The organism is Ercella succinigenes, assembly GCF_900002895.1.
The window spans coordinates 1-57,671 of sequence record NZ_CDHP01000071.1 but is presented as its reverse complement, the minus strand read 5'-3'; the positions used below and the strand labels follow the sequence as shown (position 1 = coordinate 57,671).

At 38.6% G+C, this 57,671-nt stretch carries 46 protein-coding genes (1 of these 46 running past the window's edge); 38 read left to right on the top strand and 8 right to left on the bottom strand.

The window, feature by feature from the left end:
* The 14 genes from speB to fba all read left to right on the top strand — a co-directional run.
* Window positions 1-175 carry the 3' portion of an agmatinase gene (gene speB, locus AC0KSB_RS14565; RefSeq protein ID WP_472310482.1) on the top strand. 707 nt of this gene lie to the left of the window's left edge, so 175 of the gene's 882 nt are visible here — the last part of the coding sequence; its start codon lies beyond the left edge, outside the window; it ends in the stop codon at window positions 173-175.
* Between the two features lie 109 nt (window positions 176-284).
* Window positions 285-653 (top strand): hypothetical protein, encoded by a 369-nt coding sequence (locus AC0KSB_RS14560; protein ID WP_472310481.1) that lies wholly within the window; start codon window positions 285-287, stop codon window positions 651-653.
* Window positions 643-2,496 (top strand): B12-binding domain-containing radical SAM protein, encoded by a 1,854-nt coding sequence (locus AC0KSB_RS14555; RefSeq protein ID WP_472310480.1) that lies wholly within the window; start codon window positions 643-645, stop codon window positions 2,494-2,496. The genes AC0KSB_RS14560 and AC0KSB_RS14555 overlap by 11 nt, the downstream gene beginning before the upstream one ends.
* 172 nt (window positions 2,497-2,668) lie before the next feature.
* Complete coding sequence (locus AC0KSB_RS14550; RefSeq protein WP_472310479.1) at window positions 2,669-4,015, top strand: glucose-6-phosphate isomerase; 1,347 nt, start codon at window positions 2,669-2,671, stop codon at window positions 4,013-4,015.
* A 3-nt stretch (window positions 4,016-4,018) separates the two neighbouring features.
* Window positions 4,019-5,887: a TIGR03960 family B12-binding radical SAM protein gene (locus tag AC0KSB_RS14545; protein ID WP_472310478.1), complete on the top strand. Its 1,869-nt coding sequence runs from the start codon at window positions 4,019-4,021 to the stop codon at window positions 5,885-5,887.
* Window positions 5,880-6,536: a TIGR03936 family radical SAM-associated protein gene (locus AC0KSB_RS14540; RefSeq protein WP_472310477.1), complete on the top strand. Its 657-nt coding sequence runs from the start codon at window positions 5,880-5,882 to the stop codon at window positions 6,534-6,536. The genes AC0KSB_RS14545 and AC0KSB_RS14540 overlap by 8 nt, the downstream gene beginning before the upstream one ends.
* Window positions 6,529-7,638, top strand: coding sequence for a ribonuclease E/G (locus tag AC0KSB_RS14535; protein ID WP_472310476.1), 1,110 nt, complete (start codon window positions 6,529-6,531; stop codon window positions 7,636-7,638). The genes AC0KSB_RS14540 and AC0KSB_RS14535 overlap by 8 nt, the downstream gene beginning before the upstream one ends.
* A 149-nt stretch (window positions 7,639-7,787) precedes the next feature.
* Window positions 7,788-10,133, top strand: coding sequence for an anaerobic ribonucleoside triphosphate reductase (locus tag AC0KSB_RS14530; RefSeq protein ID WP_472310475.1), 2,346 nt, complete (start codon window positions 7,788-7,790; stop codon window positions 10,131-10,133).
* Window positions 10,134-10,141: 8 nt separating this feature from the next.
* Window positions 10,142-10,645, top strand: coding sequence for an anaerobic ribonucleoside-triphosphate reductase activating protein (gene nrdG / locus AC0KSB_RS14525; protein ID WP_472310474.1), 504 nt, complete (start codon window positions 10,142-10,144; stop codon window positions 10,643-10,645).
* Between the two features lie 88 nt (window positions 10,646-10,733).
* Window positions 10,734-12,872: a sialate O-acetylesterase gene (locus AC0KSB_RS14520; RefSeq protein ID WP_472310473.1), complete on the top strand. Its 2,139-nt coding sequence runs from the start codon at window positions 10,734-10,736 to the stop codon at window positions 12,870-12,872.
* 143 nt (window positions 12,873-13,015) lie between these two features.
* Window positions 13,016-13,279 carry a hypothetical protein gene (locus AC0KSB_RS14515; protein WP_472310472.1) on the top strand — a complete coding sequence of 88 codons (264 nt, stop codon included), beginning with the start codon at window positions 13,016-13,018 and terminating at the stop codon, window positions 13,277-13,279.
* 43 nt (window positions 13,280-13,322) lie between these two features.
* Complete coding sequence (locus AC0KSB_RS14510; RefSeq protein WP_472310471.1) at window positions 13,323-15,989, top strand: valine--tRNA ligase; 2,667 nt, start codon at window positions 13,323-13,325, stop codon at window positions 15,987-15,989.
* Window positions 15,989-16,810, top strand: coding sequence for an SDR family oxidoreductase (locus AC0KSB_RS14505; RefSeq protein WP_472310470.1), 822 nt, complete (start codon window positions 15,989-15,991; stop codon window positions 16,808-16,810). Before AC0KSB_RS14510 ends, AC0KSB_RS14505 begins: the two co-directional genes overlap by 1 nt.
* A gap of 209 nt (window positions 16,811-17,019) precedes the next feature.
* The gene (gene fba, locus AC0KSB_RS14500; protein WP_472310469.1) at window positions 17,020-17,955 is read left to right on the top strand and encodes a class II fructose-1,6-bisphosphate aldolase; all 936 of its coding nucleotides are present in this window, start codon (window positions 17,020-17,022) and stop codon (window positions 17,953-17,955) included.
* A gap of 89 nt (window positions 17,956-18,044) precedes the next feature.
* Here fba and AC0KSB_RS14495 read toward each other — a convergent pair whose 3' ends face one another.
* Both AC0KSB_RS14495 and AC0KSB_RS14490 read right to left on the bottom strand, forming a co-directional pair.
* Complete coding sequence (locus AC0KSB_RS14495) at window positions 18,045-18,785, bottom strand: class D sortase (RefSeq protein ID WP_472310468.1); 741 nt, start codon at window positions 18,783-18,785, stop codon at window positions 18,045-18,047.
* Window positions 18,772-19,293 (bottom strand): acyl-CoA thioesterase, encoded by a 522-nt coding sequence (locus AC0KSB_RS14490; RefSeq protein ID WP_472310467.1) that lies wholly within the window; start codon window positions 19,291-19,293, stop codon window positions 18,772-18,774. Before AC0KSB_RS14490 ends, AC0KSB_RS14495 begins: the two co-directional genes overlap by 14 nt.
* A 165-nt stretch (window positions 19,294-19,458) precedes the next feature.
* Between AC0KSB_RS14490 and AC0KSB_RS14485 the strand changes: the two genes are divergently transcribed.
* From AC0KSB_RS14485 to AC0KSB_RS14460, 6 genes are all read left to right on the top strand, one after another.
* Window positions 19,459-21,249 carry an ASKHA domain-containing protein gene (locus tag AC0KSB_RS14485; protein WP_472310466.1) on the top strand — a complete coding sequence of 597 codons (1,791 nt, stop codon included), beginning with the start codon at window positions 19,459-19,461 and terminating at the stop codon, window positions 21,247-21,249.
* 72 nt (window positions 21,250-21,321) lie between these two features.
* Complete coding sequence (locus AC0KSB_RS14480; protein ID WP_472310465.1) at window positions 21,322-21,972, top strand: 5-formyltetrahydrofolate cyclo-ligase; 651 nt, start codon at window positions 21,322-21,324, stop codon at window positions 21,970-21,972.
* A gap of 44 nt (window positions 21,973-22,016) precedes the next feature.
* Window positions 22,017-22,748, top strand: coding sequence for an MBL fold metallo-hydrolase (locus tag AC0KSB_RS14475; protein ID WP_472310464.1), 732 nt, complete (start codon window positions 22,017-22,019; stop codon window positions 22,746-22,748).
* Window positions 22,749-22,827: 79 nt separating this feature from the next.
* Window positions 22,828-23,118, top strand: coding sequence for an ACT domain-containing protein (locus AC0KSB_RS14470; protein WP_472310463.1), 291 nt, complete (start codon window positions 22,828-22,830; stop codon window positions 23,116-23,118).
* Window positions 23,119-23,139: 21 nt separating this feature from the next.
* Window positions 23,140-24,498, top strand: coding sequence for a DUF711 family protein (locus tag AC0KSB_RS14465; protein ID WP_472310462.1), 1,359 nt, complete (start codon window positions 23,140-23,142; stop codon window positions 24,496-24,498).
* Between the two features lie 3 nt (window positions 24,499-24,501).
* Window positions 24,502-25,440, top strand: a complete 939-nt coding sequence (locus AC0KSB_RS14460; protein ID WP_472310461.1) for a tetratricopeptide repeat protein — start codon at window positions 24,502-24,504, stop codon at window positions 25,438-25,440.
* Here the strand turns inward: AC0KSB_RS14460 and argH are convergent.
* Both argH and AC0KSB_RS14450 read right to left on the bottom strand, forming a co-directional pair.
* Window positions 25,437-26,819, bottom strand: a complete 1,383-nt coding sequence (gene argH / locus AC0KSB_RS14455) for an argininosuccinate lyase (protein WP_472310460.1) — start codon at window positions 26,817-26,819, stop codon at window positions 25,437-25,439. The two genes, AC0KSB_RS14460 and argH, sit on opposite strands and share 4 nt — an antisense overlap.
* Window positions 26,820-26,927: 108 nt before the next feature.
* Complete coding sequence (locus tag AC0KSB_RS14450; RefSeq protein WP_472310459.1) at window positions 26,928-28,145, bottom strand: argininosuccinate synthase; 1,218 nt, start codon at window positions 28,143-28,145, stop codon at window positions 26,928-26,930.
* A 307-nt stretch (window positions 28,146-28,452) separates the two neighbouring features.
* Here AC0KSB_RS14450 and AC0KSB_RS14445 point away from each other — a divergent pair, with 307 nt between their 5' ends.
* From AC0KSB_RS14445 to AC0KSB_RS14380, 14 genes are all read left to right on the top strand, one after another.
* A complete protein-coding gene (locus AC0KSB_RS14445) occupies window positions 28,453-29,310 on the top strand; it encodes an aminotransferase class IV (protein ID WP_472310458.1) in 858 nt (285 codons plus the stop codon).
* A gap of 135 nt (window positions 29,311-29,445) precedes the next feature.
* A complete protein-coding gene (htpG, locus tag AC0KSB_RS14440; RefSeq protein ID WP_472310457.1) occupies window positions 29,446-31,368 on the top strand; it encodes a molecular chaperone HtpG in 1,923 nt (640 codons plus the stop codon).
* 137 nt (window positions 31,369-31,505) lie between these two features.
* A complete protein-coding gene (locus AC0KSB_RS14435; protein WP_472310456.1) occupies window positions 31,506-35,318 on the top strand; it encodes a phosphoribosylformylglycinamidine synthase in 3,813 nt (1,270 codons plus the stop codon).
* A 26-nt stretch (window positions 35,319-35,344) separates the two neighbouring features.
* On the top strand, window positions 35,345-36,616 hold the full coding sequence (locus tag AC0KSB_RS14430; RefSeq protein WP_472310455.1) for a hypothetical protein: 1,272 nt from the start codon (window positions 35,345-35,347) through the stop codon (window positions 36,614-36,616).
* A gap of 175 nt (window positions 36,617-36,791) precedes the next feature.
* Window positions 36,792-38,333, top strand: coding sequence for a GGDEF domain-containing protein (locus tag AC0KSB_RS14425; protein WP_472310454.1), 1,542 nt, complete (start codon window positions 36,792-36,794; stop codon window positions 38,331-38,333).
* A 130-nt stretch (window positions 38,334-38,463) separates the two neighbouring features.
* The gene (locus tag AC0KSB_RS14420) at window positions 38,464-39,822 is read left to right on the top strand and encodes a G5 domain-containing protein (protein ID WP_472310453.1); all 1,359 of its coding nucleotides are present in this window, start codon (window positions 38,464-38,466) and stop codon (window positions 39,820-39,822) included.
* Window positions 39,823-39,840: 18 nt separating this feature from the next.
* Window positions 39,841-40,698: a 16S rRNA (adenine(1518)-N(6)/adenine(1519)-N(6))-dimethyltransferase RsmA gene (gene rsmA / locus AC0KSB_RS14415; protein ID WP_472310452.1), complete on the top strand. Its 858-nt coding sequence runs from the start codon at window positions 39,841-39,843 to the stop codon at window positions 40,696-40,698.
* A gap of 85 nt (window positions 40,699-40,783) precedes the next feature.
* The gene (locus tag AC0KSB_RS14410) at window positions 40,784-41,431 is read left to right on the top strand and encodes a cell division protein ZapA (protein WP_472310451.1); all 648 of its coding nucleotides are present in this window, start codon (window positions 40,784-40,786) and stop codon (window positions 41,429-41,431) included.
* A 75-nt stretch (window positions 41,432-41,506) separates the two neighbouring features.
* Window positions 41,507-44,149: a peptidase U32 family protein gene (locus AC0KSB_RS14405; protein ID WP_472310450.1), complete on the top strand. Its 2,643-nt coding sequence runs from the start codon at window positions 41,507-41,509 to the stop codon at window positions 44,147-44,149.
* Entirely contained in the window at window positions 44,136-44,786 is a 651-nt protein-coding gene (locus tag AC0KSB_RS14400) for a dUTP diphosphatase (protein ID WP_472310449.1), read from the top strand. The genes AC0KSB_RS14405 and AC0KSB_RS14400 overlap by 14 nt, the downstream gene beginning before the upstream one ends.
* Window positions 44,783-45,514: a response regulator transcription factor gene (locus tag AC0KSB_RS14395; protein ID WP_472310448.1), complete on the top strand. Its 732-nt coding sequence runs from the start codon at window positions 44,783-44,785 to the stop codon at window positions 45,512-45,514. The genes AC0KSB_RS14400 and AC0KSB_RS14395 overlap by 4 nt, the downstream gene beginning before the upstream one ends.
* An 18-nt stretch (window positions 45,515-45,532) precedes the next feature.
* Window positions 45,533-46,807 carry a sensor histidine kinase gene (locus tag AC0KSB_RS14390; protein ID WP_472310447.1) on the top strand — a complete coding sequence of 425 codons (1,275 nt, stop codon included), beginning with the start codon at window positions 45,533-45,535 and terminating at the stop codon, window positions 46,805-46,807.
* A 69-nt stretch (window positions 46,808-46,876) separates the two neighbouring features.
* Entirely contained in the window at window positions 46,877-47,563 is a 687-nt protein-coding gene (locus AC0KSB_RS14385; RefSeq protein ID WP_472310446.1) for an ABC transporter ATP-binding protein, read from the top strand.
* Window positions 47,564-47,576: 13 nt separating this feature from the next.
* Window positions 47,577-50,315, top strand: a complete 2,739-nt coding sequence (locus AC0KSB_RS14380) for an ABC transporter permease (protein ID WP_472310445.1) — start codon at window positions 47,577-47,579, stop codon at window positions 50,313-50,315.
* A 109-nt stretch (window positions 50,316-50,424) separates the two neighbouring features.
* Here the strand turns inward: AC0KSB_RS14380 and AC0KSB_RS14375 are convergent, their stop codons facing one another.
* Complete coding sequence (locus AC0KSB_RS14375) at window positions 50,425-50,880, bottom strand: Hsp20/alpha crystallin family protein (protein WP_472310444.1); 456 nt, start codon at window positions 50,878-50,880, stop codon at window positions 50,425-50,427.
* A 340-nt stretch (window positions 50,881-51,220) separates the two neighbouring features.
* Window positions 51,221-52,240, bottom strand: coding sequence for an alpha/beta hydrolase (locus tag AC0KSB_RS14370; protein WP_472310443.1), 1,020 nt, complete (start codon window positions 52,238-52,240; stop codon window positions 51,221-51,223).
* 229 nt (window positions 52,241-52,469) lie between these two features.
* Between AC0KSB_RS14370 and AC0KSB_RS14365 the strand changes: the two genes are divergently transcribed.
* From AC0KSB_RS14365 to smpB, 3 genes are all read left to right on the top strand, one after another.
* The gene (locus AC0KSB_RS14365; RefSeq protein ID WP_472310442.1) at window positions 52,470-53,405 is read left to right on the top strand and encodes an undecaprenyl-diphosphate phosphatase; all 936 of its coding nucleotides are present in this window, start codon (window positions 52,470-52,472) and stop codon (window positions 53,403-53,405) included.
* A gap of 15 nt (window positions 53,406-53,420) precedes the next feature.
* A complete protein-coding gene (tsaD, locus tag AC0KSB_RS14360) occupies window positions 53,421-54,458 on the top strand; it encodes a tRNA (adenosine(37)-N6)-threonylcarbamoyltransferase complex transferase subunit TsaD (RefSeq protein ID WP_472310441.1) in 1,038 nt (345 codons plus the stop codon).
* A 371-nt stretch (window positions 54,459-54,829) separates the two neighbouring features.
* Window positions 54,830-55,309 (top strand): SsrA-binding protein SmpB, encoded by a 480-nt coding sequence (gene smpB / locus AC0KSB_RS14355; protein WP_472310440.1) that lies wholly within the window; start codon window positions 54,830-54,832, stop codon window positions 55,307-55,309.
* Between the two features lie 82 nt (window positions 55,310-55,391).
* Here the strand turns inward: smpB and AC0KSB_RS14350 are convergent, their stop codons facing one another.
* Together AC0KSB_RS14350 and AC0KSB_RS14345 are read right to left on the bottom strand one after the other, a co-directional pair.
* A complete protein-coding gene (locus AC0KSB_RS14350) occupies window positions 55,392-56,525 on the bottom strand; it encodes a DUF3048 domain-containing protein (protein ID WP_472310439.1) in 1,134 nt (377 codons plus the stop codon).
* A 123-nt stretch (window positions 56,526-56,648) separates the two neighbouring features.
* Complete coding sequence (locus AC0KSB_RS14345) at window positions 56,649-57,263, bottom strand: hypothetical protein (RefSeq protein ID WP_472310438.1); 615 nt, start codon at window positions 57,261-57,263, stop codon at window positions 56,649-56,651.
* Between the two features lie 176 nt (window positions 57,264-57,439).
* On the opposite strand from AC0KSB_RS14345, the gene AC0KSB_RS14340 reads away from it, so the two are divergent.
* Window positions 57,440-57,671, top strand: a 232-nt coding sequence (locus AC0KSB_RS14340; protein WP_472310437.1) for a transposase, incomplete at its 3' end; no start/stop codon positions are given.

Below are 57,671 nucleotides of genomic sequence, written 5' to 3'. Positions count from 1 at the left end.
TATTACATTCCGTCAGATGATGGATGTTATCCTGTCTTTACAGTCTTTACATCTGGTGGGTGCTGATATAGTAGAGTTGTCACCACATTATGATACAAGTGGTATATCCACGGCAATTGCTTTAAAGACAATGCGTGAATTGCTTTTACTTATACAAAAACAATACAGCAGGTAACAATATGCTGGTTTAACTATTACTAAATTTATGTATAATATTATCTGAGCTATATTGTTTATGATCTGACATAATTCAGACAACGAGGTTTCAGACCGGAGGTTGTATTGTGGAAGCACTCTCGGTTTCAGATATTACGAGGATTTTTCAAATGATCGGCATAATAATTGCCGGTCTTCTGATCTTGTTAATTATCACCCGCATGATTGTCTGGATATTGAGGCATGCTTTCCGCAAGAGAATGTCTGCTGACAACACTGACCTTATAGGACAGCAGGCTATAGTCAGAAGAACGGTACGCAGGCAAAGACCTGGTGAAATAGAATGTGAATGGAAGGGACAGCTTCTGACCGGACCTGCTATCAGTGAAGATACAATCCGCCCGGGGAAACCTGTTCTTATATATGCAGCCGAGCAAGAGTGCTTCAAGGTAAGACCTTTGGAATTTAACTATGTTGAAGGGAAATATGAACAGTAACAATTTGAAATCAAAATCTGCGCAGCCCCATAAGCTGCGCATTGTTTTGTGTGCTATAAATGCCAGATACAGTCATACAAGTTTATCAATCAGATTGCTGCGTCAAGCTTGTTTTAAAAAAACGGATGTAATTGCCGAGATTATAGCGACTGAATACACAATTAATGATCAGCCATCAGCTGTTTTGCAAAAACTATATGAACTGTCTGGGGATATCTATGCTTTTTCCTGCTATGTCTGGAACAGGGAATTAACTGAACAGATTTGCGGTGATTTAAGAAAAGTTAAACCAGACTGTACAATAATTATTGGCGGCCCGGAAGCTGCCTGGCAACCGGCGGAGATACTTGAACAGATAAAATCAGCTGATATTGTATTATCAGGTGAAGGAGAGATTAATTTCCCCCAGATAATAACCAGTCTTAATAATTATTATAATAGTTGTATTAATAAAGAGTCCGGCTATTATCGACCTGACAAAAGTATTTTATCGGCTGTTTGTGAGGATATTAGCGGAATTTCATGGATTGACCAGCAAGGAAATGTGAGAATAAATCCTGTTTCTTTGCAGCTTTCAAAGGGGGAGTGGCCTTTCCCATATATGTCTGAAGAATTATCCGAACTTTCTGAAAGAATACTATATTATGAAAGCAGCAGAGGTTGTCCTTTCGGCTGTACATACTGCATGTCGTCGAGGGATAGAACAGTAAGATACAGGCCGCTTGATCAAGTTTTTTCAGAGTTGGAATTACTGATAGATGCAGATGTAAAACTGGTAAAATTCGTTGACAGGACTTTTAACTGTAATCCCAAAAGATCTGCTGATATCTGGAACTGGTTAATAGAACAAAGTAAGACAAAAAGCTTTAGAACCAGATTCCATTTTGAAATTGCTGCCGATCTGATTGATGACATCAGTATTGAAATATTGAACAAAGCGCCGGGAAATTTATTTCAATTTGAAATAGGTGTGCAATCCTGCAGCAGTGATGTGTTGAATATTATCAACCGCAAATGTGATTTGCCATTGTTATTTAAGCGGGTTGAGCAATTAAGGGCGTTAAACACAATTCATTTGCATCTGGATTTGATCGCAGGTTTACCAACCGAAGATTTGCAGCAGTTTACAGTTAATTTTGATCAGGTTATAGCATTAAAACCGCATATGCTGCAATTAGGTTTTCTCAAAATTTTGCCGGGGAGCATTATATTTGAGCAGGCAAATAGTGCAAATATGATCTGGCGCGATAAACCACCATATGAGATATTGTCTTCTGATAAAATGAGCTTTGCAGATCTGATCAGATTAAAGAGAATCGAAAATCAACTTGATTGCTATTATAATAGCGGTAAATTTGAATTATCAATAAACTATCTTCTTCAACATGAAAAATCGGCTTTTGCCTTTTTTGCAGAACTTGCCGACTTTTATCTAGAAAACGGATGGGAAAAACGTCAAATAGGCAGACATGCAACTTGGGAACTTCTTCAAGCTTTTGTATTGTCCTACAGAACGGAATCAGATTCGGAGATTCTTAGGGATCATCTTGTGCTTGACTATATGAGAAGTGGACAAAAGGATTTGCCGGACTGGCAAAGTTCATTAGAATTATCGCAAGTGCAGGAAGATAAATTATTATTGTCCCAGGGCAAAGAAGTGATACGGCAAAAATATCCGAGGCTGAAGAGGTTTAGGATAGAAAAATTTAGCTGTAATCCTGAAATTCTTCTTGAAGGGATAGTTGAAAAAGGTAAGTGGTTGGCGGCTTTTGATCTTAGTGGCAAAAAAACTGTTAAGATCTGGCAGACAGAGATTATATGCTGCAGCAAAAAACTGATATAATAAAGAGGATGAGAAACTGCGTGCAGATAAGGTCAAAAAAAGAAATTTTTTAGTTGTAAAAAGACTAATTGTATTATGTATGATACAAGTGGTGCAAAGTCTCTTGCACTGCCAGATATCATGATTTATACTACTTTGGAATGATTTTAACAGCAAATCGGAGGAAAAAGATATGCTTAAATTTGATGAATCAAATGCTCTTTCTTTTGTCAGAAAAGAAGAAATGGAAAATATGACTCCTCAACTTGTTCTGGCTCATAAACAACTAACCCAAAAAAATGGTCCGGGAAATGACTTTCTGGGCTGGCTTGATTTGCCAGTAAAATATGATAAAGATGAATTTTCCAGAATTCGTAAAGCTGCTGCCAAAATACGCAAGGATAGTGAATTTCTGATTGTTATAGGTATTGGCGGCTCTTATCTCGGTGCAAGAGCTGCTATTGAGCTTTTAACAAATTCTTTTCAAAATATGTTGCCTAAACGTCAGCGCAAAGCACCAATAGTTATTTTTGCCGGCAATAGTATAAGTTCAACTTATCTGGCAGATCTTTTTGACCTGATAGAAGGAAAAGATATTTCTGTGAATGTTATTTCTAAATCAGGGACTACAACTGAGCCGGCGGTGGCTTTCAGAATATTTAAATCCTATATGGAAAAGAAATATGGCAAAGAAGAGGCACGCGGCCGCATATATGCGACTACAGATCGTGAGAAAGGTGCTCTCAAAAAACTGGCTGATGAAGAAAAATACGAAACATTTGTTGTGCCTGATGATGTAGGAGGACGATATTCTGTATTGACAGCGGTGGGTCTTTTGCCCATAGCTGCAGCCGGTATTGATATCCGCGAAATCATGCGTGGTGCCAAAGAAGGAATGAAACAGTGGCGCAATCCAGATCCTGCTAATAATGATTGCTACCGCTATGCTATGATGCGGAATATTCTACTGCGTAAAGGCTATGGAGTAGAAATAATGGTCAACTATGAACCTTGTTTCCATTACATGACAGAATGGTGGAAACAGCTTTACGGAGAGAGTGAAGGTAAAGACGGCAGAGGTATTTTCCCTGCTGGTGTTGATAATTCAGCCGATCTACATTCAATGGGGCAGTATATACAAGATGGAAACAGGTTCCTGTTTGAAACTGTTATCCAGGTGGAAAATGCCAGACGCCCTATGCAAATACCCGATGACCCTGAAAATCTTGATGGCTTGAACTTCCTTTCAGGTATGGATATGAATGAGGTTAATCATAAAGCTGCGCAGGGAACTATTTTGGCTCATATCGATGGTGGAGTGCCTAATCTTGTGCTTAATGTACCTGAGCTAACACCGTACTATTTTGGGCAAATGGTATACTTTTTTGAAAAAGCCTGTGGTATCAGCGGATATCTACTGGCTGTTAATCCATTTGATCAGCCCGGTGTAGAAGATTATAAAAAGAATATGTTTGCTTTGCTTGGCAAACCTGGTTTTGAAACTCGCAAAGCCGAGTTGGAGAAACGTCTGAAAGGATAAAAAATGAACACAGTTAATTTACCTCGTCATTTGCTGCGCTCAGTCAGCAAACCAGCGCGCTATGTTGGCGGTGAATGGAACAGTGTGCAAAAGATTGTGCCGGAGGTCTCTTCAGAGGCTGTCCGGCCTTTTGTACGCTTTGCTTTCTGTTTCCCTGATATTTATGAAATAGGCATGTCTAATCTTGCATTGAGAATACTCTATGACAGATTAAATAAAAATGAACTTACCTGGTGTGAGAGAGTTTTTTATCCTGCACTTGATATGGTAGACCGGATGCGGGAGCTAGATATTCCGCTTTTTGCCCTCGAATCTCATTCTCCCCTAACTGATTTTGACATGATAGGATTTACTCTGCAATACGAGATGTGCTATACAACGGTGCTTGATATGCTTGATCTTGGCGGCATTGCCCAGTACACAAAAGACCGGACTGATGCAGATCCGTTTATAATTGCCGGTGGTCCTGTTGTTTATAACATAGAACCAATGGCTGATTTTTTTGATATTGTTCTAATTGGTGAGGGTGAAGAACTTTTACCCGAAGTGGTTGAATGTTATCGGTCATGGAAAGAAAAAGGAGGCAAAGTACGACAGGATTTTTTGCAGTTAGTAGCAAAAATAGACGGTGTTTACGTGCCTTCCTTTTACAATGTTGAATACAATGAGGATGGCACTATCAGCCGCACATATCCTAATCACGTTGGTATAAAAGAAAAGGTTAGAAAAAGAATTGAAATTGATCTTAATAAAACAGCTTTCCCGACTGATAGTCTGGTTCCGAATATGGAAATCGTGCATGATCGGATTTTTCTTGAACTTTTTCGTGGCTGTACCAGAGGCTGCCGTTTCTGCCAGGCTGGAATGATCTATAGGCCTGTTAGAGAAAGATCGGCGGAAGTCTTGCTCGAACAGGCAAAGTTGATGGAGCGCAATACAGGATATGATGAAATAGGTATGCTTTCATTATCAACAAGTGATTATAGTCAGCTTGGCACTCTGACAGACGATCTTCTGACTGAGATGACACCAAATCATACAAGTATTTCTTTACCTTCTTTGCGTCTCGATTCATTTAATCTGGGATTGATGCAAAAGGCTGCAAGAACGCGTAAAGGCGGTCTTACATTTGCTCCTGAGGCAGGTTCTCAGCGACTAAGGGATGTTATCAATAAGCAGATTAGTCAGGAAGATTTAATATCTGCCATGAAGCTTGCCTTTGAAGGCGGTTGGAGCGGAGCAAAGCTTTATTTTATGCTAGGTCTGCCAACCGAAACTTTAGATGATGTGACAGGTATTGCTGACCTTGCAGCTTCGATCGAACAATTATACAGGGAACTACCAAGAGAGAAACGTGGACGAAGGTTAGAACTGACGGTCAGCACCTCATTTTTTATTCCCAAACCTTTTACCCCCTTTCAATGGTCGGGGCAGATGCCTCAGGATAGGCTTAAAGAGCATCAGCGTCATTTACGTGGACTGATCAGAAGCCGCAGCATAAAATATCAGTGGCATGAATTTGCTACATCGTGGATAGAAGCTATGTTGGCAAGAGGTGACCGCAGACTTGGCAAAGTCCTCCACCTGGTCTGGAGCCGTGGTTCAAGATTAGATGCCTGGGATGAAAATTTTGAATTAGATCGCTGGCTTGACAGTTTGCAGGATTGTGGTCTTGACATTGATTTTTATACTACTCGTGAAAGAAGCCAAGATGAAATACTTCCCTGGGATCATATTGACTGTGGTGTAAGCAAGGATTTTTTATGGCAAGAATATCAAAGAGCTTTGTCGGGAGAAATTACACCTGCCTGTCATGATGCCTGTATGGATTGCGGTGCAAGCTGTTTTGGAGGAGGTATCTGCTTTGAGTGAGACAAATGAAACTTTTGTATACCGGCTTACCTTTAGTCGTGAAGGTGCAGCAATATGGCTTGGACATCTTGATATGATGCGAACCTTTGAGCGTTCTATCCGCCGTGCCGGCATATCAGTCCTCTGGAGTCAAGGTTATAATCCCAGACCTCAAATGGTATTTGCTTTGCCAATAAGTGTGGGGTTGGCTGCAAAAGGTGATTTTCTCGATATATATTGTGTGGAAAAGTTTGACGAACAGGCTTTATTAAACTTGCTTAATAGCAATTTGCCGAAAGGTTTAATTGTAAATAAAGCCAGCCTCATAGTTCCTGATAAGCAAAGCTTGATGAGTCTGGTATGTGCTGCCAGATACAAGATAGAAGCAGAGGATATTTGTAAAGCTGCTCAAGTTGTTTTGAAAGGTGACAAACCACTGGAAACGGAAAAAACCAGGAAAGGAAAGACTTCGATTATTGATATCAGGCCATTGCTTATAGACTGGTCTTGTAATGGTGATTCGCAACTGGAAATTATGGTAAAAGCTGGTAGCAGCCAGAACCTAAGACCGGATATTTTATTGCAGCTGCTTGTGGAACAAGGCGGTTTGCCGGAATTGGAAGCTGCTGATGCCATGATAACCAGACAGGAGCTGATCTTAAGTGAATAAATACCTTGAGACTCCTTTAAGAGATATAATTATTTATCCGAATAATCTTGATCCGAATAATTATTACTGTGTTTTACTGGAAAATGGAAAGGCTGTTGAGTACTTATGCTCTGCTGAAACACCTGATCAGCCAAACGAAAAATATATCTGGAAGGAACAGGATATAATTCTGACAAAAATATCAAGAATAGTGCCGGCATTGGAATGTGCTTTTGTTGATTTAGGTCAGAAATATGAGGGGATGCTGCCTTTGCGACTTGCTCCCGATAATGTGAAAGCCGGCCAGCTGCAGATCGTTCAGGTAAGAAGACTGACAGCTGCTGGAAAAGGCTGCCAGCTTACGGCTAAGCCTCAGCTGCCAGGGTTTTATGCCGTATATCGTCCTTTTGAGAAAAGACATCTTAAAAGGAGTAAGCTTTATTTGCAACCAGAACAACAGCGCAATCAGATTTTCAGCGCAGAGCTGGATAATCTTGCTGATATGTGGTACAGTCTTCAGGCGGAAAAAAATGAAGGTGGAAAACTGCCTCGTCTTTTAGCCCGATTTCAAGATCCGCTTGAACAGGCATTAAGAGATTGGGCCGGAGGAAATCTCAGATCAATACAAGTGGAAGGGATGGATCTTTTTTCCAAAGTTGAATTATTACTGGAAAAACATCCGGGAGATTGGAAAAATGTTATGCGTATCCATCCTGTGAATTCAGGGTTTGGATTGAAAGATGTACATCGCCTGAATGATCTAAGAGAAACTGTCGAGAAAAAAAGAATCTGGCTGAAAAATGGTGGCATAATAGTTTTTGATCAGACAGAAGCTTTGCTGGTGATTGATGTTAACAGTGGCAAAGCTGTTACACGTAAAAATAAACGCCAGACACTTCTGGAAACTAATATGTTGGCGGCAGAGGAAATAGCAAGACAATTAAGATTAAGAAAGTACCAGGGCATAGTTATAATTGATTTCATAAGGTTGGCTGAAAAAGAAGATCAAGAGAAGCTGCTTGTTTTTTTTAACAATATACTTGATCATGACAATGCACGTCTGCAAAAAGGCGGGTTTACAGAATTAGGGCTGTATGAATTAACCCGCAGTTTGAAAAAATAAAAAATTTATATTGATAATTTGGTTTTTTCTCTTGACGATATAATTCAATAAATATAGAATTATACAAGATGTTGTTTTATGCCACAGTTAATACACTATATGTTGTAGCTGTGGTTTTATATTGTTAGGGTTTATGGAGGAATAGTAATATGATTACCAGAGTTGTAAAACGTGATGGCAGACCGGCTTCATTTAATATTGAAAAAATAGCAAATGCAATATATAAAGCTCTTGAGGCAGCTGATGAAAATACGGAACATTCATCTGTTCAAAGCAGACATATGCTTAGTATGGATCTTGCTGCCAGAGTAGCGGAGTATCTTTCGCTAACTGCCGAATCAATTCCTCACATAGAAGAAATTCAAGATATGGTTGAAAAAGTTTTGATGGAAGCAGGATTCCCCGATACTGCCAAAAAATTCATTCTTTACCGCTCCGAGAGGACTCGTGTTAGAGAAATGAATACAAGATTGATGCAAACCTATCATGACATAACTAATAATGATTCCAGACAAAGTGACGTCAAGCGTGAAAATGCAAATATAGATGGAGATACAGCTATGGGAACCATGCTCAAATATGGTTCCGAAGGGGCTAAAATGTATTATCAGATGTTCATGCTAAAGCCTGAACATAATCAAGCTCATCAGGAAGGCGATATTCATATTCATGATCTGGATTTCTACTCGCTGACGATGACATGTTGTCAGATAGATCTTATAACGCTTTTTGACGGTGGTTTCTCAACAGGCCATGGTCATCTGCGTGAACCTCGCGATATTCGCAGCTATGCTGCTCTTGCCTGTATAGCAATACAGTCTAATCAGAATGATATGCATGGGGGACAATCTATTGTAAATTTTGATTATGCAATGGCAAGAGGGATAATCTGCACTTATAAAAAGATTTATAGAAAAAACCTGGTGACCGCTCTTGCTTTGCTTGCTGATTTTAACGAAGCAGAGAATCTGGCAGACGAAATATTAACTAAAATACATGACATGAGTGGTTGCAGACCTGCTCTTGAGCAATCAGATGCTTTTGATAAGGCTCAAAAAACAATAATCAGTCAATATATTTCAGATCCTGTTTTAGCAGAACGTGTTATCAAATTTGTTGTTGAACGCAGTTACGAAGAAACAGATGCAGCTACATATCAGGCGATGGAAGCTCTGATACATAATCTGAATTCTATGCATAGCCGGGCTGGTGCACAGACACCTTTCAGTTCGTTAAACTATGGGATGGATACATCGGCTGAAGCAAAAATGGCTATACGTAATCTGTTGCTGGCAACAGAAGCCGGTTTGGGAAATGGAGAAACTGCCATTTTTCCTATACAAATTTTCCGTGTGAAAAAGGGTGTCAATTACTATAAAGAAGATCCTAATTATGATTTGTTTCAGCTTGCCTGCCGTTGCAGTGCCAAAAGAATGTTCCCTAATTTTGCTTTTCAGGATGCATCTTTTAATCTTAAATATTATGATCCCAAACGTGTAGAAACGGAAATTGCCTATATGGGCTGCCGTACTAGAGTCGTTGCCAATACTTTTGATACTTCAAGAGAAATTACTTATAATCGTGGCAATTTAAGTTTTACATCTCTTAATCTGCCACGCTGTGCAATCATGGCAAAAGGTGATTTGAATAAATTTTACAGTAGACTTGATAAAATGATGGAACTTGTTTCCGATCAACTGCTCGAACGTTTTGAAGTGCAGGCAAGAAAGCATGTTTATAACTTCCCGTTCCTGATGGGCCAGGGCTTGTGGATAGATTCTCAGAAGCTTAAGTGGGAAGATGAAATCAGAGAAGTTATTAAGCATGGTACATTGTCAATTGGCTTCATAGGTTTGGCAGAAGCTTTAACTGCACTTACCGGAAAACATCATGGTCAGGATGATCAGTCTCAGCAGCTTGGTCTAGAGATAATAGCACATATGCGTGCTTTCTGTGATGAAAAAAGCAGACAGACAGGTCTTAATTTTTCTTTGCTCGGTACACCTGCCGAAGGTCTTTCAGGAAGATTTTTGCGCATAGACAGAAAACGCTTCGGAAAAATCGATGGAATCACCGATAAACCATATTATACCAATAGCTTCCATGTGCCTGTACGTTTTGAAATCAGTGCTTTTGATAAAATACGAATTGAAGCACCTTATCATAGTCTTGCAAATGCCGGTCATATTTCATATGTTGAACTGGATGGTGATATAACACAGAATATGGAGGCTTTTGAGAAAGTAATACGTCATATGGCTGAAAATGATATTGGCTACGGTGCAATAAATCATCCAATAGATAGAGATCCTGTTTGCGGATACAATGGAATTATAGGCGATACCTGTCCTGCCTGTGGCCGTGAGGACAGTGAAGATGAGCCTTTTGAAAGAATAAGACGAATAACAGGTTACCTGGTTGGTACTCTTGATAGATTTAATAATGCTAAAAAGTCAGAAGAAAATGACCGGGCAAAACACGGTCTTAAAAACTGAGAACTAAAATGACTTTTCGCTTATTTGGTATTATGAAAGAATCAATTACGGATGGCCCTGGCATAAGATATGCAATTTTTGCCCAGGGCTGTCCTCATTTTTGCTTTGGCTGCCACAATCCTGAGAGCCATGATTTCCGAGGTGGTTTTGAACAGGAACTATCTGAACTGGAAAAAGAAATTAAGTCTAATCCTTTGCTTGATGGTGTTACTTTCAGTGGCGGAGAACCTTTTATGCAGGCAGAGGAATTTGCTGAACTGGCTAAAAGAGTTCGTTCCGAAACTATAAATATTATCTGTTATTCAGGATATACTTTTGAAGAAATTCTTGAACAGTCACCAGAAAGATCCGGCTGGAAAGATTTGCTTGAGAATATAGATATACTGATTGATGGTAGATTTGAGCTTAATCAGCGTTCTTTAAATTTGCGGTTTCGCGGTTCGATGAATCAACGAGCGATTGATGTTCCTGCCTCATTAAAACAAGAACAGGTTGTCTTATATCAGTTATAACCTTGATAGAGCTGTCTGCAAGCGTTATAATGTGCTGTGAACTGTAAGTTTTATTCAGCTGACGGCTGAAATCCTCAAGGAGTCTGCCATGGCAAAACAGCTCAGATTATCACCATTGATTGGCAGTGGTATGGTTATTCAACAGCAATTATCTTTTTTGCTGATGGGATTTTGCCGTGCTGACGCAAAAATCAGTGCCAGATTAGAAAGAAGTCCCTTTGATGGCCGCTCTGTTTCCTCACTAGACAAAGAATATGGTTGTGTTTTTGAGGAACAAATCAAGGCAGATTCTAACGGTCATTTTTCTTTTGAATTACCGGCAATGGAAGCGTCCTTTGATCCTTATACTCTTTTTGTAAAATCAGGTAGAGAAGAGGTTATTGTTAGAAATATTCTTGTGGGCGAAGTTTGGGTTATGGCTGGACAATCAGATATGAGTGTCAAACTTGCTGAAGGTTTCTCTCCGGAAGAGCTTGGTAATCTTGCAGGGCATCAGTATATAAGTTTTCTCGTTCAGTCAGAAGATGGCCTTGATAAAAAAAATAATCAGTACAGTCCACAGCCTCTGGATAAGCCTGTGAATTCACATTGGATTAGTGGTGATTATTTGTCTGAAATTGGTAAAGTCACTGCGCTTTCTTTTTATTTTGCCAAGGATCTGGTAAATGTCTTGAGATTGCCTGTTGCTGTTATAGAGACTGCCATGTGCGGAACTTATATACACTCTTGGATATCAAGACCGTCTATAGATGCACATGAACATATACGTCAAAAAATTGAAAATTATGGTTTTTATAGGGACGATAATACTTGGCATATGGCAGGTGATTGGGGTTGTTATCTTCCTGGTGCACTATATAATCACAAAATAGCCCCGTTGTCTGGTATTGGTATTCGTGGAATAATCTGGCATCAGGGTGGTAAAGATCGTGCTAATGCAGAATATTACAGGTCTGCCATGAAATACCTTATGCAGGACTGGCAATCTGTTTTCAGGATTCCTGCAGCTTCTCCCAAGAGCCAGATCAGAGGAACTGAAATGGCTGAGACAAATGTCGATGGCTCAGAAATGCCGGAAAATTGCGCCTGGATTTGTTTACAACATCTTCCGGCTGCCTATAAGGATGACGACAGTGGTTATGATCTTGCTCTTTATAATGAAGCTTTGGCGCAGATCAGGCATCAGGTTAAAAATCCTTGTTCTATTCTGCCTGTATATGATTTATACGCTGAAACAAAGAATAAAATCCAAAACAGTTTTTCCGAAAAATTTCCTGTTGATATAAAAGCGGCAGCAGGTAAAATAAAACAAATAGCATCCGGACTGCTTTATCATAGAAAAGCGTCTTTAAGCTCTCCTGAGTGCACCGGCATAGAGCTTGTGGGCGGGAAAATGCTTCTTAGTTTTGATCATACTGCCGAAGGGCTGAGACTTGCTTCCCAGGAAGGACGTTTGCGTGGTTTTTCAATCTGCGGTGAGGATAGAATTTTCCGGGAAGCACAGGCAAAAATATTATATGGTGTAAGAGTTATGGTATGGCATGATCAAATTCCAAGGCCTAAAGCTGTAACTTACGGGTTTAGCAGTATGAATCATGCCGCTAATCTGATAAACAGTGAGCATCTTCCTGTTATGCCTTTCAGATCAGATAGAAAAAAATCTGAATACTATCTGCCAGCGGAGTGGATACATTGTGATCGACTTACAGATTGGGCTTGTGATATTAAGTTTGATGATTCTGAGCGTTGCAAAAACAGTCGTATTCCTCAGCGCTTGCCTGTATGGGAAGTGAAAAAAGGAAATGCTGAATTATCACTTGAAACGGCAAATAAGCAGCACGGTGATGCTTCAATTATGGTCAGATATCCTATAATTGATGATTGTATAGAAATTTCTCCTTGCCTTGAATATGAATCATTATTTCCTCCTTTTAATCTGACAAATTGTCGTTTTATAAATCTGGAAATTTTTAACCCCGACAGGCAGATGAAAAAAATCTGGTTGAAAATTGCTATGAGTGAGAATCCTGATGAGGCTTTCATCAGCAGTGAAAAAATTGTCATGGCAGCATTACGATGGCAGGAATTTTCTTTTGATCTTAATCAGATAATACAGGTACCAGATAAAACTAAATATCTGTACAGCTTTTCGATTTGTGTCAAAGATGGGAAAAGCAGCGGTTCTGTGAATATTGACCACATTCAGTTTCTTGCCAATGATAAATAAATTGTGTAAAATACATGCAGGAAACTGGTGATATTACGGAAGTATAGGCTTTCGTCCAGTTATGTTTGTTAAGCATATCTGGGTGGAAGCTTTTTGTTATAAGCTACGATCAATACTGTGGAAAAGATTGGAAGGATTACAAAATGAATGAAACAATTGAACTGATCTTAAAAATAGCAGGTCTTATCATTGCGGCAGTTGGCGTTTTTGTAGTATTTGCGGCTCCTAAAATAGTTGATAAAAAGGGTCTGGCAGAAAAAAAAGAAGACGATCCCAGATTAACTGCTAATATGACAGATGAGGAAAAAATAAAATTTAAGCGTCAGGCCGCTATTGTGGATGTTAAACTACGTGGTCTTTTGATTGCCGCACCAGGTTTTATAATGATTCTAATAGCTTTTCGTTAGAGTCTTTAACTGATATATTAATCACTTTACGGGAGGGAATATTATGGCGAAAATAGATGCCATTGCCAAGGCTTTTGAGCCAGCCGAAGCTGAAAACAGAATATATTGTAATTGGGAGCAGGAAGGTCTTTTTACTCCTGCTGTCGATCCGGATAAGGAATCCTATACTATTGTAATACCACCACCCAATATTACCGGACAGCTCCATATGGGTCATGCTTTGGACAATACTTTGCAGGATATTCTTATTAGAGCCAAAAGAATGCAGGGATTTTCAGCATTATGGCTGCCGGGAACAGATCATGCATCTATTGCCACAGAAGCTAAAATTGTAGAGAAGATGAAATCGGAAGGTGTCAGCAAAGAAGATCTTGGTCGTGAAGGTTTTCTTGAAAGAGCTTGGGAATGGAAAAAAGAATATGGCGGACGTATTATAGAACAGCTTAAAAGGCTTGGGTCTTCCTGTGACTGGAGCCGTGAGCGTTTTACTATGGACGAGGGCTTATCTGAAGCTGTACAGGAAGTTTTTATACGACTTTATAAAAAAGATTTGATTTATCGTGGCGAAAGAATAATTAACTGGTGTCCTCACTGTCTGACATCAATATCAGATGCAGAAGTAGAGTATCAGGACAAGCAGGGTCATTTCTGGCATTTGCGCTATCCGTTGGCGGATGGCAGCGGTTATCTGCATCTGGCTACAACAAGACCGGAAACCATGCTTGGTGATACAGCCGTCGCTGTTCATCCGGAAGATGAACGATTCCTTGATATGATCGGCAAAAATGTTATTTTGCCTCTGGTTGGACGTGAAATTCCAATTATAGCAGATACTTATGTTGATAAAGATTTTGGAACAGGTGTTGTTAAGATCACTCCTGCCCATGATCCCAATGATTTTGAGGTAGGTTTAAGACATGATCTGCCTGTAATCAACGTAATGACTGAAAATGCCTGTATCAATGAAGAAGGCGGCAGATATGCCGGGCTGACAAGAGAAGAAGCAAGAAAGAAAATTGTAGCAGATCTTGAGGCTGAAGGTTATCTTGATAAAACTGAGGCGCATCAGCACAATGTTGGCGCCTGCTATCGTTGTAATACTATAGTTGAACCACGTGTATCTTTCCAATGGTTTGTAAAAATGAAACCTTTGGCTGAACCTGCTATTGAAGCTGTAAAAAAAGGTGATACTCGTTTTGTACCGGAGCGTTTTGATAAAACATATTTCAACTGGATGGAGAATATACGTGACTGGTGTATTTCAAGGCAGTTATGGTGGGGGCATCGTATTCCTGCATATTATTGCAACAGCTGTGGCAAAATTATGGTAGATAGGGAAATGCCTGATATTTGTCCAGATTGTGGCAGTACTTCTTTTACCCAGGATGAAGATACTCTGGATACCTGGTTCTCATCAGCTCTTTGGCCTTTTTCCACATTGGGCTGGCCGAATAAAACAGAAGATCTGAAATATTTTTATCCGACAAGTGTGCTTGTAACAGGTTATGACATTATTTTCTTCTGGGTGGCCAGAATGATTTTCTCGGGTCTGGAACATACTGGTGAGACACCATTTCATACTGTGTTTATTCACGGTATAGTCCGTGATAGTGAAGGACGCAAAATGTCAAAATCTCTTGGTAATGGTATAGATCCTCTGGAGATAATAGATAAGTATGGAGCCGATGCTTTGCGATATGCTCTTGTAAACGGTAATGCACCTGGCAATGATCAACGTTTTCAGGAAGATAAAATTGAAGCCGGACGCAATTTCATTAACAAGATATGGAATGCTTTTCGTTTTGTTGTCATGAATTTTGACGATGAAATGGATATTAATTTTGATAATCTGGATATAGCTGATTTAACTTTGGAAGATAAATGGATATTAACCAGATTACAGCAGCTAGAGCGCGAGGTAAGACATAATCTTGATAAATATGAACTAGGAGTTGCACTGGCAAAAATATACAGCTTCCTTTGGGAAGAATATTGTGATTGGTATATAGAGATGTGCAAAGCCAGACTGGCAGATAAAGGAAGTCATGGACGTAAAGTTGCACAGACTGTTCTAAATCATGTTCTTATGCAAGCTATGAAAATACTGCACCCCTTCATGCCTTTTGTTACAGAAGAAATTTATAATAATCTTGAGAATACTGAAGGTTCAATTATGGTGAGCAGTTGGCCGGAATGTGATGAGAAGCTTATTTTTGCCGAGGACGCAAAAAAGATGACTATTCTCATGCAGGCGATACGCGGCATCCGTAATATCAGGACAGATATGCAGGTTCCTTTCAGTCGCAAAATAAATCTGATTGTTGTTTCTGAAGATCAAGCTATTCATAATATGTTCCAAGAAAGTCTTGCCTTTCTGCAGAAACTTGCAGGAGTACAGGGGCTGGAAATCAGACAAAGCAAACAAGGTATACCTGTTACTGCTGTTACCACACTGTTTGCCGGTGGTGAAATTTTTATCCCACTTGAAGATCTGATAGATATTTCCAAAGAAATTGAAAGATTAAATAAAGAAAAACAAAATTTAAGTAATGAACTTGATCGTGTTTCTAAAAAACTTGGCAATGAAAAATTTGTTAGCAAGGCTCCAGAACAGGTTATTCAAGCTGAACGTGATAAAATGTCTCGTTATGAAGCAATGTATAAGAGTACTGTAGAACGTCTGGAAATATTAACAAAGCAGGAGATGTGATGGGTGACTTAATATCTGCAGCAAATAATTTGCCCGCAACCAAATTTGCTTTTGCCGGCAAGACTGTTCTGATCACAGGTGGAGCTCAGGGAATAGGTAGATGTCTTTCTCAGAGCTTTGCTGCTTGCGATGCCAGAGTAATTATCTTTGATATAAATGAACAAGCTGCTTTAGAAACTGTGAATTTGATTGAAAAAGCAGGCAAAGGCAGTGTTATTTATAAAAATGTAGATTTGGCTGATGAAAAAAGCATAAATTTAGCGGTTGAGCAGCTTTTTCCTGTTCTGGACGAATCAGGACTTGATGTACTGGTAAATAATGCCGCTATTGCAGATGCGCATAATTCACATTTATACAGTTCGGATATTTCCGGATTCGATCGTGTTATATCCATTAATTTGCGTGCTCCTTTTGTAATGAGTAAAATCCTTGCTTGCTGGCTGATTAAGGCAAAAGGCAATATTATTAATATTGCTTCTACCAGAGCTTTTATGTCAGAACCAGAGACTGAGGGTTATAGCTCCAGTAAAGGTGGAATTGTATCTCTGACACATTCAATGGCGATGACTCTGGGCGGCAATAATGTCCGGGTAAATTGCATAAGCCCTGGCTGGATAACAACTGATTCCTGGCAACAGGGATCACCTGATCCAATTGAATATTCAAAAGAAGATCATACCCAGCACCCGGCAGGCCGAATAGGGGTTCCGGCGGATATAGCAGCAGCATGCTTGTTTCTGGCTTCTGAGGATGCAGGCTTTATAACAGGTGTCAATTTGACGGTAGATGGCGGTATGACACATAAAATGATCTACAAATAAGCGGAAAAAATATACCTTTTAGCTAAATTAGTTGACGTCTTTACGTTTCACCAATACAATAGTAATGGTTCGTCTTTCATTTGAATCTGCATTTGTCTGTATGCATAAATTATGTATAGAGCTATGGAATACATTGGTTTGATTGATTTTTGAAAGAAGACGAGCTGAGAATAATATCGTGATTCAATAACATAAAGGAGATGAACATTATGCCACTCGTAAACACAAAGGAAATGTTTAAGAAAGCTTATGAAGGCGGATATGCTATCGGTGCTTTCAATGTCAACAACATGGAGATTATCCAGGGAATCACAGAAGCTGCAAAGGGTCTTAATTCACCTTTGATTCTGCAGGTTTCGTCAGGTGCAAGAAAGTATGCTAATCATACATATCTGACAAAGCTCGTTGAAGCAGCTATAATCGAAACAGATCTGCCGATCGCACTTCACCTTGACCATGGTGATACTTTCGAACTGTGCAAAAGCTGTATAGACGGTGGTTTTACATCTGTTATGATTGACGGTTCACATCATGATTACGAAGAAAATGTAAAGCTGACAAAAAAGGTTGTAGAATATGCTCATGATAAGGGTGTAGTTGTTGAAGCTGAACTTGGCCGTCTGGCTGGTATCGAAGATGACGTAAATGTTTCTTCAGAAGATGCTTCATATACAGATCCTGCTCAGGTATACGATTTTGTAACACGTACAGGCTGTGACTCTTTGGCAATCGCTATTGGTACAAGTCATGGTGCTTTCAAATTCAAACCAGGACAGAAACCACAGTTGCGTTTTGATATTCTTGAAGAAATCGAGAAAAAACTGCCTGGTTTCCCAATTGTTTTACATGGCGCAAGCTCAGTAATCCCTGAATATGTTGAAATGATCAACACTTTTGGTGGTAATATGCCTGATGCTATCGGTATTCCTGAGGAAATGCTCCGTCAGGCTGCTAAAATGGCAGTTTGTAAAATTAATATTGACTCAGACTTACGTCTGGCAATGACAGGAACAATCCGTAAATATTTTGCAGAAAATCCTGGACATTTTGATCCTCGTCAATATCTGTCTCCAGCACGTACCGCTATCAAGGGTATGGTTGAGCACAAGATCAAAACAGTTCTTGGCTGCGACGGTAAGATCTGATTATCTTAACTGATAAAAGAATTTAATAAAAAAGCGATGTCTTAAATTATTAGACATCGCTTTTTTTCTTATAGACTCTCAATTTTAGTTTAGATTTCTTCTGTATTTATTAATTTGCCATGAACAAGAAGACGATGAGAAGCAACACGAACAGGATGGCATGTTACCAGCAGTATTCTGCTCTCGCCCATGGTGTTTTCGTTAAAAGCTTCTATCAGTTCCTGAGGTTCAATTATACTTATTCTGTCAACCTCATAAGTATATCTATGAGTTTTATTTTCTATAACCACCGTATCACCTTGTTCAACTTCGCCAAGTCGATTGAAATGACGGCCATAATCATACATTCTATGTCCCAAATATATACTAAGACCGGGCTCTCCGGCTGGTGCACTATAGCTGTAATGACCAATTGCTACACGCAGATTATATTTGGTTGAACCTTCTGCGACTGGCATGTTTACACCTATTTTATCAATAATGATGCGCCCTATTGCCTTGACAACGATAACCTCCGGCTCTTCTTCCTCGACATGACCGGGTACATCATATTCTCCCTCATTATCATCAAAATACTCAACGTCCTCGCCCGGCACTTCCCAATCACTTGCATTAAAGGTTATTGTACCATCGCCTTCGTCAAATGCTTCCTGCAGTTGATCGCTCAGTCTGTCTTGCTGCCAGTGTACATACATTGGTTTTACAATTAAATAAATGCCTATAACAGCAATGATGATAATTATTATATCAAGAAAAATAACAATCGGCTTTTTGGGCTGTCTTTCCTTGATCGGATTTGGTATTGGTTTATCTCTCTTAAATATTGACATTCTGCTCATCTCCTCTGTCCGATGTATTATCTGCACCAAGTTTTAATGCGAGATCTTGTAATGCTGTTGCTTCTTCTCTAAGCTTTAACCTGAATGATCTTCTTAAAGAAGCATTTTCATACTCTTTTTGTTGCAGCGGATTAAGTGGTACAAAAGGATTAACCTTCTGAGGTTGATTATCATCATTAACTGCAACAAACACGAGATAGGCTCTGTTTACATGCTGCTTTTCCATATTCAAATGTTCGACAAAAGTGTCTACTCTTACTTCCAATGATGTTTTACCTGTCCAGGTTACCTCAGCCTCCAGCACGACAGTATCATTCATTTTTACCGGTTTTATAAATTCAAGAGGATCGACCGCTGCCAGCGTTACATCGCAACAGGCATGCCTACGTGCCTCTACCGCTGCTGTTATATCAATCCATTCCATTAATTTGCCGCCAAAAAGTCTTTTTGCACCGTTAACATGTGATGCCATAACAATTTGTACCTGAGTAGTTCGCAAAAAAACCACCTCCATCAATTCATTTTAGCAAATCCCATTATTTTTGTATCCCTTAAAAGGTGTATTCAGACAAAAAAGTAACAGACATAACAAAAATGTTTCAGTTTTTGTTTTGTTTATGAGATATTATGTTAATGATCTATAAAGTGAAGGAGCGATATTGCGATGAAAATAAATATAACAGGTGAAGGTATTAATATAAGTCATGATTTTATAGAGTCTGTAAATCTGCTGAATCTATTACAGCAGTACGATATAAAGATTAATGCTCCTTGTGGTGGCAAAGGTACATGTGGCAAATGTACGGTTGAGATTGAACATTTGGGAAAAGTGCTGGCATGCAAGACAAATATTTCCGAAGACTGGCTGATAGAAAACGGATTTAATGATAAGCAATTATCAGAAATAAATATTAGAATACCTGAACAGAGCAAAGCTCGTATTTCCACAGAAGGGATTATGCCTGAGATAGAATGTATTCCTCTTTTATGCAAAGGCATTTACTTCCACCAACCGGCAACCATTGAAGATCAAAGAGCAGATGATCGCAGATTTGAAGAAAACACAGGGACAAAACTTCCTTTTGCCTTATATGCAGAAATGTCTGATAAAATCCATAATAGAGTTCAGGAAATTGCTTTTTTGTTTAGACGTGACAAAAAAGAAGTTGTTAAACTGATTACCGGCATTAGTAATCCCCAAATTATTGGTATGGCTATCGATATAGGAACAACAACGCTTGCATCTTATTTATATGATCTTGAAACAGGGGAAAGGCTGGCAATGACCTCCATGCTTAATCCTCAGAGAAATTACGGTGCTGATGTAATTAGCCGTATTGAACAGATAGATAATGATATTTCAGCTCTAAAAGCAATGCAAATGAGTATTTTTAAGGCTATCTGTGAGATGTCTGCCAATATGAAAAACAAATCAGGTTTAACTGCATCAGATATTCAAACTATTTGTATAAGCGGCAATACGACTATGATGCATATACTGACCGGATTGAATCCGAGTGCAATAGCAAGATCACCTTTTATTCCTGTGAGTATATCAGAACAAATAATAAAAGCTTCTGAGATAGGTTTTAATATTGATAATGATCCGATTTGCATTATAATGCCATCTATTTCAGCCTATGTCGGGGCAGATATTACGGCAGGAATTCTTGCTTGCCAGTTATTCCCTCCTAATGGCAAAAAACAGCTTCTGCTTGATATAGGTACAAACGGTGAGATTGTTCTTTCAACTCCGGATGGATTGACAGCCTGTTCAACTGCTGCGGGACCTGCTTTTGAGGCAGCCAATATTAGCTGTGGTATGAGTGGATCTGCAGGCGCTATTGAGCATGTTGATTACAAATCAGGGCAACTAACATGCTCTGTAATAGAAGGTAATCAGGCAGCGGTGAAAGGCATCTGCGGTTCCGGTCTTGTCTCGGCAATTGCTATGATGCTGAAAACCGGAATAATTGATGAAACAGGACGCTTTAACGATGAGCCTGAAACGCTTGATCCCGTTCTTGCGGAAAGACTATCTGAATATGATGATCAAATGAGATTTTATCTCGATAAACCTTCAGGCGATATCTATATCAGTCAGAAAGATATAAGAGAGCTACAAAATGCCAAAGCCGCCATAGCTGCCGGTGTGGAACGCCTTCTTGGCAAAGCTGGAATAAAAAGCAATGAACTTGATGAAATTTTGATTGCCGGAGGATTCGGAAATTATTTAAGACCACAGGATGCTTTTGCAATAGGCCTTTTGCCGGAGGGACTTGAGGATAGAACAAAAACAGCTGGAAATACTTCTGCAATGGGTGCAATAGCATGTCTTCTTAATGATCAGTTTCGAATCAAAGCAACAGAAGCAGCTGAAAATGTCAGATACTATGAATTATCTTCAGATCCTGAATTTACCGATCTTTATATAGATGCTATGATTTTCCCATAGAAACAAACTTGTTGCTGTTTTTCACCAGTGATACAATATAGGTGAATTTTTAAAAATGATCAGGGTGAAAAAGTGGAAAAAAAAGAATTAAGAGAACTTATGAATAGTTGGCGTATATCTCAATCAGATGAGTTGATTTCAACGCAATCAAAAGAGATAGGACGACACTTGCTTAAATATTTAGATGATATTTATAGTCAGAAATTCTTTTCCGATTATTCAGTTAAAAGAAGCAGCCCTACAATAGGTTTATATAATGCCTTCAGAAATGAAGTAGATCTTTCCTGCATATGGAAGGATCTTTTGCATAGGGAATTTCGTCTTGCATTCCCTAAGATAATAAATTCTGACTGTAATAACCAGAATTTCAGTGAGTATACCAAAAGAGATTCTGAAATGGTTTTTGTTGTGGCACCGGAAAATGCCGACAAACTGGCAAACTGGTTCAAACCTGGACTTTTTGGAGTTATGGAACCACCTTTGGAAGAAAATACAGAATTAGCAAATCCAGATATAATTATTTTGCCAGGACTGGCTTTTGACAGAGCCAAAAACAGGCTTGGCTGGGGAAAAGGTTTCTATGATCAATATCTGGCAATATGTAAAAACAAACCTTTAGCACTTGCTGCTGCTTTATCAGATCAAGTTATTGATTTTGTCCCCCATGATGATAATGATCAGCCTGCTGACGGGATAATAACACCTGATGGTTTGTTGTGGTAAAATATATCTAAGTGTAACATTTTTCATGGAACGGAGGTAATTTTATGAAAGTTACTGTTTTGGGAAATTCCGGTGGCTTTCCAGCTGCCGGTGGAGCTACTTCAGGATATTTACTGGAAATAGAAGGACATCATGTACTTATTGACTGTGGCAGCGGTGTTCTTGCAAATATGTTTAAACTGATAGATATATCTAAACTTGATGCAGTTATTATCACACATCTGCATAATGACCATATCAGTGATGTAGATGTACTTAAGTATGCGATAGATCTTTCACGCAAATATGGTGTCGAAAAAGACCCTGTACCCATGTTTGCCCCTTCTTCACCTGTGGCAATTGCCGATACTCTTCAAAGTGAAGGTAATCTTATTATAGGACAGATAAAAGATGGAACTACTATGAATCTTTACGGTGCCAAGCTGCAAGCCATAAAGATGGATCATCCTATAGAAACATATGGTTTGAGAATAGAGCATGAGAATAGAATATTTGCTTATACGGCTGATTCAATTCCTTGCGAAGCTCTTGACAAATTATTGTTTAATGCTGATTTGGCAATTATGGATGCCGGTACGCTTGAAAGATACCGTAAACCTGTTATGATGCATATGACAGCAGCGGAATGTGCTGAGATTGCAAGAAAAAATAAAGTAGGCAGACTGCTGCTTACACATTTTCTACCTTTGATAGATAAGAAAGAACTCCTGACTGAAGCACAGACTGTCTGGCCGGAGACTGAATTATCTGAATTAATGATTGAATATGAAGTTTGATTATTTCTCTGGTCATATAGCAGGAAAAGAAGTAAAATGTCATCAGTAATTTAAATAAATATTTTGAGGAGATTTTGTAATGAATTCACAAAATAAAAAACAAACAGCTGTCATTACAGTTGTAGGTCATGACCGGGTTGGCATAATCGCTTCGGTTTCAAATTTGCTGGCTGAAGCTGGCGTCAATATAAATGATATTTCTCAAACGATTCTTCAGAATGTATTTACAATGATAATGCTGGTTGATCTGACAGAAATGAAAGCTGATATTAAGCAGCTGGCGGATCAGCTTGATGATCTGGGAAAAGAACTGGAAATATCCATTAGAGTGCAGCATACAGATATTTTTGATGCAATGCATCGTATATGAAGGGATCGGTCATAAAAGCTTATGTTCAATGAATTTGAAATATTGGAAACTATTCGCATGTTTCAGGAACAGCATCTTGATGTACGTACAATCACAATGGGTATATCTCTTATGGATTGTGCTACTTCAGATAGTGAGAAAACATGCCAGAGAATATATGATAAAATTTGCCGTAAGGCAGAAAAACTTGTTCAGACAGGAGAAGATATAAGCAGGGAATATGGTATTCCTATTATTCATAAGAGAATTTCCGTTACACCGATTTCTTTGGTAGCTGCTTCTGGAAATACAAAAAACTACACTTGTTATGCAAAAGCTCTTGATCATGCCGCCGCTCAGGTGGGGGTAAATTTTATAGGCGGTTTTTCTGCATTGGTGCAGAAGGGCTATTCTGATAGCGATAATGCATTACTTAACTCAATTCCTGAAGCACTTGCCACAACCGATCTGGTCTGCTCTTCTGTTAATCTTGCTACCAGTCGTGTAGGTATAAATATGGACGCTGTAAGAGATATGGGTGAAATAATACTTAAAACAGCTAATCTTACAGCCGATAGAGATGCTCTTGGCTGCTGCAAGCTGGTAGTTTTTGCCAATGCCCCTGAAGATAATCCCTTTATGGCAGGAGCTTTTCTGGGCCCGGGAGAACCGGAATGTGTGATAAATGTCGGTGTTAGCGGTCCTGGAGTAATCAAAAACGCACTGGAAACAGTCAGAGGCGAGAATTTGGGAAGGGTGGCTGAAACGATAAAAAAAGCTGCTTTTAAGATTACCCGCGTCGGTCAGCTGGTGGCACAAGAGGCCTCACGACGCCTGGACGTTCCTTTCGGTATAATTGATCTTTCTCTAGCCCCCACTCCTGTTGTAGGTGATTCTATAGCAAGAATACTGGAAGAATTTGGATTGGAAACTTGTGGTGCATGGGGAACAACTGCTGCATTGGCAATGCTTAATGACGCTGTTAAAAAAGGTGGAACCATGGCTTCTTCTTTTGTAGGTGGACTAAGTGGAGCTTTTATACCTGTTAGTGAAGATGAGGGAATGATAGCGGCTGTAGAATCTGGTTCATTATCACTTGAGAAGCTTGAGGCTATGACTTGTGTTTGCTCGGTCGGAATAGATATGGTGGCAATACCTGGTGATACTCCTGCATCTACCATATCTGGAATTATTGCTGACGAAATGGCTGTCGGAACTTTTAACAATAAAACAACAGCCGTAAGAATTATCCCTGTACCGGGCAAAACGGTTGGTGATTCGGTATCTTATGGCGGACTGCTTGGATCAGCTCCGATAATGTCTGTAAATAAGGCATCTCCGGCAGAATTTATTGCTCGTGGCGGTCGTATTCCTGCACCTATACATAGCATGAGGAATTAGAAATTGATAAGGGCTGATTATGAAAAACTGGAAAAATTTTGCCTTGACTGGGTAGATCTATGTTCAGAATGGAACCTTTCTGAATATGGCTGTGATTATGTAGAAGAAATTTTGTTAAGACTGGAAATTGCAGATCATAGTGAGCAAGCATTGGAACTGGCAGACAGAATTCTTAAAGAAAAGGCAAAACTTCTGGAGGTTTCAGATAATAAATTGCGATTACTAAAAAGGAAAGGCAAGTCTTTGTCTTTTTTGGGGCGCGATTTTGAGGCTCTCGCTCATTTTCAGACTTTAAGATCAGCTTATCCGTCTGATCCGGAAATATATTATGAAATAGCTGAAATATGTTTTTCTGCCGGATATCTTGATGATTGTGAAAGGGCATGTAGCAGATGTCTTCAGCTTGATCCTTTAAATTCCGGTATTTATGTCATTAAGGGTCTGCTTTCTCTTAGACAGGATCAAGAGGATACAGCAATGGAATTTTTAATGAAAGCCGTTGAAATCGAACCGGATAACCCTCTTGCATTGAATGAATTATCATATTTAAAACATCTTAAAGGCGAAGATGATATTGCTTATGATCTTGTAAACAGAGCTATTGCTGAATCTCCCGATTACGCAGATGCAATCTGTACAAAAGGAACAATTCTTTTTTATCGTGGTGAATTTGAAAAAGCAATTGCCTGTTTTGAGAAATCTCTGAGAATTATGCCGGATAATGCAATTGCTCTGGCCGGCAAAGGCAATTCGCTTGTTCAGCTTTGCGAGTATGAACAGGCATCGTATTATCTGGATCAAGCTTTGAAACTTGATCCGATGAATGTTGATGCCTGTCATGGTAAAGTTCTTCTTTATACTTTTATGGGACTGGAAAGCGAAGCCAGTGAATGGCAGAAAATAACCTGGCAGATTGAAAATGAACTTGGTTATGAAGGTTAATACCTGGCGGCAGCCTGATTAATTGCTTCTGCAACCGTTTCCGGTGAGGGTGCTCCGGGGATTTTTCTTTGACCTACACAAGTTTCCAGACTTATAGCCTCAAAAATATCTTGCTCTATCAATGGTGAAAAGGTCAGCATTTCATCAAGGCTGATGTCTTCAAGCGCACAATTCTTTTCCACACAATAGCGAACCATTTTCCCTGAAACTTCATGAGCACTGCGGAAGGGTAATCCTTTTTTTACCAGATAATCAGCAAGATCGGTAGCATTGGTAAAACCACCAGCTGCAGCCTGACGGCAGTTTTCTTTTCTTATCTTCATAGTCGCCAGCATTCCTGTAAAAGCCGGCAGGCACATCATAACTGTGTCTACTGCGTCAAAAATAGCTTCTTTATCTTCCTGCATATCTTTGTTATAGGCCAGTGGTAAACCTTTCATTACAGTTAGTAAAGTTAGCAAGGAACCAAAAACACGACCTGTTTTGCCTCTTGTCAACTCTGCAATATCAGGATTTTTTTTCTGCGGCATTATACTGCTGCCTGTACTGTAGGCATCATCAAGATCTATAAAAGCAAATTCCTGACTTGACCATAAAATTATTTCCTCGCTAAGCCGTGACAGATGCATCATGAAAATTGAAAGCGTATTCGCCAGCTCGATAGCATAATCACGGTCGGAAACACCGTCAAGGCTGTTAATAGTAATATGATCAAAATTCAGCTGCTCACAAACATATTGTCTATCAAGATCATAAGTTGTTCCTGCCAGTGCTCCTGATCCAAGAGGCATGACATTCATTCTTTTATTACAATCATCTAATCTGCTGATGTCTCTGGAAATCATTTCAACATATGCCATCATATGATGAGCCATTGTAATTGGCTGGGCTCTTTGCAAATGTGTGTACCCAGGCATGATTGTTTCCAGATTATCACGGCATATATCAATCATAGTGTTATACAGAGCAAGCATTTCTTTTCTGATATCTGCAATTGTATCACGCAGATAAAGGCGTAAATCCAATGCAACCTGATCATTGCGGCTGCGGCCTGTATGCAGTCTTTTGCCGGCATCACCAATTCTGGTAGTTAATTCCGCTTCTATAAACATATGTATATCTTCAGCTTGTGGATCCAGCTGTAAAATATTGTTTTCTATATCGCTAAGAATACTGTCCAGACCGTTTAAGATTTTTTGGCAATCATCATTACTTATGATATTTTGTTTGGCAAGCATTCTAGCATGTGCTTTACTGCCGGTAATATCCTGACGATACATACGAAAGTCAAATGATATTGAAGAATTATATGCATTTACAGCCGCATCTGTTTCCTTACTGAAACGTCCAGCCCAGAGTTTGGTTTTCTTTTGATCCATGGGGAATCTGCCTCCCTGAAATTAAATATGTTTTCTGATATCTGAATAATTGAACTACAGCCGGAACATCAGTCCCGGCTGCAGAAATAAGTTATTTCTGAAACTTAATTAGTCGATTAGATTATTACGCTTTTTCATCTGTGCTACGACTTTCATCGGCAAACCAAAGCAATTTATGAAACCGCCTGCATCTGCTTGATCATAAACATCATCTTCACCGAAGGTAGATAACTCTTCCTCATAAAGAGAAAATGGTGATGTTGTCCCGGCAGGAAGAACATTGCCTTTGTAGAGTTTTAATTTCACATTACCTGTTATTGTTTTTTGAGTTTCATTTACAAAGGCATCCAGAGCTTCCCGCAAAGGATGGAACCATTGTCCAAAATAAACCAGCTCGGCGTATCTTTGAGAAACAAGATCTTTGTAATGCATTGTATCTCTGTCCATACAGAGTAGTTCCAGCTCACGATGAGCCGCATACATTAGTGTGCCTCCAGGTGTTTCATAAACACCTCTGGATTTCATGCCAACAAGACGGTTTTCTACCATGTCAGCTATACCAACACCATTTCTTCCTGCTATCTCATTAAGTTTTTTCAGCATATCCACCGGACTATATTCTTTGCCATTTACTTTTACGGGTATTCCCGCTTCAAACTCAAGTTCAACGTATTCAGGTTTATCTGGAGCTTTTTCAGGAGAAACCATCATTTCCAGAATTTTATCGTATTGCGGCTCATTTGCCGGATCTTCCAGATCCATTCCCTCATGACTGAGATGCCAAAGGTTTTTGTCCATTGAATAATTATTCTCTTTTGTTACCGGCACCGGTATATTTCTTGCATTAGCATATTCCAGCTCTTCGTCACGTGACTTGATTTCCCAGGTTCTCCAAGGCGCAATTATTTTAAGTTCAGGTGCAAGAGCCTTTACTGTCAACTCAAATCTGACCTGATCATTTCCTTTACCTGTGCAACCATGTGCAATAGCCGTACAACCTTCTCTTTTTGCTATCTCAACCATTCTTTTAGCGATAATAGGGCGGGCAAAAGATGTTCCCAGCAGATATTTACCCTCATATATAGCTCCAGCCTTAAGCGTTGGATAAATATAATCAGTAATGAATTCCTCTGAAATATCTTCAATAAAGCACTTAGTGGCTCCGCATTTAATTGCTTTGTCCTCCAGAGCTTTATGATCAATATCAATTCCTACTTCTCCAGCCATAGCTATTACTTCACAATCATAATTCTCAAGCAGCCATGGTATGATAATCGATGTATCCAGTCCTCCTGAATAAGCCAAAAGTATTTTTTCCTTTGCCATTTCTCTTGCCTCCTGATTATTTTACAAAATAAATGCATAAAAAATATTAATTTCGAATAATTATACGACAATACGATGCTTAATACTATTATGCGTTTTCGTCAAAATCCTGACAAAAGTATACAACTCCTATGTTTACAATGTCAAAGATATAATCTCATATTTTGATGCCGGTTTTATTACTGTAAAATATAAATCTGATACTGTGGATGTTAAGAGGGATATAAAAGGGTAATACTTATGCGGTCATGCTATAATCACATGTTATAATTAGTCAAATATATCTTGTTTTGTGAGGAGAATAATAATGTCTTATCCTGTAATTGATGCTGTAACCGGTTGTTCTGTGATGGTAGACGGAACATTATACGATTTACAATCAGAAACTGTTATGGGTCTGCGTCAGCCCGGAAACAGCATAATGTATTATGAGGTTATCCGTATAATCGATCATACACCTTTATTTTGGGAAGATCATTTAGACAGATTAAAAAAATCTGTTAATAATAAATTTAATTTTCCAGTGTGTTTGTATGAGGAATGTAAAAAACTGATTGCCGACCATATCAGACTTAAATTTGATCTTGACCAGATTAATCTTAGAATTATACTTACACCTGAAAAGAGGGTAATACATCTTATCCCTTCTTATTATCCTTCACCGGAGCTTTTTGCCCGAGGTGTACCTGTATTGATTATTGATTGGGAAAGAGAAAATCCCAATGTGAAAATGATAAAATCTGATTATAAACAAGCTGTTGCCAGAGGGTTTGCCCGTGAAAATATTTTTGGTAGTCCTTTTGAGCTGATACTAGCTGATAATAAAGGGTATTTTACCGAGGGATCAAGATCCAATCTCTTTTTTATTCGTCAGAATCAGGTATTATCCGCCCCGGATAATAAAATTTTGCTAGGTATTACTCGTAAATATGTTATGCAGGCTATAAAGCAAGCCGGAGCTGATTTTGTAATCCAGATGATAAATAAAGAGGAGTTGTCACGAGACGACAGTATAGATGCGGCATTTCTATCGGGATCACCTATAGATCTTCTGGCAATATCCTCTATAGAAGATAAATCGCTTAAGTCGGCTGAAAATGAATTATTCAATCGTATTAACCGCGAGTATCAGAAGATTGTACAAAACTATGTAAATACTCATTAATCACTATCCGATAATCGATTGCTCACGGAAGATAAATGGGTTAGAATTATCAGGCAAATGCTGATATAATGTTGTGGCTAAATGCCGTTTTTTATAACGGTTAATAATATTTATATATATCAAGGAGGAATTGTGATGCATCAGGAAAAAGGACGTGTTTCAGTCAGTACAGAAAATATTTTCCCAATTATTCGTAAATGGCTTTATTCAGATCGGGATATATTTTTACGTGAACTGGTTTCCAATGCGGCGGATGCTATTTCGAAGCTAAGGAGATTGGGTGATCTGGGTGAGGCTAAGCTGCCGGAAGACGAGGTGTATCGAATAGATGTCAGTTATGACAGCGAGGCCGGTCAACTTATTATTATGGACAACGGAATAGGTATGACTGATGAGGAAATAAAAAAATATATTAATCAGATCGCTTTTTCCGGAGTAATGGATTTTGTTGAAAAATACAAAGACAAGGCAACAGAGGATGCGGGTATCATAGGTCATTTCGGGCTTGGATTCTATTCAGCTTTTATGGTATCCGATCTTGTAAGGATTGATACTTTGTCATGGCAGCCGGGAGCCGAGGCTGCTAGCTGGCAAAGTGAGGATGGAATGGAATACGAAATGGGATCATCTGACTATGATCAACGTGGTTCCAGAATAACATTGACTTTGTCGGAAGAGGGAAAATCATTCCTCAATGCAGCTAAATTACGTGAAATTCTAGATAAGTATTGTAATTTTATGCCTTATCCTATTTATTTCCACGATCTTGAAGCAGACCGTAAAGCTGCGCAGGAAGCTGAGCAGAAAGCTCAGGAGGCAAAGGAAAAAGGCGAAGAGGAGTCTGAAGATAAACCAGAAGCAGAAGCTGTAAAAGAAGTACCTGTTAATAGCGTATATCCTCTTTGGCTGAAAAATCCTAATGATTGCACAGATGAGGAATATAAAGACTTTTTTAGAACAACATTCAAAGATTTTAAAGAACCTTTATTCTGGATACATCTGAATATGGATTACCCATTTAAACTTAGAGGTATTCTTTATTTCCCGCAGTCAGATAATGTATATGAATCACTTGAAGGCAGAATAAAAATCTACTATAACCAGGTTTTTGTTGCCGATAACATTAAGGAAATAATTCCTGAATTTTTATTCCTGCTCAAAGGCTGCATAGATTGTCCTGATCTGCCACTTAATGTTTCGCGTAGCTTTTTGCAAAATGATGATTATGTCAGCAAATTATCAGCGCATATTATCCGTAAAGTAGCAGATAAACTGAATAAATTATTCAAGGATCAGCGTGAAGATTATAATAATTATTGGCAGGATATGGGCGTATTTGTAAAATACGGTATGCTGCGTGACGATAAATTCCACGATAAGGTTAAAGACATTGCTGTTTTCAAAACTGTTGACGGTGAACATAAGGTTTTAGCTGATCTTGGAGATACAATTTATTATACTCAGGATCCGGATCAGCAGGTTGCCTATATACAAATGGCAAAAGCCCGTGGACTTGATGTTGTGGTTATGGATCATGAGCTTGACAATCATTTTATGTCAATGGTTGAATACAAAAACCAGGGCAAGAAATTTAAACGTGTTGATGCTGAGCTAGGTGGCGAGGAAGGCGATAACGACAAGGTAGAAGCTTTTGAAAAATTGTTCAGGGAAGCCACCAAACAGGAAAAACTGGAAATAAAAATTCAGTCTCTCGGTGAACAGGCTTTGCCTGCGATGATTCTTGAATCAGAAGAATCTCGTAGAATGCAGGAAATGAGAAAGCAATTTGAAAAAATGCAGGGTAAAGGTGATCAATCAATGGATATTGAGAGTATGTTCCCCTTGCAGCAGACTCTTGTTGTCAATCAGGATCAACCTCTTGCTGCCAGACTTCAGGCTCTGGCTGAATTACCTGATCAGAAAGAAAAAGCTCAGGAAATGGCAAAGCATATTTATGATCTTGCCAGGTTGGGGCATGGATCCCTTTCGGCTGATGATATGGCATCATTCCTGAAACGCAGTGCTAAATTCCTGCAAACAATGGTTGATGACAACTGATTTGTTAATGTTGTGCAGAAGAATTTTGTTTCGATTTATGATACAAAGTTCTTCTGCAGCTAAAATTTATAGAAGCGCTAATAATGGATAAAGCTGGAAGAGCTTTAGCGCAATAAAGTTAAGGATGGCAAAACAGGATGAAAAAGAATAGTGAAGTCAGAAGAGTATATGCTGTCAAAAGATCAGGCTTTGATGTTGAAGCAACAGGACTTATAGCTGATCTAAAAGAAAATCTGGGGGTAGCCGGACTGGAGTCCGTACGGATTTTCAACAGATATGATGTGTCTGGAATTGATGCTGCTGCATTTGATCTGGCTGTAAATCAGGTTTTTTCCGAACCGCCTGTAGATGATGTTTTTACTGATAATGTAGATCTGAGCGATGCTTTTGCCGTGCTGGCTGTTGAAGCTTTGCCAGGACAGTACGATCAAAGAGCAGACTCTGCTGCACAGTGTATTCAGATACTGACTCAAGGAGAAAGACCTTTATGCCGGGCAGCAAGAGTGTATGCTTTTTATGGCAGCCTGACTGAATCTGAATTTGATCAGATTAAACACTGGCTGATCAATCCTGTTGAAGCACGTGAAGCTTCCATGGATATTCCGGAGTCTCTAGAAGATAAACTGGAAGCTCCTGCAATGATTGAAACTGTTTCAGGGGTAACCGCTTTTGACGATCTGCAGCTGGAAAATTTGAGACAGGAAGCAGGCCTTGCCATGTCTCTGGCCGATCTTCAATTTATCCGTAGTTATTTTGCCTCCGAAAAACGTGATCCTACCTGGACAGAATTAAGAGTTCTTGATACATATTGGTCTGATCATTGCCGACATACTACTTTTTTAACCAGGATTGAACAGATTGACTTTGATAAAGATGATGAAATGAGCAGTCATATGCAAAGTGTTCTGGACGATTATCATAAACGCAGAGCCGATATATATGGTGCAAGACTGGAAAGTAAGCCTGTATGCCTGATGGATCTGGCTACAATTGCTATGAAGGATCTGCGCAAGAAAGGTTTGCTTGCTGATCTTGACCAGTCTGAAGAAATAAATGCCTGTAGTATAAAAGTTAATATCAAAGTAGATGGGCAGAATCAGGAATATCTGGTTATGTTTAAGAATGAGACACATAATCATCCTACCGAAATTGAACCTTTTGGTGGTGCTGCCACTTGTCTTGGTGGTGCTATAAGAGATCCACTTTCAGGACGTTCTTATGTATATCAAGCTATGCGGGTTACTGGCAGTGGTGATCCTACTGTTGCTGTTTCACAGACTATTCCTGGTAAACTTCCACAGCGCAAATTAACCAGAACGGCAGCAAATGGATATAGTTCCTATGGCAATCAGATTGGTCTTGCAACCGGACAGGTTGAAGAGATTTATCATCCTGGTTATGTTGCAAAACGTATGGAAATAGGTGCAGTAATAGCTGCAGCTCCGGCAGATCAGGTTAGAAGAGAGGTTCCCGCTGCCAATGACAAAATAATTTTGCTCGGAGGAAGAACCGGACGTGACGGTTGTGGTGGAGCTACCGGATCTTCCAAAGCACATACCGAGGAATCCTTAATGACCTGTGGTTCGGAAGTTCAAAAGGGAAATCCGCCAACTGAAAGAAAAATACAAAGACTATTTCGCAATCCTGAAGTTGCCAAAATGATTAAACGCTGTAATGATTTCGGTGCAGGTGGTGTTTCTGTAGCTATAGGTGAACTGGCTGCAGGCTTGCAGATAGATCTGGATAAAGTGCCTAGAAAATATGAGGGGCTTGATGGAACCGAGCTTGCTATTTCGGAATCACAGGAAAGGATGGCTGTAGTTATAGCACCTGAAGATACGGAAGCTTTTATAAATGCAGCCGATAAAGAAAATCTGGAAGCTGTGATCGTGGCAGAAGTAACAGCTGAGCCAAGAATGATTATGAAGTGGCGAGGACATAATATTGTAGATCTGTCCAGAGAATTTATTGACAGTAACGGTGCACCTCAGTCAACATCAATTAAGGTACAGTCGCCAGATATGGAGAATAACTACTTTTTTGACGCTGGTCTGACAGATAAAACAGCAGATAGTTTTTCTTCAATTATGACCGAGCGTCTTGGTAGTCTGGAGCACTGTTCTCGCAAAGGTTTGGTAGAAAGATTTGATAGCACAATTGGAGCCGGTACGCTTCTGATGCCTTTTGGCGGCAGGTATCAGCTGACAGCAGAGGAAGGCATGGCTGCACTAATTCCTGTTATGGAAGGGAATACTGATGATTGCAGTTTTATGACCTTCGGGTTTGATCCTGAACTCTCAAGCTGGAGTCCTTATCATGGTGCATATTATGCAGTTTTGCATTCATTATCTAAGCTTGCTGCCATGGGTGCTGACCCAACTTCAGCCAGACTTACTTTCCAGGAATATTTTGAAAGACTTACAGATGAGACAAAATGGGGTAAACCACTTTCTGCTTTGCTTGGTGCATATCAGGCGCAGCTTGATTTTGCAGTGCCTGCTATAGGTGGCAAGGACAGTATGTCGGGAAGCTTCAACGATATGCATGTACCACCTACTCTTGTTTCTTTTGCAGTTGCAACCGGACATGCAGATCAGGTATGTTCATCAGTTTATAAAGAATCAGGATTATCAGTGTGGCTGCTCGACGTAAAGAAAGATGAGCTGTTATTGCCTGATATCTGCAACTGGCAGGAAAGACTGGCTTTGGTTTATGATATGCAGTCAAGAGGGCTTGTAGAAGCTGCTGCGACTGTAAATTCAGGTGGTGTTGCCATAACTGTTGCCAGACAATGCTTTGGTGAAAAACTGGGCTTTGAATTCGATACAACTTTGACAATAAGAGATATTTTCAGTCCGCGCCCAGGAGCTATTATGCTGGCTGTTTCTGATGTGGAAAGTATAACTTTGCTACGCAAAGCAGGAGCTATATTAATAGGAAGAACAATACAGTCACCGGAAATAATTTTCGGTGGACAGAGATTATCCTTGTCAGATGCTTTACAAAGCTGGACCAAAAAACTGGAAAAAGTATTCCCTACAGTTAGCAAAAACAAGATAGAAATTGATCAAAGAATATCCGGAGAATTTGAAAAAGCTGATAATTCGAGTTTTACCGCCGCAGCTCCTTATACCAAAAAGTCATTAAAGGCAAAGCCGGTTGTATTTATTCCTGTCTTTCCAGGTACAAATTGTGAATACGACACTGCCAGAGCTTTTGTAAAAGCAGGTGCCAAGCCTGACATAATGGTTGTTCGTAATCTAAGTCAACATGCAATATCTGATACGTTGCGGGAGATGGAAAAAAGAATATCTCAAGCCCAGATTGTTATGCTGCCAGGAGGTTTCAGTGGAGGAGATGAACCTGAAGGTTCTGGGAAATTCATTGCTGCTGCTCTGAGAAATCCTGCTGTTGCAGAACAGATACGTAAACTGCTTAAACAAAGAGATGGTTTGATGCTTGGTATATGCAACGGTTTTCAGGCTTTGATAAAGCTGGGACTTCTTCCATACGGAGATATTTGTGATCTGACTTCTGATTTCCCAACCCTTACTTTTAATCATATAGGCAGACATGTCTCATGCTATGTAACTACAAGAATTGTAAATAACAATTCACCATGGTTAAATAGAACAAATATTGGTGATTTGCATCAGATACCTGTATCACATGGTGAGGGCAGATTCAGTGCGAACATTGAAGTGCTTGACAAGTTGATAAAACATGGACAGGTTGCAACACAATATGTTGATTTAGCAGGTATTCCTTCTGTCGATACAGCTTTTAATCCTAATGGATCAGTTTCAGCGATTGAAGGTATTATTAGTCCTGATGGCAGAATTTTAGGTAAAATGGGACATTCGGAAAGATATACAAATAAGCTGGCACAGAATATTCCTGGTAATAAAGACCAGCAAATATTTGAAGCCGGCGTATCCTGGTTTGATTGATAGATCATTATACTCAGGAGGGCAATATGAAAAGAAGAAATGGTTATAGCTTAACAGAAGATAGTTTTAATAAGAATAATCTAAACGGTAAAACAGACAAACGGCGTGAAATTGCAAGATTGCCACGTTGTCTTGCGGTAATAATTCTTGTTTGTTTGCTGGCCGCCGTTTCTTTAGCTACTTATGCCCAGTTCAGACCGGTAGTATTTTCATTGCCGACAATTGCATATAGATTTGACAGAGAAAGCCGAATTAAGTATCAGATTCAAAATAAATCATCGGCAGTAATGGATCAGACTATTCAGGGGATGGATATGATCTATCTAAGTGAATATGCTCAATCTGTGCTGCCGGTTTTTAACTATAACTTACAAGCTGATAGAGAAAGTCTGATAAGAGGATATCATCAGATATTCGCCATTCTTAGAATGAAAGATCAATCAGATCCTAATAGGATTTTATTTGAAAAGTCGGTACCTGTTTCAGATAAAATAGAGATTAGTTTTAATGGCAGACAGCTTAATCTGGAGCAGCCTGCCAGAGTTGATTTTGCTGATTATGCAGTTATTATCAGGGAATTTGAACAGGAATCAGATCTGGCCGCAGATTATGAACTGGAGATAGGTCTGCAAGTAGATTTCGAAATAATCCAGGACGGGAATCTTATATACAATATACAAGAACGTCCTGCTATCATGATGCCGCTTGGTAACAGTACCTTTGCAATCAAAAATCAACAACTTGAAGATCAGGCTGAAACCGTATGGAGATGGCAAAGATGGCAGTTATATTTAACACCGTTGCCTGTATGGATATATCCTGTTGTGATGACTGCTTGCCTCGGAGCATTAATTATCTTTCTGATTGGAACCAAACCCAGAAAAAAACCTAAATTTAACAAGCAGGTCAGACGAATGATGCGTAAAGCAAAAGGCCGTCTTATGATTATTGGTGAAAAAGCCTGGGAACCAGAATGGTGTATTACGGCAAGAAATTTCAAAACCATGATAAAAACGGCACGAAAATTAAAACATCCAATTTTTTGCTATGTGGATCAAGATAGTGAAGTTCCTACAGCATATTTCTATGTATATTATGGAGAAAATAATTATTGCTATACTTTTTCAGGCACTCCCGACAAAAAATGGAATCAAAAAAGGCAAGTAGAATCCGCTTCATACAATAATAAAATATCTCAAGATGAGTTGACTGATGAAAACGAACCCATTGTACAATTGCCTGAAAAACCTGAAATTTTGCAAGAAGAAAATGTTTCTGAAGAAAATAAAGATAATTGACATTTTTAATTGATAAATCTTATTAGTAAGCAGAGTAAACAAAAATATTTCGTTAACATATACAATTATAAATACAACGAAAACGTTTAATATGTTATAGTAGCTATAAATATATTATGCATATAGATTGTTTTGCCTCTAAAAACAGGAATTTCAAGTTGTCATGAGGTTTATAATGTGGTATCAGCTTAAAACCATGAGATTGTATTTTGTTAAAAATTTTTTGTTGTGTTCAGCGATAGGGTTTTTAGCTGTTTTTTTTGTTGTATTTACAATTATGTGGCGTGAAAATGCCATTGAAAGAGATCGTTATTATAGTAATGAGCAAAATAGACTTGAACATGCCAGTTTGTTGTTCAGTCAGCAAGTCCTGCAGTGGCAAAAAGATATGCAAACAACAGCTGCTCTGGTTGAGGAGCATTTAATTGAGATCGGTTTAACGCAAGAAAATATTGACAAAGATAACTTAATCCCGGATTGGCATAAAGAGATAATGACAAAAGCAGGCTACACAGATTTTGAAATTTCTTTAGATGATGAAAAAATGGATTTGTGGCTGGAGAGCATAAAATTCTCTGAAGAAATACTTGATCTACAGGAATCTATGTTGATTGTTTTTTCTCAAGCAGAAATTGACGCACTGAAGACAGATGCTCATTATATTAGACTGATTGGCAGCATTAACTTTAATAACTTTTCTAATAAAGATGCTACTGCCTACTTCAAATATGATATTCCATATTCTGATGAAATAGAGTTTATTAATAGCAACTACAAGACTAATTATGTGGGACATATGTTTCTTGCTGATTCCACATCTAATGTATTAATGAAGTTTGATTATAATTCCAGTTTTATTTATAACGACAAGGTTCCTTATACAGTATGGCAACTAGTTAAAAATCAGCATTCCGGAATTTTTCACGAGAGAACAGCTGTTAGTTCGGCATCAAGGGGAGTATTTCTCTGGACGAAACTCGAAATACCTTTAGAAGATATATATATTGCAATAAATGGTGGTGTTGCCGATTATTTGGTTTTTCTTTCTGAAATATCTATCAAAAATGATTTGTATAATATTTTTACAGATAACTACGTCGCGCTTGTTTTTTCTGCCTTTATTAAATCTCTCTGGCCTTTCTTTGTCGTTGTTGTATCCGCAGTAGGTATTTCGTTGGTTTTTGTTGGACGGAAATATCAGAACATGCGTACAAAATATCTTGCTGAACATGATTTAATGAGTGATGCCTACAACAGGTATGCAGGACTAAACAAATTGCAAAAGATTCTTTCCCAGGAGGTTGGACATAATGAAATTGTTTCAATCTGTTTTATTGATATAAACGGGTTGAAAGAGGTAAATGATCAAATTGGACATGATGCGGGGGATGAGCTGATAATAACCGTATCGGAAATTATCAGGAAAGAAATCAGGCAAAAAGATTTTTTAATAAGAATGGGCGGGGATGAATTCCTGCTGGTTTTACCTGAAGTTCCGGCTGAACAAGCAGAAATAGTCTGGTTGAGAATAAAAAATTCTTTTAAGGAGATAAATACTACTCAAAATAGAGCTTATAATATTTCGGCAAGTCATGGAATCACTACTATAAAACCAGAAGACAAAAATAGTCTTGAGGAATTTATCAGTAAAGCAGATTGTATTATGTACACCGAAAAGAGAAGAATTAAATCAAAAATGAGGACTTTGAAAGATTAAAAACAAGATTTTTTACCTCTAAAAAAATATTTGCTGAGCACTTTTAATTGGATTTTAAGCCTGGATTTTTTTGCTATTTGCTCAAAAAAAAGCAAAATGTGACGAAAAATAGGGTAAAAAGATTGAAAAAATGACCTTTTATTTGACACATCTGAGAACGCCAACTATAATTGCTCTCATGAAAAAGATAAATAAACCAAAAATCAAAGCTGTAGCTGCACGGCTTGAGTACGCTCGTAAGAGTATCGTAAGTAGGCGCGAGGTTAAGATTGCACGGACGATCTTTAGATCATTTATTTTGACAATACTAGTCAGTCTTGCCATCGTAGCAGGAGTTATAGCAAATCAACAGTCAGCCATGCTAGCGGATGAGACCAGATATCCGGCTGAACTTAAAGTCACAGTTGATGACGAAATTCACACACTTTTGACATACAAAAACACAGTTATAGAGGCTATAGACGAAGCGGGAATAAAGGTTGGTGAAAACGATCTGCTTAGTCTGCCGGATGATCAGCTTTTGCTGCCCGGTCAGAAATATGATCTGTCTATAAGTAAAATGTCAAATGTGAAATTGTCCTGGAGTGGATACGCCATCAATACAGCAACAGATGAAATGTCTATGAGTGATCTGATGTCTCGTTCCGGTTTTGCTGAACTGGAAGAGGAAACAGGCAATATCACCGAAGAATCGGGCGAAGATGAAGAGTCGCTTGACGGCGCAACAATCACATTTATTAGTGTTGAAAAAAGTGAATACAGAGAATATGAAACCATTCCATTTACTACCGTAGAGGTAGATGATCCTACAATTTACGAGGGGGAAAGTAAAATTGCAACGGAGGGTCGGGATGGTCAAAGAGCAACTATATACGAGGATACATATGAGGATGGAATTTTTGTCAGCCGGGTTTATGTTGGTACGGAAATAGTTGAAAATCCTGTACAGCAGGTTATCGCTAATGGAACAAAAATAAGACCGACAATTGCGCCTATAAGCAGCAGGGCTAATTCGACGGTAGTTAATAGTTTTAATTCGATTAAAGGACTTTTAAACAATAATGGACAGCAGACTTATGGCAGCTATTCCGATAATGGTAATGGTACAATAACTGTTGATGGTCATACTTTTTCTTATCAGCAGAAGGATACGCGTACTGTCACCATGTATGATGGTTTAGAGGTTTGTCTGCAGTGGGGATGCCATTCTCCGGCTATAAATCACAATACCTATAGTGGTGTTCCTGCCCAAAGAGGAATCGTAGCAACCTTTGGTTATCGTGAAAATGGCAGATATACTGGTTCTAATCTGCCTATGGGAACTATTCTCTTTGTAGAAGGATATGGTCTTGCAGTTGTGGGAGATATTCACAGTGTATCGTCAAACCCGAACTTGCTTGATTTAAGTTATGACCCGGGAGAGATACGTAATGGTACAGCCAGGGTAGGTAAGGAAAGCAGATCGGTGTATATAATTTCTACACCTTGATCAATGCATGAGAAATAAATGAATTATCATGAAACGCGTCAGTTAATGCTTGAATATGATATTCGTCCAACCCGGTCACTCGGTCAGAATTTTCTGATTGATGATCGGGTTGTTCGGCGTATTTGTGATAGCGGTAATTTTGATCAAACAGATATGGTAATAGAAATAGGCCCAGGTATGGGATCACTAACCAGAGCACTTTCAGAATGTGCCGGATATGTAACTGCTATAGAAATTGACAGGCATATGCTGCCTGTGCTTGAACATGTATTACAAGATTCGGCAAATAGCAGAATAGTTCATCAGGATGCATTAAAGTCGGATTTGGCTGGTTTTTGTTCTGCCTGGCAGGGGAAAATTAAGGTTGCAGCCAATCTACCGTATTATATTACAGCTCAATTAGTTGAAAAACTTCTGATAGAATTACCACAGGCACAAAATATGCTCTTGATGATGCAAAAGGAAGCTTCTGCCAGATTGACAGCGTTACCTGGTTCTAAGCTTTATGGTCCTTTAGCTGTTCTTGTAAATAGCTACGGATCCATAAAGAAATTAGTAAATGTTCATGCTTCATCCTATTTCCCTAAACCGAAGGTAGATTCTGTTATAATGATTCTGGAAAAAGATAATGATCAGATAATACTCAAACCAGAAGATATGCCGGGATTTGCCAGATTTTTACATGTTTGTTTTAGCCAAAGACGAAAAGTTCTTTCTGGTATACTTAAAAAAAGCGATTATTCAGAACTTGTTAATTCAGGGTTTTTGTCGGAATTATTAATAAGAAATAATCTTTCATCCGATATAAGAGCCGAATCTTTAAAACCACAATTATTTATAGATTTATATAAAAAAATAACAAATACTGATACTTGAGCATTTTATGATAGAGGTTGCTCTGTGGAGTTCATTATCATATACTTTATCATGATGATTAGTATTCAACAAAGGAGTGTTTGCTGTGGCTGAGGATATAAGCAAGATAACGGTTAAAATAGGTGGAATGAATTATCAGTTGCTCGCTGCCGAAAATGAAGAATATATGCGGCAGATCGCTTCTCATGCTGATGAAATGATTAGACGTGTAATGCAGAACAACCCTCAGCTTAATCTGAATATGTCAACTGTATTGGCGCTGGTAAATGCTGTAGATGAACAACATAGGGCATACAAAAAGCAAAACCAGGCACAAAAACAAATGGAAGCAGCTGAACGTCAGAGTGCAGATATAAAGGCAGAATTGATGAGGTGCAGAGAACAGACCTGGGAAATAAAAAAAGAACTTTTGCATTATCAGACATTATGCCATGAATATGAAGAATTGCTTGATGAGAAAACTTCTGAGGCGGAGCTGATTATGGAAGAAGGACAAACCCCAGATACAGAGTTGGCCTTAGAAGAGGAACAATTTCCAGATACAGAACTGACAACAGAAGGTAGACAAACCCCAGATACAGGGATGTTCTCAGCTGCAGAACAGAAAGCAGATATGGAACAATCTGATCAGCCTATAGATATTTACACAAAAGAAGAAATGATTGAAGAGGAAATCCCTCAGCTGCATCATTTTCAGCAGACAAAACTGGATGATTACATCGATCAAGGATGATTTTGCCTGCATCAATCGGGTGGTGATTTTATAATTAATAAAAATATTCCTGAATTGCTAGCTCCCGGCGGGAGTATGGCGGCTATAAAGGCGGCAGTTCACAATGGAGCTGACGCTGTTTATTTTGGCGTTGGTTCTTTCAATGCCCGTGCAAATGCCGAAAACATAACTTCAGAACAAATAGCCGAAATCATGAATCTACTGCATGTTTATTCTGTAAAGGGCTACCTTGCTTTAAACATACTCTTTTCTCAGGAGGAATTAAATAAGGCAGTTATGCTTGCTTACAAAGCCTGGCAGTCTGGTATAGATGCTGTGATTGTACAAGATATGGGTCTGGCAGCTTTTTTGCGTCGTGAAATACCGTATTTGCCGGTTCATGCCAGTACACAAATGACAATTTCAGATAAACCAGGTATTGATATGGCAGCAAATCTAGGTCTGAAGAGAGTTGTTCTGCCACGTGAACTATCCCTTGAATCAATATATTCATTAAGCCGTTACGCTTCTGAAAAAGAAATTGAAACGGAAGTGTTTGTTCACGGTGCCTTATGCATTTGTTATTCAGGCCAATGTCTTATGAGCAGTGTTCAAAACGGGAGAAGTGCCAATAGAGGTTTATGTGCTCAGCCTTGCAGACTGAAGTACAGAATAGACAGTGGTCATCCAGGTAGATTAATAAGTCCGCGCGATCAGGCTCTTATTGAATATTTACCACAGCTTATTGATGCAGGCGTAAGTTCACTGAAAATAGAAGGCCGCATGAAATCTGAAGACTATACTTCTATAGCTGTGGCCGAATATAGAAAAGTGCTTGATGAATTAGATCTCAGGCAAAATAAAGATGCTGTTTTTATGCAGTCTCCGTCTCGAAAAACTGAACTCAAAAACAGGCAAGAATGTGAATTAAAAGGCATAACACCAGATAAAGAGAGAACAAACAGATTCCTTAAATCATTTAACCGGGGTGGTTCATTCACAGATAGATATATATCAGGAGATATGCAAGAGGATTTTTTAACTGGAATATATCCTGGTAGTTTTGGGATGGAACTTGGTGATATTAGAGGGATAAAAGCCCGTCAGGGAATAATTGAGATAATGACCGATCATTTTGTCAATAATCAACCTTTAAAGGGCGATGTTCTGTCGATTAGAAGAGCAGGTCAGGATGAAGAAATAGCAAGTGCTCCGGTGGGATCTGTGCAGATGCAAGGTAGAGTGATGATCGTAAAAGGTTTTCACCCTGACATAATAAGCCGTTTCCGCATAGGAGATAAAGTTCATCAAATGACGGATCTGGAAACAGTTAATCAGCTAAAAAAAAGCAAAGGCAAAAAAACCAAAATAAAAATGTTGCTTGATGTAGTTGATCAAAATGATGCACTTAAGCTTAATTTGACTGTTGCAGTAGTATCAGGTATATATCGTGATATAAAAATATCTCATGAGCTTGTAGCCGCATCTGCTGACTATGATCAGTCTTCAGAACGCATATTTCAACAATTGAAAAAAACCGGTTCAACACCATTTGAAGTTGTTGAGATAGTTTGTCCATATTTAGATAAATTGCCGCTGCCGATAACAATTTCTGACATAAATAAGATAAGACGTGAAGCAATTGATCTTATAACGGCAAAAATACAGGCTGCGACTATCTATAACAGCATAATATTTAATGATGACATAAAGGGTGAGTTTGTTCCAGAATTTAAATTATCTGATACAAGTACTAATTATGGAATACAATCCTTTATTGATAAAAATAATGCTCAATTTATCCAAACTGAGCAAGGCGAAAAATCAGAAAAAAAGCCACAGCAAATAGATGTCTGGTTTCAGCGGTTGCCAGATAATCCAGAAGACCTTGCCTGTATGGCAGATAATTACATATTACCGTTATGGTCTTTAAATCAAAAAACTGTGGAACTTTATATAGGTATATTAAAAGATTCTGAACCAGAATGTAAAATTTATGCCTGGCTTCCGCCAGCTCCCCAAAATGATATTTCACAATGGTTGCTTGAGCAATTGGGCAAACTCGAAGCATGGGGAATAAATGGAGTTTGCAGCGGTCATCCAGGAACGGCATTCTTGCCATTAGCAAACCTTGATGTGCAAATTGATTCTTCGGCAAATATATCAAATAGCGAAAGCTGCCGTTTCTTTTTGCAAAACAGGCCGGATTCGCTGGCAATGAGTTCAGAGCTTCTTTTTGCGCAAGCAGATAATATCAGAACAAACAATGATTTAAGTGATCTCTGGGGCAATACTCGTTTTACTATTCCTGTATATGGACGTCAAAGACTCATGAGCAGTGCTTTTTGTCCTGTTGGCAAAAACTTGCCCGGCTGCAGGAAATGCTATCTTGAAAAAACAGAGGTTTTTCCTGATCAATCAAAATATTATCAATATTTTGACAGCAGAAAAAATAAAATGATTTTGCAGACACATCCTTTGTTTTGTTCAACGGATTTATTGGATAGTCAGTTGACCATCGACAGTCAGGCTATCGAATATATACCTGATTACGCAATTAACTGGCGTTTGCATTTTATAGATGAGACAAAAGAAGAAAGAATTGCGCTGGTAAAAGCGTTTAGAAACATTAATAATCGCAAAAGTAAAAATGAACTATTTGAAATTGTAAATAAAATTGCCGAAAGACTTCAGATAGGTGTAAAAAATGACAGGAGACAGATTTATGGATGTAATTGATGTTTTTATTAAAATTGAAAAAAACGGCGAACAGCCGGTATATGCTTCTCCACAGGCGGCAGGGTGTGATCTTATAGCCTCGTCCGACATGATAATAAGACCTGGTGAAACCGTGATAATTCCTTTAGATATAACAATTGCCCTGCCTGAGGGCACAGAAGCTCAAATACGTCCCCGCAGTGGCCTTTCTCTCCGAACAGATTTAAGGCTTAGCAATTCACCGGGAACAGTTGATTCTGATTATCGAAATCCTGTAGGTGTCATCGTTCAGAATACCTTTAATCCTGCCTTACTGCCATTGAAAATAGCTTCTGATCCTGAAATTATCAGTACACTAAATAAATATTACCGACCTGTTTCTTTATTCAACTGGCTTCAAGAAAATAATCCGATGGATTTTAATATACCGGATTCTGATGATGATGCCTGGCAAAATTTTATGAATACAACTATTTTTCTGGATGATCAAAACAATCCTTATGGAACAATTTATATTAAGGCTGGAGATAGAATTGCTCAGATGGTTATAGCCAGACATTTGAAAGCAAATTTTATTAAACATGATGATCCTTCATCTATCGGCTGCGATAGAGGTGGTGGTTTTGGATCAACAGGAACTGGTGCTATCAGCAAATGAGTGAACAAGTTGAACAAATAAAAATAATGCTTCTTGAGGACGATGCTGCATTAAGCATGGGTCTTGAATATGCACTGCAAAGTGAAGGCTTTGCAGTAAAAGCAGCGCCTAATATCAAAAAAGCCAGGGAGATCATTTTTTCAGAACAATATGAGCCTGATCTTATTATTCTTGATGTGATGTTGCCTGATGGTACAGGATATGATTTTTGTGATCAAATAGTAAAGTACAGAAAAGAGCAGAATAAGGGTGCCTGGCCTGTTATTTTTCTGTCTGCCTGTGATAGTGAGGCAAACGTGGTCATGGGGCTTGATGGAGGCGGAGATGACTATATTACAAAACCTTTTAGGATAAGAGAGTTGATTTCCAGAGTTAAAGCTGTGCTAAGGAGGAAAAATGTAAAAACAACCTCTAGTGAGGTAATTAGTTATGGTCCTGTTTCCCTTGATCTTCAAGCATATCGTGTACTGTATAATGGAGAGGAAATTCAGCTGACAGTAATGGAATTTCGACTTTTATCTACTCTTATGCGCAATCGTGGACAAATTTTGTCCAGACAGGTTTTACTTCAGTCCCTCTGGGATGATAGAGGTGATTTTATTGATGATAATACCTTATCTGTGCATATAAGCCATTTGCGCGACAAGCTGGAAAAAGATATAACAAGCCCTCAATTGATTCATACAATAAGGGGAGTAGGTTATAAATTTGGTTCAGAGCTTTTATAAATTAGCCGGAGGTTTTATATGCTTCATGTTTTTGTCAATCCTGGTCAGCGAAGATTGCTGGCTTTATTCATGTCGATAATTGTTTTGCTGGCTTTTACCGGATATTTATTATCAGAAATATTTGCCAGACAAATTCTCACGGTTCAGATAGAAGAAAAAATTGCCATGATTGGCTATCTGGCAGAAAATGAAATAATTTTAGATGAAACTCAGATTGAACATATAACTATGTCAGGATTACTGGACGGCAGATATGATGATCAACAACTTGAAAGCGGCAGAAAGTGGCTTGCTTCATACGGTTATGAGCAATCAGACACCTGGTCTTACTACAATGCTTATAATGGATTTAGATTTTCAGGATTTTGGATAGCTTTTTTGCCAGCATCAATTGCATTGATTATTATGACTATACTATGCTCATTCATATTATCAGAAATATATAGGCAGATTAGAAAAATTGCCAATATATCTCAACAGGCAGCGGCAAATCCAGGCAAAATAGATTTATCAGCTGTTTCAGTACGTAATGAGGGTGATCTTGCTGTTTTATGGTATGCAACGGCTCATTTGGCTGAAAAAGCGGCAGCGCAATTGAAATCTCTTGAAAGAGATAAAAAGTATTTGCAAAACTTTCTCTCCGACATATCTCACCAGGTTAAAACACCGCTTGCTTCATTACAATTATATCTTGACCTGATGATGCAAGAAAAAACAATGTCTGCTCAAAAACAGGAACAGTTCATTGAACAGGGACTGATGCAGATTCAGCGTATAGACTGGCTGATACAGGGACTGCTTAAGATGGCAAGACTGGATGCAGGCTCTGTACAGATGAAGATTATACCAGCTGATATAGCAAAGACCGTTGATAGATCAATTTCACCCTTTAATGAGTTAATTAAGCAAAAACATGTTTCTGTTGATAATATGATAGATCAGGGAATGATCTGGCCGCATGATCCTGAATGGCTGGCAGAGGCAATAAGTAATATTATAAAAAATTCCCTGGAACATATTCCGGAGTATGGCAAGATAGAGATAAAAGCTAAAAAAACTCCGTTGTCATTGCAATTGCAAATAAGTGATAATGGCCCCGGTATACCAAACGGAGAGATTAATCGGATTTTTGAAAGATTCTATCGGCATAATGCATCGCGTAAATCAGATTCAGTTGGCATAGGACTGTCGCTGGCAAGAGCTATTTTTGAACAAAACGGAGCCGATCTGACTGCAAGTAGTCTGCAATCTTCCGGAGCTGTCTTTACTGCCAGCTTTCTTAAGAAATCTTAAGCTAAAATTCACTTTGCTTTAAGACAGAATTGTTAAGCTTATATTCATCAAACAAATATGGAGGAATATATGGCAATCATAAATGCAAAAAATCTGATTAAAACATATGGTAAAAAAGATGCCGCTGTGCATGCTCTGCGTGGTGTGGATTTAAAAGTTGAAACAGGAGAATTTGTTGCAATAATAGGTCCGTCGGGAAGTGGCAAATCAACTTTACTGCATCTCCTCGGTGGTGTGGACAGACCAACAAGTGGAACTCTTATAGTCGAAGAGAAAGAACTGTCACAATACAGTGAAAAACAAATGTCATTGTACAGAAGAAGACGTATTGGCTTTGTCTTTCAGTATTATAATCTGGTACCGGTATTAACAGTTGAAGAAAATATTGCTTTGCCGCTAATGCTTGATGGTCTCAAACCTGATCAGGAATGGCTGGAAGAGTTGTTAGCGCGATTGAATCTGCAGGACAAAAGACATAGTCTGCCTAATCAGCTCTCTGGCGGTCAGCAGCAAAGAACAGCAATGGCCAGAGCATTAATACATCGTCCTGCACTTGTGCTGGCAGATGAACCAACCGGTAATCTTGATTCGCAAAATGGCAGAGAAATCATGGCCTTATTACGTGACACTGTAAGAAGAGTTGGTCAGACATTGATACTGATAACGCATGATGCAAATATAGCGGCTCAAGCTGATCGGATTATGATAATCGAAGACGGATTAATCAGACCGATGCAGATAGCAGAAGCTTTGTAAGGGAGTGATAAAAATGCATTCTCTTAGTCAACTGAGCCGTAGATATTTAAAACGGCAATGGAAACGTACCATTTTTACCAGCCTTGGAATAGTAATGGCGACTGCGCTTTTTGCCGGTTTGGCGCTGCTTTTCACCAGTTTTATAAATATGTATACAGAAGCAGAAGCTGCAAGATCAGGAAGCTGGCATTATCATGTTTCAGGTTTGTCTATGGAGCAAGCTAATCAGCTTCAGGCAAATATAAGAATAAAAGATAGTGAATTGATTGCTAATTCTGTTTATATGGCAAAACTTGGAGACTCAGAATCTGATGATGAATGGCTTATCTTAAGAGATATAAGTGAAATCGGAGATAGCCTTAATCCATATCCTATGACTGTATTTAGCGGACGTTTACCAGAAAATGATTCGGAAATAGTTTTAAATACAGCTCTTTTCAAATTTTTTCCGGGACTGGAGCTTGATCAGGAAATAGAACTAGATCTATTTGACCTTAGAGAAGGTAATACCAGCGGTTCGCAAAAAAGGACATATAAAGTGGTAGGTATAGCAGACTGGACTGATACACAATTGCCTGCCCCCGTTTATTATGCACTGACTCATATTGAGGAATCAGAGAAAAAAATGGCAGAAGTTTATCTTACCGTAAAAGCCAGCACTGATTTTGAGTCTAATATTTTAGCTGCTTTAGAAGATGTACTGCCGGAATTGTCAGAGACCTTTCCAAACATAAAATATCCGACATTTAATAATGAATCTGTCTGGGAAGATATACAAACAGTCAGGTTGCAAACACATGATGGGCTTTTAAGATATCTGGGGCAGTCTTCTTATGATGGGACAAATGCAAGTCTGTTAACTTTTTTCGGAATTCTTGCTGCCATTATAATGATATCTGTAATTTTTGTAATCAGAAATAGCTTTGCTATGTCAGTAAGTGAAAGATCAAGCGAATATGGCCTGCTTCGAGTTGTCGGTGGTTCTCCCTCGCAAATTCGACGATTGGTACTACAGGATGCAGTACAGATGGCAATAATAGGTATACCAGTAGGCCTTTTCTCTGGAGTTATTGCCATGAAGATAACTCTTGACTATGTTTCAAATCTGGGTTTGCCAGAAGTAGAATACTTAAAATTGATCGTTTCTCCTTGGCCACTTGTAATAGCCGCATTGTTATCTCTGCTGGCAATTGTGCTTGCAGCTATTTCGCCGGCTGTAAAAGCAGGTAAACTCTCCCCTATGGAAGCAGTAAGAAAAACTGGTGTTTACTCAGTAGAAAAAAAATCAAGCAAAGGATTGATGCGTAAAGGAAAAATAAACAGAAAATTAGTGGGTGTAACAGGTTTTCTAGCAGGGAGAAGCATCAGACGAGATCGTAAGCGCTTTAGAATAACAACTTTATCTGTTATGATCAGCGCAATATTATTTTTATCAGCCGGCGGAATATCCTATCTTTTCTCAAAACAATTGACATATTTCAACACCGAGCAGATAGATTTCAGATTATACACATATTCACAAAATGAGTCTGATTCACAAACTACACAAGCTGGCACAGGTAATTATGCTGCAGGAAATGCTGATTTAAATATGCTTTACAGCATATTGGATAGAGAAAAAATGATCGAGCGAATAGCTCTATATGGACAGTTCTCTCAGCCTATGCAAAGTGATCCAGATATATTCAGCGAGGAATTAATTGAAGTTATCCAGAAAAGCCACTTTATTGGCGGACAGCCTTTTTCAAGAGAACAGGCACTGGAAACACTCTCTGGAAACAGCTATGTTAGAATTCTGCTTGCCGACAGGGAGTTTCTTGACCAGATAAATATTAATAATCCCGATCAGGTCTGGCAGCAGATGCAGCAAGGCCAGGTAATAATTTCACAGACAAATCCCGTTAACATATCAGATCTGAGTTTTCAAACAATATCACTTACCAATCTGTCGCCAGGTGACAGTATAAATATGGCAAATGTATCTATATACGATGATGAAAAAGAAGAAGAAATTGAAATGCCCGGTTTACCAGAATCATACAAAATAGCAGCAGAAATAGATCAGTTGCCCTGGTTTATAGAAGGTTTCTTTTCCGGCAATAATTCAATTATGCTAATTGCCGACAGAGAATTTATGATGCAGGAATATTTTGCGAAAACCCCTGCACTAAGCCAGGCATTAAGTATTGAGGAAATACTTGCAATAGATGCTGCTGCTGGCTATGAAGCAGATGTATACAAATTACTGGAACCATATGTGGATCAAAATGTTCCGGGAATGCAAAGTTCTTTATACATTCAAAATAATTATGAAAGCATGGTGACGGCCAGAGGAATTGTGAAAATGCTGAATGTTTTTGTTTATGGTTTTGCAACCGTTATAGTTTTGATTTGCAGCATGAACATATTAAACACAGTAACTACAAATGTCCTTTTGCGCCGTCGAGAACTGGCGATGCTGCAAGCTGTTGGCATGAGCAGATCACAAGTCAGAAAAATGCTCCTGATGGAATGCTCCCTTTATGGGGCTAATGGAGCAATATGGGGATCAATCATAGGTACTGGTTTGCTTTATCTGCTTGGACAGAGCATTGAAGGAACTATGGGCAGTTTGACCTTGCAGGCTCTACCTTGGAACATGATCATTGCAACCTTTGCCGGTGCTATAATTATTTCAATTCTAGCAGGAATTCTTCCGATAAGGAGGGTTATGAAAGATCAGATAGTTGAAGCAATAAGAGCGCAGGAATAAGAAGTAAATAAAAAGAAGACCCCGGGCTTACTGACTCCGATGGAGCTGGATAATCCCGGGGTTTTTCAATTTTAGTAAAACAGGCAGCCTTTTACGCTGCTATTTTTACTTAATCAATCGGAATTGTTTTTCCTCTAGATGTATTGTTATCAGATTTAGGTAATTTCACATGCAAAACCCCGTCTTTCATTTCTGCTTTGATAGAATCTCTATCCACAGAACTTAAACCGAAGCTTCTTGACATCGTACTCTGATAACGTTCTCTTCTGACATAATTTTCTGTTTTTTCATCTTTTTGCTCACTTTGATTCACTCTTATTGTTAGCCTGTCATCATCAACTTCTAATTCTACCTGATCTTTAGATATTCCAGGCAAATCTGCATCCAACCAGTAAGCATCATCTGTTTCCCTTATATCAACTTTCATCTGAGAACTATTGCAATAAAAGGAAGGGAACACTGAATCATTAAAAAAATTCTCCATTACATTGTTAATGTCAAAAAGACTGTTTTGTGAAGTCTGCAGACCTCTGTGTTTTCTGTCAAAAGGTACTAATCCAAACATAATCAACACCTCCATTTATTTTTGGTTTGTATTAGCATTCAGACATAGATTAATCAAAGTTTTTTGGGGGATAGCAGAATGCTAAAAAAATCTGCTTGCAAGCCTCCGGTTTGACTTTGACTATCTTTGTCCTTCATTTATTATTATACTCCTGCCTTTTTAATTGTCAATAATTGGCACTGTTAAAAATTTTTGAAGCTAATTTGAAAAGAATTTGAAGTAAATTTGAAAAGAATTATTTTATTCTACTCAAATTTCCTACATATTTAATGGATTAACATTCTCGTTCGCTTTGGTTGTCGAGGAATTTCGGGCGAAAAAGTTGAATTTATCTATTCATTTAATATACATAGCGGGAGAAAAAACGTTTCAATGCTTCAGCGTATTGCTCCTGATCATTGATCCAACCCTGACAATAACCTGTACCTTTAGATTCAAAAGTATGTGTTGTATCCGGATGAAGGCGCAAGCGCTCCTGAACAAGCGGTGAAATCGAACTGTTTCCAATATGACTGTCTGATTCGCTCCAGGTCAACAACGCAGGTATCTGCATTTGAGAAATAAGTGTTATATGATTGACTGATCCCGGATGACCTGCTGAAAGTCTTATTGCATACGGAACCGTATATTGTAGAAGATAGGTGCCTAGATTGCCCATATTCCGGCAATCTGCTTGAATATAAATGTCGGGTGTGATAGCTGGAGTATCCAGAATAACTGCTCTTATATAACTGCGATCATAAGTCAATCTTTGCAGTTCGGCAGGATAATCTTCCTGAGTTGTTCCGGCCGGAGGCAGTTCCTCCCATGCCATCAGTGCTGCAGAAACCCCGCTGCCAATTCCATAGAGAACCACATCGCTTGTAGATGTATACTGTCTGGCATATTGGATAGCTGCCAGAACATCACTCCATTCGGCATAACCATAAGAGGATAACTGGCCATCTGATTTCCCTGAATTACGTAAATCAAAAGCCAAAACATTAAAACCCTGATCTACAAGAAATTCAAATAGAGCCGGGCTATCCAACTCAAATTGTAAACGGTTGTTCTGATTATCATGAATCATTATGATTGTACTTATAGCTTCAGTTCTAGCAGGGAAAAACCAGCCGGAAAGGCGTGTTTGCTCATCTAGAGAGGGAAAGCTTGCTAATCTGTAATCAGGCATTATATTGCTGGAAAAATTTGACAGCGGTTTTCCAGGTGTTCTCATTATCTGATCTGCATTAACAAAAGTCAGGATTAGCAGAACCACTACGGTTATTGCCAAAAAAGAGGCAATTATGGCTAGTTTATTTAAACGACGAGGCATGCGTTTCTCGTTTTTTACTTTCAAAATACTAGTTTTGTCTTTCACAATATCTCCTGATTTAGATCTAAATTAAATCTATTCTGTTACTGGAATTACTATGCCCAATAGCAGTTGTTTTTTTTCTGTTGTTAATCGCGTATCATTATATCACGCGATAAGTCAACTTGTGGTAAAATTGGTAGCGATTCTATTATCAATACAATATGCTTACGGTATTGTATTAATGTACTTATATGTATTTATAATTAATGACATTATCTGGGAGGGAAAAGAATTGTTTTGCCGGCAAAAAGCTGGATTAACGATTCGAAAAAACAATATGAATTTGATAGAAGCTTTGATATTGGGATTAATTCAGGGGATAACAGAGTTTATTCCTGTCAGCAGTTCAGGACATCTTACGCTTTTTGGCAGAGTTTTTGGTGTAAACAGCGATATAATGATGTCTTTTACCACTTTATTGCATGTTGGGACATTAATCGCAGTCTTTATTGTTATGCGAAAAGAAATAATGGAAATAATACGCGATATATTTGGCAAAATGACCTGGCTTATTGTTGTTGCAACAATTCCTGCCGTTGTAGCTGCATTGCTTCTTGGAGACTGGTTTGAATCTTTGTTTGATGGCAGAACTTTAGGTTATCAGTTTCTGATGACTGGAGTTATTTTGCTTTCTATAATAATGGTAAAATCTGAAAGATCAGAAACCAGAATCAGGAAATTGGCAATATCTGATCAGGAAGCAGATGCAACCGATAAAACAGAAGATGAAGAAATAAAACCAGAAACCAACAATTCAAATGAAAAAGAGATATCATATAAACAGGCTTTGATTGCCGGTCTAGGTCAGGCTGTAGCAATTATGCCAGGTATATCAAGATCAGGATCTACATTGGCTGCCTTATTGCACTGTAAAATAAAGCGTAAAAAAGCAATCAGATTTTCTTTTTTGATGTCAATTCCTGCAATTGCCGGTGGTTTTGCACTGGATCTTGTCAAATTATTTAAGGGCGAAGGATCTGCTATCACAGAAATTGATCCTTTGGTTTTGATCATAGGTGTTGCAGCTTCTGCAATATCCGGCTATCTGGCAATGAATTATATGCTCAAGAAACTTACTGCCAAGGGCATTTTAGTTTTTGCCTCTTATGTTATAGTTCTGGGCCTTTTAGTTTTAATTGATCAGAACTGGGTTAATCTGGTGTTCTAATAGAGGTAAAATATTATGTCAAAGCAAACTCTGATTTTAGGTATAGAATCATCTTGTGACGAGACTGCTGCTGCAGTTGTAGCAGATGGACGGCAGATTTTGTCTAATATCATTGCCTCTCAGGCAGACTTTCACCAGCAGTTTGGCGGTGTTGTGCCAGAAATCGCATCCAGAATGCATGTTGAAGCAATATTGCCGGTAATTGATCAGGCATTAACTGAGGCTGATGTCAGCCTGGAAGATATCAGCGCAGTAGCAGTGACTTACGGACCTGGACTTGTAGGGGCTTTATTAGTTGGTCTATCAGCGGCAAAAGGTCTTGCTTTGGCAAGCGGCCTGCCTTTGATTGGTGTTCAGCACATAGCCGGACATATAGCTGCCAATTATCTGGCTGATCCAAAGCTTGAGCCACCCTTCTTGTGTCTAGTTGTTTCTGGTGCACACAGTCATCTGGTACTTGTCGATGATTATGACAGCTTTAAGGTTATCGGGCGCACGAGAGATGATGCAGCAGGAGAAGCTTTTGATAAACTTGCAAGAGCTCTTGGGCTTGGGTATCCAGGAGGCCCTTTAATGGATAAAACGGCAAAAAACGGCAGAACAGATGCTTTTTATCTGCCTAGAACTCGTTTTAATGATAGTCTGGATTTTTCTTTTAGTGGTCTAAAAACTGCCGCTTTAAATCAGCTGAACCAGTTAAAGCAGCAAGCAGAATGTAAAGATGATGATAGTTGGCAGAAAATAATATCACTTCAGGACTTTGCTGCAACTTTTCAGCATGCAATTGTGGACGTATTATCTGACCACGCTATACAAGCGGCTCAGGATTACGGTATAAAACGTGTAGTTTTGGCCGGAGGAGTATCAGCAAACAGTGCTCTTAGAGAATTGATGCGTAAGAAAACGAATCAGAACAATATTGAATTGACGTATCCGCCTTTGATTTTGTGTACTGATAATGCTGCAATGATAGCCAGCGCAGGTTATTTTTCCTTCTTGAAAGGGAAGACATCATCTATGGATTTAAATGCTGTCGCCAGTCTGGATTTGTGAGCTGATTTTATTAAAACTTTGCCTTTGTTTTTAGTTAAAATCATTGTGGATTAAATCTCAAAGGTGAAGGTTGAAAGTTTTGATGTTTTAAGTCAAAGAGTGAACTAAATGTGTATAATTTTTGAATATTCATGAATTTGCTGTGGAATATTCAAATCCGACAAATGTGGACAAAATTCGACAAAATCTGACAAAGCTTGTAAAATCGGGGTTGTAGATATGTAAAAACCATATTTTGTGTGGAAAACTATGTGGATAGTGTGCATAACTATGTGAATATACACGCTGAAAACGGTTTTTGATAATATAATCAGGGAAAATACAAATAAGTTTTTTGCAATTAATAAGATAGAAAGCTGCAGGTAAAAAAGATGGCTCAGGACAAAAAATATAAATTGGTAGCTGAAAATAAGAAGGCTTATCATGATTATCATATTGAAGAAAGATTGGAAGCTGGAATTGAGCTTGCCGGAACTGAGGTAAAATCAATTCGTCAAGGGTCGATAAACCTTAAAGAAAGCTATGCTTCAATAGTAAATGGCGAGCTTTTTGTTCATGGCATGCATATAAGTCCTTATGAACAAGGTAACAGATTTAATCAGGATCCTCTGAGAGCCAGAAGATTACTTATGCATAAAAGAGAGATTCTCAGATTGTTTGGAATAGTCAAACAACAAGGTTTGACCTTGGTTCCAACAAAAGTATATTTTAAGCATGGGCGTGTAAAAATAGAAGTTAGTCTGGCAAAAGGTAAGAAGCAGTATGATAAGCGTAATGATGAGGCTAAGAAGCAAGCCAAAAGGGAAATAGACCGCCGCTTAAAAGATGGCAGCCGTTCAGGAGAGGATTAAACATAAAATTATAGTTCACCCTTGCTGAAGATGAACTATAACTTGATTTGTAAAAATATAGAATTATAAAATTGAAAAAATATCATTCAAAGGAAACAGTCTGCCTGTCTGACATTATAGCTATATATGTTTGTCCGCAATTAAGCAAAAGCTCACTGCCGTCTGCTTTGTAGAATTTAAAATCGTCATAGGTTCCACCTTTTTCCCAGGTGATTTCTTCCGCCTTACCACCGGTAAGATAATAGCCAGATCCAGCACTAAGGTCTACCTCCGCAAGTATATCTGAACCAACTCTGCCTATATTTGCCTGCAGTATAAGAGCATTGGTGTAAGAGTGAGCCTTATTGGTACCCATATCAATCTGAACTTGACCATGTTGGCTTTTTTCATAAAGCTTACTGTCCTTGTTGTAAAGCAAAGAAGTAGAAGCTGCACCGGAAAAAACTATATCCGCCTGATCCGCTTTTATATCACCACTAACAACAAACTCAGTTTCAGGATTAAAGTTAAATGGTTTTTCATAATCCTCTTTTACATCTCTTCTTATTTCAAGTTTTTCTATTGCCGCCAATATACGATCGCCCGTGGTTTTGACACTATGTTCATAACCACGATTTTTTGCCCAGTCCTGATCACGCCAGAATGTATCTGCCAATACTTGTCCGTCCAGATGATCTGTCCCCTGGTTTTGAAGTTGATTATAAGCCATATAGGAGCCGCCAATATGTACAAAAATGGCATCAAGACCACCTGCAAGATCTATGAAATCGTGCCTGGCACTGCGAATCGAACCTGTCTCGGGAATAGAATTTACATCGGCAAAAACAGCCATCATTCTTGTAAGACCGTATTCAACTTCCATCTCAAAAAGTATCTCGGCCTGACCCACTCCGATCTGGGGGTTCGCAACTTTTACATTATTAATCATGATTGCGATAGGTCTTTGACCAATAATGGAATTATCAGTTAAAGCTAAACCACTTAAAGGGTTCAAATCATATGTATAAGAACTGTTTTCCGTAGTACTTTCAGTTTGTTTTGTGGTCTCAAGTGAAGTTGTTTCACTTGTTTGTGTTGTTTCTTCTATTGATTTGTTTTTGTTACATGACCCAATAGCAATTAGTGTGAATAAGATTATAAGGATAAACAAAGAAGACAAGACTATGATAATTTTTTTATGATTAAGAACAGCCTTTTTCAGATTTTTTTTAGGCATAAAATAAGCCTCCTGCACAAATATGAAAAGAGTATAGCACAATGAAAGACTGAATTGATCACAAATAATATGTTTAAAGATAATGCATACTGCCAATTGTTTAAGTATTGCAAATAGCTCTGGTTAGCGAAAACTATCACTTTGAACCATTAGAGCCTGATGAACCCCTTTCATCTGCGAAATTTCATCAATCAGATCAAGATCAACAAATTGTTCAGGTAATTTTAATGTAAGATCACAAAGATCATCAGTATATAATTGTTCTTGCACAATTGCCTGTAAAGGCTCAAGTTTTTTATTTAGCTGAACCTCAATATCTGTTTCGTACCTGATTAGAAACAGATAAAACTGACGTTGCTGCTTCATTTTTATGATCAGGATACCTACAAGGGTTATCAGAAGATTTGACAATAATATATAAAAATCCAGGCCGGCACCAATTAAAATTCCTGATAATAAAGCCCAAAAAACAAAAATAAGATCAGTTAAATCACTAATAACGGTTCTAAAATGAATAATTCCAAAAACTAAAACCAGAATTATCGAAAGTGCAGGCCAGACGCTGAATTGAGAAAACAAAAAAGCAGTTAGTACACATGCAGGTATTATTGAAATATCGAGCATTTGTATAGTTGGTAGACCACGGTAATAATAGCGAAACAAAGCATAAACCAAAGCTCCGGCAATTCCGGCAAAAAAAATATTAATCAATAAATCTAAAAACGTAGCCAGAGTCATCCCTTACACTTCCTATCTATGACACAAGTTCTTTCTTTATATAAGCTATCACAAACAATTTCGTAAAAAAAGATAAAGTCCGTATACTTGGTGTAAATTGAGAAATAAAAAAGAGCCACGAGCTCGCTTTCGGTATAATAGGTTTTGCGAAACTAACAACTGAAAGGAATGAGATCATGGCTCAAGTACATCTTACACTGGAAGACGAAATTCTTAAAGACCTTATGCTTGGAAATCGGGAGAACGGGGTGGCGAAATTACTGGAAAAAGTATTTGATGCGGTGCTGCGAGGACAGGCCAGCGAACAATTGAATGCCGAGCCGTATGAGCGAAGTGATGGACGTGTCAGCTATCGGAATGGCTATCGCGAGCGTACCCTGACAACTAGAGTAGGAACGCTGATTCTTC

What these genes read in the sequence shown, in the direction of transcription:
- AC0KSB_RS14555 (WP_472310480.1), top strand. Translation starts at nt 643, where the DNA reads ATGAACAGTAACAATTTGAAATCAAAATCTGCGCAGCCCCATAAGCTG.
- AC0KSB_RS14550 (WP_472310479.1), top strand. Translation starts at nt 2,669, where the DNA reads ATGCTTAAATTTGATGAATCAAATGCTCTTTCTTTTGTCAGAAAAGAA.
- AC0KSB_RS14545 (WP_472310478.1), top strand. Translation starts at nt 4,019, where the DNA reads ATGAACACAGTTAATTTACCTCGTCATTTGCTGCGCTCAGTCAGCAAA.
- AC0KSB_RS14530 (WP_472310475.1), top strand. Translation starts at nt 7,788, where the DNA reads ATGATTACCAGAGTTGTAAAACGTGATGGCAGACCGGCTTCATTTAAT.
- nrdG (WP_472310474.1), top strand. Translation starts at nt 10,142, where the DNA reads ATGACTTTTCGCTTATTTGGTATTATGAAAGAATCAATTACGGATGGC.
- AC0KSB_RS14520 (WP_472310473.1), top strand. Translation starts at nt 10,734, where the DNA reads ATGGCAAAACAGCTCAGATTATCACCATTGATTGGCAGTGGTATGGTT.
- AC0KSB_RS14515 (WP_472310472.1), top strand. Translation starts at nt 13,016, where the DNA reads ATGAATGAAACAATTGAACTGATCTTAAAAATAGCAGGTCTTATCATT.
- AC0KSB_RS14510 (WP_472310471.1), top strand. Translation starts at nt 13,323, where the DNA reads ATGGCGAAAATAGATGCCATTGCCAAGGCTTTTGAGCCAGCCGAAGCT.
- AC0KSB_RS14505 (WP_472310470.1), top strand. Translation starts at nt 15,989, where the DNA reads ATGGGTGACTTAATATCTGCAGCAAATAATTTGCCCGCAACCAAATTT.
- fba (WP_472310469.1), top strand. Translation starts at nt 17,020, where the DNA reads ATGCCACTCGTAAACACAAAGGAAATGTTTAAGAAAGCTTATGAAGGC.
- AC0KSB_RS14495 (WP_472310468.1), bottom strand. Translation starts at nt 18,785, where the DNA reads ATGTCAATATTTAAGAGAGATAAACCAATACCAAATCCGATCAAGGAA.
- AC0KSB_RS14485 (WP_472310466.1), top strand. Translation starts at nt 19,459, where the DNA reads ATGAAAATAAATATAACAGGTGAAGGTATTAATATAAGTCATGATTTT.
- AC0KSB_RS14475 (WP_472310464.1), top strand. Translation starts at nt 22,017, where the DNA reads ATGAAAGTTACTGTTTTGGGAAATTCCGGTGGCTTTCCAGCTGCCGGT.
- AC0KSB_RS14470 (WP_472310463.1), top strand. Translation starts at nt 22,828, where the DNA reads ATGAATTCACAAAATAAAAAACAAACAGCTGTCATTACAGTTGTAGGT.
- AC0KSB_RS14465 (WP_472310462.1), top strand. Translation starts at nt 23,140, where the DNA reads ATGTTCAATGAATTTGAAATATTGGAAACTATTCGCATGTTTCAGGAA.
- argH (WP_472310460.1), bottom strand. Translation starts at nt 26,819, where the DNA reads ATGGATCAAAAGAAAACCAAACTCTGGGCTGGACGTTTCAGTAAGGAA.
- AC0KSB_RS14450 (WP_472310459.1), bottom strand. Translation starts at nt 28,145, where the DNA reads ATGGCAAAGGAAAAAATACTTTTGGCTTATTCAGGAGGACTGGATACA.
- AC0KSB_RS14445 (WP_472310458.1), top strand. Translation starts at nt 28,453, where the DNA reads ATGTCTTATCCTGTAATTGATGCTGTAACCGGTTGTTCTGTGATGGTA.
- htpG (WP_472310457.1), top strand. Translation starts at nt 29,446, where the DNA reads ATGCATCAGGAAAAAGGACGTGTTTCAGTCAGTACAGAAAATATTTTC.
- AC0KSB_RS14435 (WP_472310456.1), top strand. Translation starts at nt 31,506, where the DNA reads ATGAAAAAGAATAGTGAAGTCAGAAGAGTATATGCTGTCAAAAGATCA.
- AC0KSB_RS14430 (WP_472310455.1), top strand. Translation starts at nt 35,345, where the DNA reads ATGAAAAGAAGAAATGGTTATAGCTTAACAGAAGATAGTTTTAATAAG.
- AC0KSB_RS14425 (WP_472310454.1), top strand. Translation starts at nt 36,792, where the DNA reads ATGTGGTATCAGCTTAAAACCATGAGATTGTATTTTGTTAAAAATTTT.
- AC0KSB_RS14420 (WP_472310453.1), top strand. Translation starts at nt 38,464, where the DNA reads ATGACCTTTTATTTGACACATCTGAGAACGCCAACTATAATTGCTCTC.
- rsmA (WP_472310452.1), top strand. Translation starts at nt 39,841, where the DNA reads ATGAATTATCATGAAACGCGTCAGTTAATGCTTGAATATGATATTCGT.
- AC0KSB_RS14405 (WP_472310450.1), top strand. Translation starts at nt 41,507, where the DNA reads ATGGCGGCTATAAAGGCGGCAGTTCACAATGGAGCTGACGCTGTTTAT.
- AC0KSB_RS14400 (WP_472310449.1), top strand. Translation starts at nt 44,136, where the DNA reads ATGGATGTAATTGATGTTTTTATTAAAATTGAAAAAAACGGCGAACAG.
- AC0KSB_RS14395 (WP_472310448.1), top strand. Translation starts at nt 44,783, where the DNA reads ATGAGTGAACAAGTTGAACAAATAAAAATAATGCTTCTTGAGGACGAT.
- AC0KSB_RS14390 (WP_472310447.1), top strand. Translation starts at nt 45,533, where the DNA reads ATGCTTCATGTTTTTGTCAATCCTGGTCAGCGAAGATTGCTGGCTTTA.
- AC0KSB_RS14385 (WP_472310446.1), top strand. Translation starts at nt 46,877, where the DNA reads ATGGCAATCATAAATGCAAAAAATCTGATTAAAACATATGGTAAAAAA.
- AC0KSB_RS14380 (WP_472310445.1), top strand. Translation starts at nt 47,577, where the DNA reads ATGCATTCTCTTAGTCAACTGAGCCGTAGATATTTAAAACGGCAATGG.
- AC0KSB_RS14375 (WP_472310444.1), bottom strand. Translation starts at nt 50,880, where the DNA reads ATGTTTGGATTAGTACCTTTTGACAGAAAACACAGAGGTCTGCAGACT.
- tsaD (WP_472310441.1), top strand. Translation starts at nt 53,421, where the DNA reads ATGTCAAAGCAAACTCTGATTTTAGGTATAGAATCATCTTGTGACGAG.
- smpB (WP_472310440.1), top strand. Translation starts at nt 54,830, where the DNA reads ATGGCTCAGGACAAAAAATATAAATTGGTAGCTGAAAATAAGAAGGCT.
- AC0KSB_RS14350 (WP_472310439.1), bottom strand. Translation starts at nt 56,525, where the DNA reads ATGCCTAAAAAAAATCTGAAAAAGGCTGTTCTTAATCATAAAAAAATT.
- AC0KSB_RS14345 (WP_472310438.1), bottom strand. Translation starts at nt 57,263, where the DNA reads ATGACTCTGGCTACGTTTTTAGATTTATTGATTAATATTTTTTTTGCC.